62 protein-coding genes (2 of these 62 cut by a window edge) are annotated in these 56,399 nt (G+C 52.4%); 6 read left to right on the forward strand and 56 right to left on the reverse strand.

Annotated elements, in window-relative coordinates; translation table 11 throughout:
• The 14 genes from SGLY_RS14750 to SGLY_RS14815 all read right to left on the reverse strand — a co-directional run.
• Positions 1–62: the beginning of a hypothetical protein gene (locus SGLY_RS14750; protein WP_013623799.1), read on the reverse strand. The gene continues 127 nt to the left of window position 1, outside the view; 62 of the gene's 189 nt are visible here — the first part of the coding sequence; the start codon lies at positions 60–62; its stop codon lies beyond the left edge, outside the window.
• Positions 62–1,930, reverse strand: a complete 1,869-nt coding sequence (locus SGLY_RS14755; RefSeq protein ID WP_242822952.1) for a hypothetical protein — start codon at positions 1,928–1,930, stop codon at positions 62–64. The genes SGLY_RS14750 and SGLY_RS14755 overlap by 1 nt, the downstream gene beginning before the upstream one ends.
• Entirely contained in the window at positions 1,857–3,023 is a 1,167-nt protein-coding gene (locus SGLY_RS14760; RefSeq protein WP_013623797.1) for a reverse transcriptase/maturase family protein, read from the reverse strand. The genes SGLY_RS14755 and SGLY_RS14760 overlap by 74 nt, the downstream gene beginning before the upstream one ends.
• Before the next feature lie 220 nt (positions 3,024–3,243).
• A complete protein-coding gene (gene avd, locus SGLY_RS14765) occupies positions 3,244–3,579 on the reverse strand; it encodes a diversity-generating retroelement protein Avd (RefSeq protein WP_013623796.1) in 336 nt (111 codons plus the stop codon).
• A complete protein-coding gene (locus SGLY_RS14770) occupies positions 3,560–3,790 on the reverse strand; it encodes a PDZ domain-containing protein (protein ID WP_013623795.1) in 231 nt (76 codons plus the stop codon). The genes avd and SGLY_RS14770 overlap by 20 nt, the downstream gene beginning before the upstream one ends.
• A 31-nt stretch (positions 3,791–3,821) precedes the next feature.
• Entirely contained in the window at positions 3,822–4,136 is a 315-nt protein-coding gene (locus tag SGLY_RS14775) for a hypothetical protein (RefSeq protein ID WP_013623794.1), read from the reverse strand.
• Positions 4,120–4,443, reverse strand: coding sequence for a hypothetical protein (locus SGLY_RS14780; RefSeq protein ID WP_013623793.1), 324 nt, complete (start codon positions 4,441–4,443; stop codon positions 4,120–4,122). Before SGLY_RS14780 ends, SGLY_RS14775 begins: the two co-directional genes overlap by 17 nt.
• Before the next feature lie 2 nt (positions 4,444–4,445).
• Positions 4,446–5,285: a hypothetical protein gene (locus SGLY_RS18275; RefSeq protein WP_013623792.1), complete on the reverse strand. Its 840-nt coding sequence runs from the start codon at positions 5,283–5,285 to the stop codon at positions 4,446–4,448.
• 4 nt (positions 5,286–5,289) lie between these two features.
• Positions 5,290–6,420, reverse strand: a complete 1,131-nt coding sequence (locus SGLY_RS14790; protein WP_013623791.1) for a baseplate J/gp47 family protein — start codon at positions 6,418–6,420, stop codon at positions 5,290–5,292.
• The gene (locus SGLY_RS14795; RefSeq protein ID WP_013623790.1) at positions 6,413–6,826 is read right to left on the reverse strand and encodes a hypothetical protein; all 414 of its coding nucleotides are present in this window, start codon (positions 6,824–6,826) and stop codon (positions 6,413–6,415) included. Before SGLY_RS14795 ends, SGLY_RS14790 begins: the two co-directional genes overlap by 8 nt.
• Complete coding sequence (locus SGLY_RS14800; RefSeq protein ID WP_013623789.1) at positions 6,826–7,110, reverse strand: hypothetical protein; 285 nt, start codon at positions 7,108–7,110, stop codon at positions 6,826–6,828. Before SGLY_RS14800 ends, SGLY_RS14795 begins: the two co-directional genes overlap by 1 nt.
• Positions 7,111–7,127: 17 nt before the next feature.
• Positions 7,128–7,883: a serine/arginine repetitive matrix protein 2 gene (locus SGLY_RS14805; protein ID WP_013623788.1), complete on the reverse strand. Its 756-nt coding sequence runs from the start codon at positions 7,881–7,883 to the stop codon at positions 7,128–7,130.
• Positions 7,884–7,899: 16 nt separating this feature from the next.
• The gene (locus SGLY_RS14810; protein ID WP_013623787.1) at positions 7,900–8,493 is read right to left on the reverse strand and encodes a splicing factor 3b subunit 2; all 594 of its coding nucleotides are present in this window, start codon (positions 8,491–8,493) and stop codon (positions 7,900–7,902) included.
• 2 nt (positions 8,494–8,495) lie between these two features.
• Positions 8,496–10,898: a phage tail tape measure protein gene (locus SGLY_RS14815; protein WP_242822953.1), complete on the reverse strand. Its 2,403-nt coding sequence runs from the start codon at positions 10,896–10,898 to the stop codon at positions 8,496–8,498.
• 87 nt (positions 10,899–10,985) lie between these two features.
• On the opposite strand from SGLY_RS14815, the gene SGLY_RS14820 reads away from it, so the two are divergent.
• The gene (locus SGLY_RS14820) at positions 10,986–11,225 is read left to right on the forward strand and encodes a hypothetical protein (RefSeq protein ID WP_013623785.1); all 240 of its coding nucleotides are present in this window, start codon (positions 10,986–10,988) and stop codon (positions 11,223–11,225) included.
• A gap of 16 nt (positions 11,226–11,241) precedes the next feature.
• Here the strand turns inward: SGLY_RS14820 and SGLY_RS14825 are convergent, their stop codons facing one another.
• The 28 genes from SGLY_RS14825 to SGLY_RS14960 all read right to left on the reverse strand — a co-directional run bounded on the left by SGLY_RS14825 (position 11,242) and on the right by SGLY_RS14960 (position 31,132).
• A complete protein-coding gene (locus SGLY_RS14825) occupies positions 11,242–11,430 on the reverse strand; it encodes a hypothetical protein (protein WP_013623784.1) in 189 nt (62 codons plus the stop codon).
• A 17-nt stretch (positions 11,431–11,447) separates the two neighbouring features.
• On the reverse strand, positions 11,448–11,828 hold the full coding sequence (locus SGLY_RS14830) for a DUF6848 family protein (protein WP_013623783.1): 381 nt from the start codon (positions 11,826–11,828) through the stop codon (positions 11,448–11,450).
• Positions 11,829–11,862: 34 nt separating this feature from the next.
• Positions 11,863–12,300 (reverse strand): hypothetical protein, encoded by a 438-nt coding sequence (locus SGLY_RS14835; RefSeq protein ID WP_013623782.1) that lies wholly within the window; start codon positions 12,298–12,300, stop codon positions 11,863–11,865.
• Positions 12,301–12,319: 19 nt separating this feature from the next.
• A complete protein-coding gene (locus tag SGLY_RS14840; RefSeq protein WP_013623781.1) occupies positions 12,320–13,750 on the reverse strand; it encodes a DUF2586 domain-containing protein in 1,431 nt (476 codons plus the stop codon).
• On the reverse strand, positions 13,751–13,969 hold the full coding sequence (locus SGLY_RS14845) for a hypothetical protein (RefSeq protein ID WP_013623780.1): 219 nt from the start codon (positions 13,967–13,969) through the stop codon (positions 13,751–13,753).
• A complete protein-coding gene (locus tag SGLY_RS14850) occupies positions 13,959–14,471 on the reverse strand; it encodes a hypothetical protein (RefSeq protein ID WP_013623779.1) in 513 nt (170 codons plus the stop codon). The genes SGLY_RS14845 and SGLY_RS14850 overlap by 11 nt, the downstream gene beginning before the upstream one ends.
• A 2-nt stretch (positions 14,472–14,473) precedes the next feature.
• Complete coding sequence (locus SGLY_RS14855; protein ID WP_013623778.1) at positions 14,474–14,974, reverse strand: phage virion morphogenesis protein; 501 nt, start codon at positions 14,972–14,974, stop codon at positions 14,474–14,476.
• The gene (locus tag SGLY_RS14860; protein ID WP_013623777.1) at positions 14,975–15,424 is read right to left on the reverse strand and encodes a gp436 family protein; all 450 of its coding nucleotides are present in this window, start codon (positions 15,422–15,424) and stop codon (positions 14,975–14,977) included.
• A gap of 14 nt (positions 15,425–15,438) precedes the next feature.
• Positions 15,439–16,326 carry a Mu-like prophage major head subunit gpT family protein gene (locus SGLY_RS14865; protein WP_013623776.1) on the reverse strand — a complete coding sequence of 296 codons (888 nt, stop codon included), beginning with the start codon at positions 16,324–16,326 and terminating at the stop codon, positions 15,439–15,441.
• A gap of 27 nt (positions 16,327–16,353) precedes the next feature.
• Positions 16,354–16,764, reverse strand: a complete 411-nt coding sequence (locus SGLY_RS14870) for a hypothetical protein (RefSeq protein ID WP_013623775.1) — start codon at positions 16,762–16,764, stop codon at positions 16,354–16,356.
• A 1-nt stretch (position 16,765) separates the two neighbouring features.
• Positions 16,766–17,821 (reverse strand): phage protease, encoded by a 1,056-nt coding sequence (locus SGLY_RS14875; RefSeq protein ID WP_013623774.1) that lies wholly within the window; start codon positions 17,819–17,821, stop codon positions 16,766–16,768.
• Between the two features lie 137 nt (positions 17,822–17,958).
• The gene (locus tag SGLY_RS14880; protein ID WP_013623773.1) at positions 17,959–18,702 is read right to left on the reverse strand and encodes a phage head morphogenesis protein; all 744 of its coding nucleotides are present in this window, start codon (positions 18,700–18,702) and stop codon (positions 17,959–17,961) included.
• Positions 18,695–20,308, reverse strand: coding sequence for a DUF935 domain-containing protein (locus SGLY_RS14885; RefSeq protein ID WP_013623772.1), 1,614 nt, complete (start codon positions 20,306–20,308; stop codon positions 18,695–18,697). The genes SGLY_RS14880 and SGLY_RS14885 overlap by 8 nt, the downstream gene beginning before the upstream one ends.
• 14 nt (positions 20,309–20,322) lie before the next feature.
• Positions 20,323–22,083 carry a phage terminase large subunit gene (terL, locus tag SGLY_RS14890; protein ID WP_013623771.1) on the reverse strand — a complete coding sequence of 587 codons (1,761 nt, stop codon included), beginning with the start codon at positions 22,081–22,083 and terminating at the stop codon, positions 20,323–20,325.
• Positions 22,076–22,636 (reverse strand): DUF3486 family protein, encoded by a 561-nt coding sequence (locus SGLY_RS14895; protein ID WP_013623770.1) that lies wholly within the window; start codon positions 22,634–22,636, stop codon positions 22,076–22,078. The genes terL and SGLY_RS14895 overlap by 8 nt, the downstream gene beginning before the upstream one ends.
• Positions 22,636–22,950 (reverse strand): hypothetical protein, encoded by a 315-nt coding sequence (locus SGLY_RS14900; protein WP_013623769.1) that lies wholly within the window; start codon positions 22,948–22,950, stop codon positions 22,636–22,638. The genes SGLY_RS14895 and SGLY_RS14900 overlap by 1 nt, the downstream gene beginning before the upstream one ends.
• Before the next feature lie 4 nt (positions 22,951–22,954).
• Positions 22,955–23,251, reverse strand: a complete 297-nt coding sequence (locus tag SGLY_RS14905; RefSeq protein WP_013623768.1) for a hypothetical protein — start codon at positions 23,249–23,251, stop codon at positions 22,955–22,957.
• 12 nt (positions 23,252–23,263) lie between these two features.
• Positions 23,264–23,698, reverse strand: a complete 435-nt coding sequence (locus SGLY_RS14910) for a hypothetical protein (protein WP_013623767.1) — start codon at positions 23,696–23,698, stop codon at positions 23,264–23,266.
• Between the two features lie 120 nt (positions 23,699–23,818).
• Entirely contained in the window at positions 23,819–24,148 is a 330-nt protein-coding gene (locus SGLY_RS14915; protein WP_013623766.1) for a Mor transcription activator family protein, read from the reverse strand.
• An 18-nt stretch (positions 24,149–24,166) separates the two neighbouring features.
• Positions 24,167–25,657, reverse strand: a complete 1,491-nt coding sequence (locus SGLY_RS17260; protein ID WP_013623765.1) for an N-acetylmuramoyl-L-alanine amidase — start codon at positions 25,655–25,657, stop codon at positions 24,167–24,169.
• Positions 25,658–25,669: 12 nt separating this feature from the next.
• On the reverse strand, positions 25,670–26,056 hold the full coding sequence (locus SGLY_RS14925; RefSeq protein ID WP_013623764.1) for a hypothetical protein: 387 nt from the start codon (positions 26,054–26,056) through the stop codon (positions 25,670–25,672).
• Positions 26,031–26,501, reverse strand: a complete 471-nt coding sequence (locus tag SGLY_RS14930) for a regulatory protein GemA (RefSeq protein ID WP_013623763.1) — start codon at positions 26,499–26,501, stop codon at positions 26,031–26,033. Before SGLY_RS14930 ends, SGLY_RS14925 begins: the two co-directional genes overlap by 26 nt.
• An 11-nt stretch (positions 26,502–26,512) precedes the next feature.
• Positions 26,513–27,025, reverse strand: a complete 513-nt coding sequence (locus SGLY_RS14935; protein WP_013623762.1) for a host-nuclease inhibitor Gam family protein — start codon at positions 27,023–27,025, stop codon at positions 26,513–26,515.
• Positions 27,025–27,333 carry a hypothetical protein gene (locus tag SGLY_RS14940; protein ID WP_013623761.1) on the reverse strand — a complete coding sequence of 103 codons (309 nt, stop codon included), beginning with the start codon at positions 27,331–27,333 and terminating at the stop codon, positions 27,025–27,027. The genes SGLY_RS14935 and SGLY_RS14940 overlap by 1 nt, the downstream gene beginning before the upstream one ends.
• Before the next feature lie 20 nt (positions 27,334–27,353).
• Complete coding sequence (locus SGLY_RS14945) at positions 27,354–28,328, reverse strand: AAA family ATPase (RefSeq protein WP_041444955.1); 975 nt, start codon at positions 28,326–28,328, stop codon at positions 27,354–27,356.
• A 17-nt stretch (positions 28,329–28,345) separates the two neighbouring features.
• Positions 28,346–30,430, reverse strand: coding sequence for a Mu transposase C-terminal domain-containing protein (locus SGLY_RS14950; protein ID WP_013623759.1), 2,085 nt, complete (start codon positions 30,428–30,430; stop codon positions 28,346–28,348).
• Between the two features lie 158 nt (positions 30,431–30,588).
• Complete coding sequence (locus SGLY_RS14955) at positions 30,589–30,900, reverse strand: hypothetical protein (RefSeq protein ID WP_013623758.1); 312 nt, start codon at positions 30,898–30,900, stop codon at positions 30,589–30,591.
• A 13-nt stretch (positions 30,901–30,913) separates the two neighbouring features.
• Positions 30,914–31,132, reverse strand: a complete 219-nt coding sequence (locus SGLY_RS14960) for a helix-turn-helix domain-containing protein (protein WP_013623757.1) — start codon at positions 31,130–31,132, stop codon at positions 30,914–30,916.
• Positions 31,133–31,262: 130 nt separating this feature from the next.
• Between SGLY_RS14960 and SGLY_RS17960 the strand changes: the two genes are divergently transcribed.
• Positions 31,263–31,445, forward strand: a complete 183-nt coding sequence (locus SGLY_RS17960; RefSeq protein ID WP_148228055.1) for a hypothetical protein — start codon at positions 31,263–31,265, stop codon at positions 31,443–31,445.
• 197 nt (positions 31,446–31,642) lie between these two features.
• Here SGLY_RS17960 and SGLY_RS14970 read toward each other — a convergent pair whose 3' ends face one another.
• Positions 31,643–31,885: a DUF6906 family protein gene (locus SGLY_RS14970; RefSeq protein ID WP_013623755.1), complete on the reverse strand. Its 243-nt coding sequence runs from the start codon at positions 31,883–31,885 to the stop codon at positions 31,643–31,645.
• A 154-nt stretch (positions 31,886–32,039) separates the two neighbouring features.
• On the opposite strand from SGLY_RS14970, the gene SGLY_RS17265 reads away from it, so the two are divergent.
• From SGLY_RS17265 to SGLY_RS14985, 3 genes are all read left to right on the forward strand, one after another.
• Positions 32,040–32,474, forward strand: a complete 435-nt coding sequence (locus SGLY_RS17265) for a helix-turn-helix domain-containing protein (RefSeq protein WP_013623754.1) — start codon at positions 32,040–32,042, stop codon at positions 32,472–32,474.
• Between the two features lie 876 nt (positions 32,475–33,350).
• A complete protein-coding gene (locus SGLY_RS14980) occupies positions 33,351–33,575 on the forward strand; it encodes a DUF1659 domain-containing protein (protein WP_013626029.1) in 225 nt (74 codons plus the stop codon).
• 33 nt (positions 33,576–33,608) lie between these two features.
• Positions 33,609–33,836: a DUF2922 domain-containing protein gene (locus SGLY_RS14985; protein WP_013626030.1), complete on the forward strand. Its 228-nt coding sequence runs from the start codon at positions 33,609–33,611 to the stop codon at positions 33,834–33,836.
• A gap of 106 nt (positions 33,837–33,942) precedes the next feature.
• On the opposite strand, the gene SGLY_RS14990 is transcribed toward SGLY_RS14985, so the two are convergent.
• From SGLY_RS14990 to SGLY_RS15025, 8 genes are all read right to left on the reverse strand, one after another.
• A complete protein-coding gene (locus SGLY_RS14990) occupies positions 33,943–35,127 on the reverse strand; it encodes an ABC transporter permease (protein WP_013626031.1) in 1,185 nt (394 codons plus the stop codon).
• 13 nt (positions 35,128–35,140) lie between these two features.
• Complete coding sequence (locus SGLY_RS14995) at positions 35,141–36,160, reverse strand: HlyD family secretion protein (RefSeq protein ID WP_013626032.1); 1,020 nt, start codon at positions 36,158–36,160, stop codon at positions 35,141–35,143.
• 30 nt (positions 36,161–36,190) lie between these two features.
• Positions 36,191–36,832 (reverse strand): TetR/AcrR family transcriptional regulator, encoded by a 642-nt coding sequence (locus SGLY_RS15000; RefSeq protein ID WP_013626033.1) that lies wholly within the window; start codon positions 36,830–36,832, stop codon positions 36,191–36,193.
• Between the two features lie 227 nt (positions 36,833–37,059).
• Complete coding sequence (locus tag SGLY_RS15005) at positions 37,060–39,231, reverse strand: cell wall-binding repeat-containing protein (protein WP_013626034.1); 2,172 nt, start codon at positions 39,229–39,231, stop codon at positions 37,060–37,062.
• Positions 39,232–39,471: 240 nt separating this feature from the next.
• A complete protein-coding gene (locus SGLY_RS15010; protein WP_013626035.1) occupies positions 39,472–40,614 on the reverse strand; it encodes a TolC family protein in 1,143 nt (380 codons plus the stop codon).
• A gap of 113 nt (positions 40,615–40,727) precedes the next feature.
• Positions 40,728–41,123 (reverse strand): hypothetical protein, encoded by a 396-nt coding sequence (locus tag SGLY_RS15015; RefSeq protein ID WP_013626036.1) that lies wholly within the window; start codon positions 41,121–41,123, stop codon positions 40,728–40,730.
• Positions 41,124–41,646: 523 nt separating this feature from the next.
• Positions 41,647–45,315, reverse strand: coding sequence for a cell wall-binding repeat-containing protein (locus tag SGLY_RS17270; RefSeq protein WP_013626037.1), 3,669 nt, complete (start codon positions 45,313–45,315; stop codon positions 41,647–41,649).
• A gap of 588 nt (positions 45,316–45,903) precedes the next feature.
• Positions 45,904–48,546: a S8 family serine peptidase gene (locus SGLY_RS15025; RefSeq protein ID WP_013626038.1), complete on the reverse strand. Its 2,643-nt coding sequence runs from the start codon at positions 48,544–48,546 to the stop codon at positions 45,904–45,906.
• A 184-nt stretch (positions 48,547–48,730) separates the two neighbouring features.
• Between SGLY_RS15025 and SGLY_RS15030 the strand changes: the two genes are divergently transcribed.
• Positions 48,731–50,794: a cell wall-binding repeat-containing protein gene (locus SGLY_RS15030; RefSeq protein WP_013626039.1), complete on the forward strand. Its 2,064-nt coding sequence runs from the start codon at positions 48,731–48,733 to the stop codon at positions 50,792–50,794.
• Positions 50,795–50,904: 110 nt separating this feature from the next.
• On the opposite strand, the gene SGLY_RS15035 is transcribed toward SGLY_RS15030, so the two are convergent.
• The 5 genes in view from SGLY_RS15035 to SGLY_RS15055 are tightly spaced (at most 32 nt apart) and all read right to left on the reverse strand, a layout consistent with a single transcriptional unit that may run on beyond the window.
• Complete coding sequence (locus SGLY_RS15035; protein WP_013626040.1) at positions 50,905–51,531, reverse strand: sugar transferase; 627 nt, start codon at positions 51,529–51,531, stop codon at positions 50,905–50,907.
• A 13-nt stretch (positions 51,532–51,544) separates the two neighbouring features.
• Positions 51,545–52,714 (reverse strand): DegT/DnrJ/EryC1/StrS family aminotransferase, encoded by a 1,170-nt coding sequence (locus SGLY_RS15040; RefSeq protein WP_013626041.1) that lies wholly within the window; start codon positions 52,712–52,714, stop codon positions 51,545–51,547.
• Between the two features lie 32 nt (positions 52,715–52,746).
• Positions 52,747–53,985, reverse strand: a complete 1,239-nt coding sequence (locus SGLY_RS15045; protein WP_013626042.1) for a glycosyltransferase family 4 protein — start codon at positions 53,983–53,985, stop codon at positions 52,747–52,749.
• 20 nt (positions 53,986–54,005) lie between these two features.
• Positions 54,006–55,334, reverse strand: a complete 1,329-nt coding sequence (locus SGLY_RS15050; protein WP_013626043.1) for an O-antigen ligase family protein — start codon at positions 55,332–55,334, stop codon at positions 54,006–54,008.
• Positions 55,335–55,357: 23 nt separating this feature from the next.
• Positions 55,358–56,399, reverse strand: the 3' portion of a protein-coding gene (locus tag SGLY_RS15055; RefSeq protein ID WP_013626044.1) for a flippase. 380 nt of this gene lie beyond the right edge of the window; only the last 1,042 of its 1,422 coding nucleotides appear in the window; its start codon lies beyond the right edge, outside the window; the stop codon is at positions 55,358–55,360.

Here is a 56,399-nt window from a genome sequence, read left to right on the forward strand (position 1 = left end):
GCCTTTTCTACCTTTTCCCTCTTGATTTCAGAGAGAGGCTTTGGATTTAACAATTCAGGCATTACTCAAACGCACCTCCAAATCCATTTATTGAGACTTCGCCTTCATATCCGGGGTTTTTGACAATATGGAAGCGGATGTTTACGCCCCATCTTGTCGCCGTTTTCTCCGCATTGATGAAGTTATAGACTCGGTTGATGAAGACCTGCGCTGTGATGTCTTCCCATGTCGGATTGTCGTCAAAAGCGTTATTACAAGCGTACACGTAGGCCTCCGCGCCCTCGATGTGCCATGTTGGAGTGACAAGGACTTTGGTTGCCATCGCATCGGTCTCGAACGGAGTCGGGAACTCGAACAGGATTTCCGTCTCGTTCTTGCTGAAGTTGAAGACTCTAATCGACGTCGCAAAATTGGTGTCTACAGCCTCAATCTTGAGGGAGTGTGACCCGTTTGTCAGCATGAGCCACTTTTCCTCCGTGAGGGTGATTGTGGCCTCTGTGCCGAGCTCTGCGGTGTATGCTCGGATGACAGTATCGTCAATTTTTTCGGTGATAATCACCGCATCGCCTTCGACGTCGTTCACAATGTAGGTCTTTGAGAAGGCTCCCGTCTGTTGACCGAGGTCTTCATCCACTCCCGAGATGCTCGGCGCGGCGTTTACGCGCTTGAAAGTGTATGTCCTGTACGCCGTGCCACCCTTGCCGTCGCTGACCTCAATCCGAGCCGTGTTGACCGAGTTGAGAGCTAAGCTGAAGAGCTTTTCGTTCGTGATTTCAAGCGTGAGCGTCTGTCCTTTCGGGGCGTTGTTTATCGTTCTGAGCGTTTCAGTATTGAGTTTCTCGACAACTGTCAGTGTGTCTCCGTCCGTGTCATTAACCGTGTACTCAATCTGAAAGCCGAGGTTTTTATCCCCGAGGTTTTGGTCACTTCCCGAGACGGTCGGAGCTGCGTTCACTCTTTGGAACGTCCATACTCTTGTAGCCGTGCCGCCCTTGCCGTCATTGACCGTTACGGAGACGGTATGAGTGCCGAGGCTGAGGCTTGTGACCGGGACGTTGATGCTGTATGTTTGCCCCCGGACTGCATTCGTGAAGGTGTTTGTCTGCACGCCGTCGCGGTATTCCGTTACTGTGAGCACGTCGGACGCATCGGTGTCATTGACCGTGTAGGTGATTACAAAGTCCGCGTTTTTGTCCCCGAGATTTCGGTCTATGTCAGAAATCAATGGGGCAGTATTCAGTACTTCAAGGACGGGCCGCCAGCCGACGATGTCGGTGCGATTCGACTGCCCATTGTTGTTCCAATAGCGGGCCGAAATGTAGCCGCGAAGCGCACGGGTAGCGGTGTTGCCTGTGTAGGTCTCTTGACACCATGAATACATACCCGCCCAATGCCAAAAATCGCCATGAGTGCTCGTGTAGTCAGCCGTTGCAAGGGTAGAGTCAAGGTCTGCCGAAGTGGGAGCAGGGAGCCCTGTGATGACCTCCTCGCGGGTGACGAATCTGTCCCACTCGTTTGTAGCCGGAGAACCGCCGGAGTAGGCGTCCGTTCCGCTCCTGTAGTTGCTGCCGCCCGTCAGAGCTCTCAGCTTGTACTCGGCCCCGTCAATAGTGATGGTTTTGCCAAAAATACGATTGTCGCCGTTGAGGTCGTCCCACGACACATTAGCCAGGATGACCCTGTCACAAATAAGAAGGGTCTTGTCTCCGTCCTTGATTTTGTGCCATTTGAGCTGATTCGCTTCAGTTCCCGGAGTGTTGCCGATAGTCCAGCTTGACATCGTGGTCAAGGTGTTAAAGTCGGCAATGTCTCCGACTGTACTCTGACCTGTCGGCGCGGAGCTGATGCGCCACGGTTTAGTGGGGCGAGGTTGGATTACTCCGCTCTTGTACAGGCCGCCGAGATTGATTGTTCCGAGATATTCTGCCAAAATAAATCTCTCCTTCCACTTTGATATAGGGGTATGGTGCGAAAATCTTCTTGCAGAGGTTGAAGCTGCATGACCAGCGTGCATATCCGAGCCATGAGCTCACGGCCTGAACGACTTCCTTCTTGGTCATTTCCCCGGCCTTTTGCTTTTCGTCCATACGCTTAATGCGTCGCTTCATCGCCTGTTTTGATTTATCCCTCAATAGGCGGTGAGTCGTCCAGATTTTGAAGCCATAGGCATTGACGCCCTGCTCCAACGGGAAAATCTTGGTCTTTTGGTTAGTCTCAAGCCCGAGTCGCTCCTCAAGGAACGTCTTGATTTTTTTGAGGTACTCCTGGGCCTGTTCCTTCGTTGGCGTCACGATGCAAACATCGTCCATGTACCGGGTGTAATACTTCACCTTGAGGAACCTCACGCAATACTGGTCGAGCTTGTCGAGGTAGATGTTCGCCATGTCCTGCGAGGTCACGTTCCCGAGCGGTATTCCTTTTTCTCCTTCCGGGCTTGAGTCAATGATTTTGTTAAGGAGCCGGAGAAGTTTTTCGTCCTTGATTTTCTTTTGAAGGATTCTCTTCAGGATGTCCCTGTCGATAGAGTAAAAGAACTTTTTGACATCTATTTTGAGAATCCATCCTCCGCCGTGCTTCCATTTGCACAACCTCATGTTATGCTGAAGGTGTTCGACCGCCCTGTGATTCCCTTTGTCCTCTTGGCAAGCAAACGAGCCTTTGATAAATACCGGCTTATAGACTTCCTTGAGAACGCTGTGAACCGCGAATTGCACGGTCTTGTCCCGAATATGAGGAGCGGAGATATTTCTCTCTTTCGGCTCGAAAACCTTGAATCGAATGTACTTCCCGACCTCATATTCTTCATCCTTGAGGTCTCGCCACAAGTGGACGAGATTCCTCTCCCTGCACATATCGAAGATGACGGCTTCCTTTTGGAATTTCCGCGCTCCTCGTTGTGTCTCACGGTATCCTTTCGCTATGTTGTCGTAGTCAACAACTGCGTCAAACAGCGGGCTTTTAGTAGTGTTCGTCATAATGGCATCCCTTTCATGAAGCGGCTTGGCAGTTATGACATTGTTCATGTGTTTACACCGTTTCCACAGTGAAGGATTGCCCCTCCCTTGAAGTATAACAAGGACTCGCCGATGAAGCCGTGACCGCATCGGACGAAAGACTTACAGGGCGGGCCGCCAGCCGACGTTGTCGTTGCGATTCGACTGCCCATTGTTGTTCCAATAGCGGGCCGAATTGTAGCCGCGAATCGCACGGTTAGCGGTCAAACAGGGACAACCCTGTGAGTAGTTACTTTTTCCCGTAGTGGGCCTTTATCAGACCCCCGCATATGCGCCCGAGCTCGGAGATTTTCTCTTGCAGCTCATAGGCTTTCTTTTGGGTGATGTACTTCTGATTCCTCGCCATCCCAAAATGAATGAGCAGGAGCTTCAGGTCTGCGTCCACCTCCCGGAGGTAATGGATGCGGTCATCCGTCTTGAGTGCGCTGTACATCATAGTGTTTCGGATGACCCTGTAACATGCCTGTTTTATCTCTTGGCAGAGGCAAAACTTCTCGGACTGCGGGAAGTTCCTCAAAAGGGGATAAATCCTGTCAAGGAAGATTTCAGCTTTCTTCTGAAGCATGGAAGGCTCCACGAATCAAACACCTCTTTTCCCGCAATCTCTCAAGTTCTTGGACGTCTCCGTAATACTCGCATCCGTAGTCGGTGAGCTTGATTGTCGCTTTCTTGTCTGTCCCTGTGATGATGCCGGAGATGATGAAGTCATCATCCTTGAGGCCGGAGCAATCACCGTCGCATAAAGGAACCAATTCACTGAACAAGTTCCCTATCATGCAGCTCAGCTCCCTCCTCGGGCACGCCACTTTATACATAGATTTTCCGCGCCACCGGGTCATAGATGCCGTTGCTGAGCTTGATGTTGCTGAGCGAGCTGAAGTTCTCAATAAACACGTTGTTGGTCATATTATTCAAGGTTGCATCCTTGACGACCTTGAGCTCAGCCTGAAGCTGTGCAATAGAGGCATCCTGAGTTATGGTCTGCGCGGTGACTGCCTGGATGCCGTCGTCCATATGACCGAGATTGTTCTCGCTCAGCGGCGTCCCGTTCTGGATGACTTCGCCCGTTTCCTCGTCGACGACATGGTCTTTCCATCCGACTTTGCTATAAGGATTCAACACTTTCAACCTCCATTTCTGTAAAGCGGTACTTAAAGGCTACATAGAGCCCCTTGCTTTGTGGTTTCGTAAAGACCCTGTCGGTCAGCGCGACCACATCGCCGTCATTGTCGACGAGCTGCACGTTTGAGACGCTGCCGACAACCGCATCGTCAAAGTAGACGTAAATCTTCACGACGTCTCCTTCAACGATAGACTTGAAAATCGGCCTTGTCTGCGGAGCTCCGTTGAGGCTGTACGCCGCATGATGGATAGAGCTCGCGAACCTTTGGGCCTGTTTGTTTAGGCCGATGCCCGTCAATGTCTTCATGGTCATTCATCTCCTTTCGTCATGGTTTTCTCTGATGCGAGAGGATAAGTCACTTCACCATCGCGGGCCGAAGACTTGACCTCCGAGACGGAATCAAAGCCATAATAAAGCGAACAATTCTCCTCGTGGTATATCCTCCGCGATGTCATTGTCCGGCCTGTCAGAGGATAATCCTTGATAGCTCCGCCGCTTTGGGACTGAGCCACGCCCGCCGAGGCGACCATATGGCCGACACACACCGCGATCGGGAAGACGCCGCACACGATAGTCCCGCAAAGGGGATAACGGGAAAATCCCGTCTGCTCCTTGGAACGGATTCCGATGACGTTTCCGCTGTCCACACCGTAGTTAGGCTTTGCACTCGCTTCCTTGACCTTCATCACCTCGGCGTCTATGATGCGGATGTCATTGACGCCACTCGGATTCTTGCCCCGGAGGAAGATGATAAACTCAGCCCATCTCTCCGGGTCTGTCTTATAAAACGGCTCTATGTAGGATTGTTCATATCCGAGAGCCTTGAGGGCAAGGAGGACGCCCGGCCTTGTCCCGGCCTGCTCCGCGATAATGGCCTTCATGGAAAGCCGTGTCCTGTAGGCTTCGGCATCCTCGCCCTTGAGCCGGGGCATTTCCCGGTCTTTACCGTGTTCCGGGAGCATGACCTCGCTTGCGCTGATGACCATTGACTCGGCCCGCACCCGGAAGATGTCCCTCTTGGTGTCGTCAAACAGCTTCCCGACGACCTTGAAAAAGATATAGAACTGATTCGCTGCCTTTTTCCCTTTCCTCAGCGGAGTAAAGAGGAGGCTGAACATGTACTCGCCGAACCTCTCAAATCTCGCCATCGCCTCACGTCCTTTCCACTGTCACCGATACCTCACCGAGGATGATGACCTTGTCGCTGTCAAGGAAGACGTCCTCACTTGGAACCGTAACCTTGACATTGCGGACGGATGCGACCTTGCTTTTGACAGCGTGGACGATGTCGGCGTGAGTGAGCTCGTTGAGCTCCCGGTTTTTCCGTATCTGAAGCAGCTCCGAGATAGCAGCCTTCACGCTGTCGGCGATGCCGTCATCCGAAACGGTGTCCGGGATGGTCACGGTTACGGAGACAGGCTGCTCTATGGTCGTAGAGCTCTTCACGAGCACGTCGTCATAGTTGCCGATAATCTTGTCGACCTCGGCCCGCACCTGTGCAAGGAGGCCCTCCGTCGCTTCTCCCGCCGTCCCTGTGACGATGATGTCGACCGTTCCTTGACCTCTCGGGTGCATATCGTTCACCTTGACAAAGAGCACGCCCGGAACCTGTTCACAAGCGTTTTGATACTTCTCGGCGATGGGCCTTGTGGCAAGCTCAGACCACGAGCGGAGGGTGCGCTCCCGGAGGCTCTCAACGTCCTCAATGTCGCTGCCTTCCCGGACTATCCAGTCAGAACCATTGGAGACCGTGCAGCCGCCCTCTAAATGCGTCAGGGAGCGCGTTATCTGCCCGGGTGGTACATTGTACCTTGAGCCCTCCCGTTCGGCCTCCACGAGGACGCCGACCGTCTCCGCGCCCTTCTGAAGGACGGTATCCTTCAGGACAAAGAATCGGAGCTCCTCGCCGTTGACGTCCTTGATGGTCTTGAAGACGTGCCCTTTGGCAATGCGAACGGCCTCCGCGCCTTCTCCCCTTGTCACAGTGACATAGCCTTGCGTTTTGAGGGCTTCCTTTTGTTTCTTGCCGAAGTCCGCCGCTTTGAGCTTGAGCCATATCCCCTCAGCATGAGCGACAAACATGTTATTGAGCACACGGCGGAGGAGGTTGATGAGCTCGATGCGGATGCGGAGGACTATCATCAAGAGGGTGTAAAAGATGCCGCCCGAGCTGAAGTTCGTTATTGAGAAGCCCTCGCTTTTAAGCTGCGCGACCGTCTCCTCCTTGAGCTTCTCGATGTCCGGGACGGGAAGAATCTCGTCAAGAACCTTTTCATCAATCAATTTCAATCACCTCCACATTTACCCTGTCGACCGTGACGCTCACGCTGTAGGTCTGAGAATCCCCGATAAAGCAAAAGGTAGTGAACACCTTGAGCGCGTCATCCTCAAGCTTTACCTCGGTTGAGATGGTCTCAGAGTCGACGATTTCTCTTCTTTCAAGCTTTTCTCTTATGCGCTCCCCGACCTCTATGATGGTGAGCTCGTCGTCCTCGCTCTGCACGAAGTCGAGAAGCGACCATCCCCACTCAGTATCATAGAAGAGCTCGCCCGCCTGTGTCATAGCCTCAAGCCGGATGTCCTGCATGATGCAGTCGAACCCGGACACAAGAGGCGCGTCGCCAGTGGCCGCCTGGGTGAGCTGCCACGAGGGGTCAAGCTTAATGTCTGTGTCGTTTAACCCTGCCATCAAACCACCTCCCCGATAATGCACGGATTGAGCTCACCGTACAGAAGGCCGACCGCGACGGTTTTCCCGAGCTCGACGTTTACCTTGGAAAGCACTCCGGGAATCTCCGGGAAGCGTTCGTCAATCTCGCCCGTTTTGTCAAGAATCTTGAGGCTGTATTCGTACCACTCGCCCGTGGACGCTGCTCTTGTGACCCTTGCACGCATAAGGCCGGGGAGCTGCAAGTGAGGGAAGTCGGCGGCGAGCTGCTTTGCTATTACACTTTTGACCATTTCCTCAAGCATTGCTCTCCCTCCTTCGGTTAAAAATAGATGTAGGTGCGGATGAACCCCGCCTCGTTGGTAGTAAAGACGACCTTCTTGACCTCGAACTCGCCGGACACCTGCGGGTGTGAAACGCTTATTTTGTGCGAGTGCTTGATGAACGGTGCGGAGACCGTTTCGAGTTCCCACACGCCCCCCGGCCTGTTGAGGGTGATGATGTTCGTCCCGTACTCAAACGAGAAAACCTTTGTTTGTTCGGGCTTCTCTCCCCAATAGAAGACTCCGCCCGAAAAGAAAAACTTCTCAGCGATTCCCCATGCGGCGTGTATCTCGTTAATGACCGAGACCACGTTCTTTTGAAAGATGGGGATTCGCGCCTTTGCCGGATGTGCCGCCGCCGAAAGCTTCATCTTCTGAACCCCGGCCTTTGCGAGGCAAAAGGAGATAATCTCCTGCGGCGTCGCATCTAAAAACGTGTTGTTAATGGCCGTTTCCTCAAGGAGAATCATGTCGTCCTTGAGGAGGATTTCGTTCATGTAACCGCCGCTGTCATACGGCTTGGTGATATATCCTTCGAAGACATCGTCGAAAACCCCGTTGTAACCGAGCTGGATGAGGGCCTTTTCTTTGACGTCGAGAGTGAGCTTCTCTTTGAACTGCCGGGTAAACCTCACCTTCGCCCAATCAAAGTAACTGTCTTTGCTTGAATAAACCTCGATTTCTACGCCTTCCCTGAAGGTGTATTTCCCGAGCTCTACGCTGATTTCGGGATAGAATAATTCAGCCGTTTCCACTCTTAGAATCACTTCCTTAGTACGGCATCATTGAGAGCCTGTTCGCATAGGCCGTCGTGCTTACGTCATCCACAGCGGGGGAGTTGTTGGTCTTGGGAGCCGTCCCCCGGCTGCCGCTCAAATAGCTTTGATATGCCGGGTCGAGCTTGCTTACCGCCGATGAGGTGCTCGTCTGCGAGCTGCCGCTCTTGGATTTTGTCGCCGTGATGGTCATTGGATTGTACGACCAGAACTCAAGGCTCACCGTGAGCTGCTCCTTTTTGCTTTCCTCCTTCGAGCTGAGGCTCTTGAAGATGACCTTCTTGACCCGGCGCGCTGCCGTGTGCTCGTTGATGATTTCATGAACGACAGGCTTCTCCTGTCCTGCCTTTTTGAAAAGGTTTTGTATCTTGTCGAGCTTCTCTTTCCTCGTGGCGTTGGGGCCGTCTTCTAGGATGAGCTCAATCGTCACCTTTGCGTCCTCGTACCCCTCTGCCTGTTTCGCCTTCGCGGAGCTCCCTTCGACTGTCTGCTCTTCGATGAGAGCGTCATCCCTGACCTCTATACTCTTGATGAGGCCGGGGAGGATAACCCCGCTCACTTTAATCGAACTGTCGTCGACAAATATCAAGATTATCCCTCCCCTTCAGCGACGAGCCCGTTGCTGTTGACGTAGTCCTCAATCTCCTTGAGGAGCTTGAGGAGCAGCGGGAGCTCTTTGATTTTGGAGAAGTCCACGTTTAGGAGCAGTTTCTCGATGATGATGCGCCTGTCTCTTTCCGTGGTCGTCTCCGATGTTTCTTTCTCCCGGGAGATTTCCTTGAGGTTGACCTTCTTGACAGGCTCCCGGCCTCCTGTCGTGTCAATTTTGCCGAGCCCCTTCTCCACGGCTTGAGCCGGGAGGTCTGCACCCTGTTCGATGCCCTGCGCCAGCGTGGACATTGTCCTGTGCCCCGAAAGCGTCAGCTCCGCGAGAGGCCCTTCCTTCGCATCCGAGAACGGAAGAAGCTTTCTAACCTTCTGGAAGATGCCTTTTACCGCCTCGACGGGCTTCATGGCCGCGCTCTTGATGCCTTCAACGAGGGTGTCGATGATTCTCGCGCCGCTTTCCCTGAAGAACGCCGGAACACCCATAAAGAATTCCTTGATTGCATTGATGCCGTTGACAAAGCCTTCCTTGATGCGGGTCCACATATTCGAGAAGAAGGCGACTATTGAGTCCCAATGCGTGATAATGAGCATCGGAATCCCTATGAACGGCAGGAATGCGGCGATTGCTATTTGCAGCCAGGTCGGCATCCCCGAGAAGAGATTCCGAATCCAGTCAAACCCGGCCTTTATGCCGTTGACGAAGCCGTTCCAAACGCCTTGTATCCACGAGACCACCGAGTCCCAATTCCGCCAGAGTAGAATAATCGCGGCCACTAAAGCGACGATGCCTATAATAATCCACGTGATAGGATTCGCGAGCAGGGCCGCCGTGAAGCTCCACACCGAGGCGATAAGCTCGGGCATCGCTGTCACCGCCGTCGTGATTGCTTGCTTTGCCATCCCCACAAGGCCGAGGGCCATGTTCTTTAATGCCGTGACCCCGTTAATGGCTGCCGTCCTCGCCATGCTTGCGATATTGACGGCGACGTTTCTGATGCCAGTAACCGCCGACGAGGCAAAGGTCTTAACCGCGCTGAAGCCTCTCTTTAGACCGTCCCCGGCATACAGGGCCTTTATTTGGATAGTTGTAAGCAGGTCGGGGATTCCCCGTATCGCCCGGTAAAAACCTGTCGCAAGTCCCGCCGTCTTGGTGAACACAAGCCCCACGCCGCCGACGACCGCGATTGTCGTCCCGGCCACCATCAGGAAGCCTCCCAGTGCGAGCACAATAATCATGATGACTTTGACGAGCTCCTGATTCTTCTCAATCCATGAGCCAACCTTTGTCAGGACTTCCTCGCCCCTGCCGAGCAGTTCGTTGACGGTGGGGAGGAGGCTGTTGCCGATGGACTCCTTGACGTTCTGGATGCGTTGCTGTAACCGCTGGTACTTCTCGGGCTCCGTGTCGTTGATAGCCGACGCCATTTCCCGGGCGGCCCCGACTCCTTCGCCCATCGACGAGTAAAGGCCGAGGATGTTGTTCTGCAAGTCTCCCGTCTTGGAGTACATGAGGTCAATGAGGGCGACCGCCTCCGTATCACCGAAAGCTTTTTGCAGTTGCATTTTTTCGGCTGCGTCCATCGTCTCTCCGAACTTGCCCCGGAGTTTACCGAGGATTTCCGGCATAGAGAGGAGCTGGTTGTTCGCGTCCGTGAACTTGAGGCCGAGCTCCTCGCCGCCTTTGACAGCCGAGCGGAGGAAAGCTTTGTATTTCGTTCCCGCCTCGGCTCCGCTCATTGTGGCCTGAAGCATACCCAATATAGAGAGCTGCTCCTCAAGGGGCACGTTGGCCGTCGTTGCCGAGGCCCCGAGGGTCTGAATCGCTTGTGCCATCCCTGAGCCCGTGGTCTTGAAGTTCTTGACCGAAGCCGCAATCCCCGCCGAGAACACTTCCCCGAACTCCATATCCGAAAGGTCGGAATAGAAGTTCTTGTATATGCCGTAACCCGTGGCGAAGAGGTTTGTCATCTCCGCGATGCTGGACTTTGTTCCCTTCGCGGTGATACCTGCAAGCTCCGTATACCCGGCGACGCCCGCATCCGTAAGGGAGGAGATGCCGCTCTTGATGTCATAGGCCGCCGTGATGAAGTCGGCTTTCGATGTCCCGGCCCACTGTTCGGAGAAGCTGCGCGCCGCATCCTCAAGGACGCCGAGGTCTTTGACGCCCACCGAGGCAAGCTCACCGAGAGCCCTTTTTGTCGCGAAGGTTGCCTCCACCGGGGCGAGAGCTGAGGCGGTTATCTGTGCGCCGATACCCGCCATCGCCGCCCCGGTCTTGGTCATGTCGCCGAAGGTCTGCTCCATGCTCTGAAGCTTCGAGACAGAGCCGCCGACCGAAGACTGCACACGGCCCATCGGGCCTGTCAGGTGGTCGACCATGTTCATAATGAGGGACAGCTTGAAAACGGATTCTAAGCTCACACTATTCCTCACCCCTTTCGTATGGTATAATTAGGCAAAGGAGGGATTACCATGACCTTGATAATCGTAATGCTCAAAGTTCTCATATTCGCCCTGTGCGCCGGAGCTGCCATCTCCGTCCTTGTATATGTTCCGCTTATGGTCTATACGATTCCCTATGCCTTATGGGTAGGCCATCAAAACACGATGGGAAGGCAGAAGGACAAGGACAAAGAGAGCATCTTCCAGGCCGGGAGGAACGCGACCAAACTATATAAAGCATGGATTACCAGACAAACACCGACCCTTTGATAAAGAGGTCGGTTTTTTATTCCGAGAACACCTTCGAGATAGCTCTCGCAACAATGTCCTCCTCAACCTCTTCGATGTACCTTGCCCGGGCGAGGAGCGCAAGGAATTCATCAAAATGCAGCTCCCCGATATTATCCGGCAGAAGAGCAGGGGGGACGAACCTGTAAATCTCAAGCGTCGCCGCCTCAACAAAGTCCGTCCTCACCCTCCCGAGCTGCTCTTCTACAGCTTCATTAAATTTGCGGTCTTAGACAGCCCGAGCATGGAGAGCAGCTTTTCGCCCGCGCTCAAGGTAAGGGCCGGGTATTCCTCAAGGTCGGCCTCCAATCTGTCGCGGTGCTCAGGGATGATGTTGTCAAACATGAAGGTCTTGAGCGCCTTCGTCATTCCGTTGGCCGCCGTCTTAACATAACGGTCATAGCTCGCCGTGGTCGGCTTCTTGAAGATATAGGAGACCTCAATCTCCGTGTCATCGTCCGGGGTGAGGGTTAAATCAAGCTGATAAACCTTGCCGTGTTTTGTCTTGAGCTCCTCGGTGTTAAGTGCTCCAGACCCGCCTTTTTTAACCTCGGCCTCGTTGGTTTTGATGCTCTTGTCTTCCATTGCATAATCCTCCTTTGACATTTATTTTGAGATATTACAGGGCTTTAACGCCGTCGCTCTCGATTCCGTCCACGATAAGCATGTCAAGGTCAACCTTGATGCTTTTGTCTCCCTGCGCCGCCTTGTTGCTGCGTTTGGTGAACGTGACGGTATTGAGCACATCGCTCCTTGTGCGGTCTCCCTCGTTGGCGTAGGAGACGACAATCTTCGGGATGACCAGCTTGAAGAGCGGTGTCCCTTTGCTTTTGCAGTAGTCAAGCAGCGCGTCATAATCGTCGCGGAGGAGGCTGACCTTGCCTTCGGCCTTGTAGTTGCCTTCTCCGTAGCCTCTCGGTTTCTGACCCTTGCCGTAGGCGAGCTCCTTTTCCAGCTCGTCGTCGTAGGAAATTTCCTGAAACTCAATCGTGAGACCCGGGAGCTTAATATCGACGTCGGCCCAATCGTATGTTTTGCCGTTTACTTTCAATGACATCCTAATCAAGCCTCCTTTCTTAGCTTGCGCTCGGCTTCGTTCTGCCGAGGTCGACTTCGATTTCCCTGATGTATCCTCTGGACACATAGCGGATGGTGACGGGCATTTTCTCGGTCGTGATGATGTCCTGTCCTTCCGGGACTGTGATTGTGGCCGAGGAGATTTCCTTCAGCTTGACCATCTCGTCGAGAGGAGTCTGCATGAACTTCGCCCTTGTTTCGAGCTCGTTTTGCATATCTTCAAGGTCGATGTCGTCCTGCAAGAGCTGAAGGCCCTCTTTGCGGACTTCCTTGATGATTTTGTTCTTGACCCGGACATCCTCGGCATAACGGTAATCCGAGCCGTCCGGGGACATCACGCGAGCATTGGTGACAAAGTAGTCCTCAAGCCCGTCGTATTCCCGGAAGGTGAGGTATTTTGCGGCATCAAGCAGCTCGATATATTCCTCAATCCCCGCGGGCCGGAGCTCTAGCATCTTGCTTTTAGAGATTCCCATGCCCGCCGTGTCCCGGGTCTTGCCGATACTCTGATGAACTTTGGTCTTGGAGTACAGGCCGCACACGATTCCGGCGTTGTTGATTTCCCTTGTGATGCCGTCCATGCCGACATAGAGGGAGCGCGCTGCCACGACCTGAATGTCGGTGTTCTTGATGTCCTTCTTGTCGGCCTCAAGCCTCAAGGCGTAGTCGGCGACATCCTCCTCGTTGTCCGGGACGTATGCCTCAAGCACAAAGAGGAGGGGCTTGTGATAGGTTGCCGCGAGCTCCCGCTGCTGCTCCGATACCGCCGACCATAATGCTTTCTGCGATTCCCCGACGATATGAACCAATTCATAGGGCTCGTTGAAGTTCTTGAGCTTGTCAATGGCCGCCAGCGCGTCGGCGTTGGTCATGGTGGGGGCCGTTGTCTTGAAACGGAAGACGTCGCCCACAAGGAAGGATGTCTCCTCATTCGGCTGCGCACCTTCCGTAAACGTCACAGTCAGGCCCGTCAGGGGGATTTCGAAGGCTCCCGTCAGCGGCACGGTGGACTCGTCGGAATAGCTGTACCCGCCATCAATCGAATACACGAACAGGGCGGTATTTCTGCGGCCTTGCCCGGTGATTCTGACAATTACGTCAAAGGCATTGTAAGGACTCCCGTCAGCGGTTAGGGAACCCGAGCCCGTGCCTGTCTTTTCGACCATTCCCCGGCTTCCTGCCGTGGATGCCGAGACCGGGATGCAGTAAATCCGGTTGGAACCGTTCTCCACCGAATCCATGACCTTGTCAGCAAGCGGGCTCAGGCCGAGGCGTTCCTTGATTTTCGCCGCCGTCATGTTGCCCGTAATGATGATAGGCGTGTCCGACGTAACGGGGGAGACACCGATTTTCACATGGACACCCTCGCCCTTTTCGGTTGCCAGTCCGAGCAATCCGTCAGTAATGTTTGTTGTGACATCTCTAAGCATTTACTTCACCTTCTTTCCGATGGGACTGCCGGAGAATTTTCCGACCGCTGCGTCGAAGTCTTCCTCCGTGACCATCTTGCCCGGCTTCCATCCGAGGGCGGCACACATACCGCTGAAGATGGGGGCGGGCGTTTTTTTCTTGTCTTTGAGCTCCTCAATGCTAAATAGCTTCGGAGCTGCTGTGTCAGCCGTTTCCGGCTGTTGGTTTTTACTCGCCATCTTGAGTCTCCTTTCCCTTGATAACTGATTCGACTTCGACGTCCGTGAGCTTCGCGAAGTCTGTGTCCTTATAAACGCCGCCCATGAATTTGACTTTGACATTGACGGCGACTTTTGCCTTCAGGATGCTGTCATCCTCGTCAACCCATTCCGCCTCCACGACCTCAATCGGGGTATAGTTCCCGTCGATATAGATGCCTTTGTCAAGGGCTCTGAGAAACGCTTCAAAGAACTCCTCCGTCTTCTTGGGGTCGGGGTCTCCGATTATCACGCTGAAGGTCGTCTCCCGGGAGAAAACCTTTCGCCTCTTGTGCTGCGCGCCTGTTTGGTCACTGTATAGTTTTTTTGCGCCGCTTCGGTCGAAGGTTTCCTCCTCGAAGAGCACGGCCCCGATATGGGCCTCCTGTGATGCCCGGAGCTTTTTCATGCTTGTGTAGGGCTTCGAGCGGATTCCTGCTCCCTTCAGCTTTTCGATGAGGTGTTCCCTGCATTCCGTAAACATTTCTAATCCTCCCTGAAGTAATCCTCAAGAGTGCCCTTGATTTCCTGCATGTCGTCATCGCTGAGGCCGAGGAAGGGACGGGCCGGGATGTTGATTCTGACGGTGACTTGCTTCTTCCGTATCCAGCGGCCATCCACTTGAAAGACAAGGCCCTTCGAGGTCTTGGCCCGGATGGTGATTCTCCTGTTCTTGGCCCCAAGCTGATGCGTCGATGCATATATTTTGTTCGTGCCGACCGCGAACCCGGAGGCGTCGGACGTAGTCTTGATGGAATTCTTAAGCCCTGCGCTTTTGACGAGCGTGACGCCGCCTTCCTGCGCCGCCCTGATGGATTGCTTCCATTTCTTCCCGTCCGGGCCTTTTTCCGTTCGGAACCGTTCGACGGTCGACTCGCGGATAGCCTCGGCAATGGAGGCGTTAATGCCTTTCTTGTCGATGTCCGCGAGCTGCCGGAGCCTTTTCATCAAGCTTCTTGTGTCGCCGTCAAGTCTGATGCTGTACATTTACATCCCCTTCAGCTTGTCGCGGGAGAAGAGGCGCGGACTTGATGCGACCGAGAAGCCTGTTCGCGCTGCGGTGGTGGTGTCGACGGCTCCGATTTCGACCTTACCCTCCGCCAGCAGTTCAAAGAACCGAATCGCCGCCTTGTAGCGGTTTAAGTAGTTCTTTTCTCTGTCACTCTCGTCGATACCGATGCGGGAATACAGGTTATAGACGGCGATGTCCTTTGCGAACTTATTGATAACCTGTGGGACAGGGGAGAGAGGGAGAGGGTATCTCTTAGCGAGGTATCCGTCAATCTCCGCCCCTGCGTCCGCGATTGCCCCTTCAATGATGGGGATGATTTTCGCCTCACGCTCGGCCTCGTCTTCTATGTAGTCGCTGCCGATGATGGTGTTGAGGGCATCATCCTTAATCATGGAGCGGACTTCTGCGGTCTCACAATATGCCACGCCGACTCACTCCTTTACTGTGCTGTACCGTCGCTGCCGTAGGCCATTTGCCAGAAGGCATACCCGGAATTTCCGCGAGAGTCGGCTCCGTAGAGGAATTCTTTTCTCATGAAGACGTTCTCGTCGGTCTCGTTGGTCAGGCTCACAAACTTCGGCTTCTGTCTCTCTTGGTAAATGAGAGGCTTGATGGGCTTCTTGGTGCAAAGCAGGAACCACATCGAATCATTTCCGGCCAGGTCGGGAACAACCAGCGGCTCCGCCGTTCCCTTCAGGATGTTGGTTGTGCCGTCAATCTGGTCGGCGAGAAGAATCTTCCTCGCTTCGGTCTCTAAGGCCGGGCCAACGACGAGAAGGTCGGGGACAATCTTGAGAGGCTTGCCGTGTTCGTCCGTTACCGACATGATTGCCGCCCTCGCCGCTGCATAGGATTCCGGCGAAAGTTTGGCCGTTCCCTTGTTGCTGAAGGTCTTTTTGCCGACCTTGTGGGCGTCCGAGAAAAACGGCAGCCCATCATAGCATTTGTTTGTGAATCCGCCCGGGAGCAGTACGAAGACAAGCTCGTCGGGATGCAGGGCCGCGCTCTGACCGAGGGACTGAATCGCCGGAGTGTAGAGCCCGACACGGTCGTCCTCGATGTCGTTGCGGGGAACGCCGACCGTTACCTCGAAGTCCTTGTTCTTGATGGTGTAATCGGATGCCGTCAAACTTTTAATCTGACGGTCTCCAATCCATTCCCGCATCATGGGGATAGTGCCGAGCCATTTGTAATTCTCTTCCCCTGTAACGGAAGGGACGACCGTCGCCACCCTGTCATAGAGGGGCTTTGTTTCGTCAAAGGCTTTGGCAAAGATGGTCTTGAACCCGGTAAAAATGCCCCGGAGTGCTTGCTGATTAACTATCATAGTGCTTTAATCCTCCTTTTCTCCCTGTTATAGGGTTTCGACGGCGACGCCGTCGTCTGTTACTGCGATGACTTTTCCTGCCCGGGAGCTGCCTGTCGCCAATGCGGTCACGGTGCAGTCGTCGACGATATAGCAGTCCTTGAGGACGTGTTCGGCTTTTATTTTGTTGGCTGCTACCGTGGTATTGTCCCAAACGAAGACGCCTCTTCTGACCTTGACGGTCTTGTCTCCGGCTGCGCCTCCCGTGTTGTCGACGTATTCCTCGGCGCGGCCCGCTGCCGTAAGGCCCTCGGCCTTGACAGCGGCCTTTGCGTTGCCGCTCGCATCGAGCACGACAAGCCCGCCGTCATAAATGACCGCACCTGCCGCCACCGGGAGGACGACAATTCTCCCGCCTTCTGCAAGCTCCGGCGTGTTCCTTCCTGCTGTGAGTGCCATGTTATCTCACATCCTTTCCGTACTTCTTGAGGTCGTCCTCGCTGACGCCAAGCTGCTTGCAAATGAGCAGCGTCGCCTCGTCGAAGGTTTCCTCTTTGTTCGCCTTGGTCTCGATGTCAAGCTCGCCCATCGGGACGCCCTGGGGGGCCTTCTCAACGAAGGACTTGAATCCCTCCGGGTCTTTGAGTGCGTACTGCGTCGCCCAATCCTTTTGAGCCGGAGTCAGTTTCCCGGCCTTCAGGGCCATGAGGACGGCGTCGTCTGCATCCCTGCGGGCGATTTTGTCCTTGAGCTCTTTGAACTCCTTCTCAGAAACAGAGCCCTCCGGCTTCTTGTTTGTGAGCGCCACGATTGCGGCGGCCACGTCTTCGGTCTTGGCTCCGGCCTTCAGCCCGAGCATCTCGCAAATCACCTTGTTTGAGACGACCTTGCCTTCATCCTCCGAACCGCCTTCAGGATTCTTGTTCTCTGTGCCCTCCTTGAACTTCTTGGCATCCGCGACGGCTGCCTTGAGGGCTTCCGTGACCTGCTCTTCGGTTGCGTCCTCACCGAGTCCGAGCAGAGCCGCGAGCTTTTTAATGATGTCCATGTCGTTACCTCCTTCATAATCATCAAGTTTGATGGAATTGATTATCGGAAACATCCCGTCAATGGCGGGTGTGTTCGTCAATGCTGCCGAGTGTAGGACTATTGCCTTGCCGTCCGACTTGCGGACGAGGACAACGGGCGAGAGATAGCGGTATTCCCGGTTTTCGAGATACTTCTTTCCCTGCGGAGTCCATTCCACTTTAGCCACAATCGCTCCGTCCTCAATGGATAGGTCTTTAATCCATCCGCCCGCCGGAGCCTGTACATCTTTGAGCGTCTGATGCTCATAGTCAATCACGATGTCGTTACCCCGTTCGAGAAAAGTCTGCTTCATCAAACGGAAGCTTTCCTCATCGACGTCGAAGTCGCCCTTTTGACTCTTGACGTGTCCGAGGGGGAGGAGCTTCACCTTCTCGGGTGCTCCGTTTACTTCTGACTGACCGCCTCTACAGGCGAATAATTTTGCCATTTGCTCACCTCGCTATCACCTTGCTTTTTAGAATCGCTTCTAACCCCGTTAGCACGCGTTATAACGCCCGTTAGAATTCTTTTAGGTATATTTTGCCTTACTCGATGGATAAACTACTAAATTGGGCCTTTTAACGCTTATTGTTTGTCTTTGGCTTTCACGCTCCTCTCAAATGCCTTCTTCAAGGTTTCCGGGTATCCCTTGAGGTCGGGTGTAAACTGCACCTTCGCGGGATTCGTCGAGAAGCTCGGGTCGGGCAGGATGTTCACGAAGCGTCCGTCCCGGAGCTCTGCCGCCTTCGGATTCTCTGTCTCCACCTTGAGCCCCCGCTGCTCGACCTGTCTTTTGGAGAGCGAGCGCACGGTGCAGCGGCATCGGAAGCCGTTCGGCGGATACCATGTGTCCCATACCGGGGAATCTGCCGGGAAGACCCTTCCGTCCATCGCAAGGTGTGAGGGACGGGTGCTCGTGTCGTTCACTGCGTCATATATCCAATAAGGCCGGAGCTTCAGGACATCCGGGTCGGTCATTTGCCTGTAGTGCCCGACTTGATACGCCGTTTGAATGTTCGTCCTGAAGATATTGTCCGCTTGGAAGTTCGTAATTCCTTCGTACCCTTGAGCCTCAAGGAACCCGTTCATTCTGTCCCGGAAGCTCCGCATCGTTTCTCCTTCCTCAATCGCCCGGAGGAGCTCGTCGTGAAACTTCTTGAGAACTTGAACCTTTGTATAGCCCGAGACGGTGAAGGCGAGGGACTGATACTCCGCCGCGATTTCCGAGAACTGCTTCGCTGTGACAGGGATTTTACCCCTGAAGTATTCGACCGCCTCCTCGAAGGTTATCTCCTTGTTCCGGGAGATAACGCTCTCAACTTCATTCATCCCGTATCACCCGCCCCTCAAGGTCTGCATATAGCATCGCCTTTTGAAGGAGCTCCTCAATGTCTTTGACATCCATTTCCCCGGCAAGCCGCTCGACGAGCTCCTCGTTTTCAAAGAGTTTCTTGACAGCGTCGAGGTCTTCGGTGTTGTCAAGCATCTTGAGAACGGGAGCGAAAAGCTTCTTGAACAGGCCCGAGCTCTGTTTGATTGCCGCTGCCGTGAGGCCGTCGATGCGCTGCTGCGTTCCCGGCTCTCCGGCTGCCTGTCCCTTGAGTTCGACCTTTTCGGCTCCGGCTGCCGTTGCTTCATTGGTGACGACCTCCGCCGTTTGCTCCTTCATCGGGATGGGTAGGGCGGAGCCTTTGCTCGGAGCTGCCACTTCCTCACCGTTTTCCGGCTTCGGGATGGAGAACTTCTTATATAGGTGAGAGGTCGGGACTTTGAGCCCAATACTGCAAATCAGTTTCTCATAGATGTCGACCGTTTCCTTGAGGTCTCCGGCCTCCTCGCAATCGTAACGGATGTACGGAATGCGCCTGTCCTCGCCAAAATTGAAGAGGACGAGGGGTCGGATAAGGTCACGGCGGAGCGTCGCGGCAAGAGCCTTGCAGTCTGCGACCGTGAGGTCGTGACGGACTTCGTTGTGCGTCTTGCTTTGTGCGTAGCTGCCGCCCCCGGAGTCGCTGGTGAGCGTCTGTCCAAGGATAGCTTTTGACATCTGCTCGTCACAGTACCGGGCGAGCCGTTCGTATATGTCGAGGCTTGATGTCTTGCTGGACTCCTTGAACTCGATTTCCGTCCCGTCCGGGATGATGCCCGCCGCATCGGAGCCGATCTGAACGAGGGCTCGCATGAGAGCGGCCTTGTCTTCCTCGCTTGCGCCCTGGGCGTACTTGCCGAGGCGAAGGGGCATCCCGAAGACCTCGCAAAAGCTGACCCAATCCTTCAGGTCGTAGTTTTTGAAGAGGTACATCCACGCGACGACCCTCAGAACGCCCGCCCTTGACGGGTGTCCGCTGCGGGCCTTGTAGCGGTGGATTATAAACTTGTTCTCAGGGACAATGATGCCGCTCGGGTATTCCTTGGTGACGACTTTGAAGTTGTCCTCCGCATCCCAAAAGAAACGCTTCTGATGTCTGTTCTTGATTTCCTTGACAACGACTCGGCCATCGTCATAGTCCCATATGATTTCAGAGACCGCGATGCCTTTGCCGATTGCGTCAAGCAAGTCCATCGCCATGTCCTCGAAGTTTTCGAGGCTCTCGATTTCCTGCGCCACGAACTCGGCGATTTCCTTGTCCCGCTCGTCATCCGCATCAAAGGGGATAACTTCAAAGTCGAGGCCCGTGACGGCGTTCTTGCGGGTCTGAAGCTGCGAGAAGAGATGCGGGTCTTTTTCCTCCATCTCCTCGAAGAGCTCCATCTGCCGGAGGACATCCCCGGCGTCCGCTTCCTTGAAGATGGTTGCCAGCTTGACGGGCGTGAGGCCGTTGCTCGGGTAGTCCGAATATTTGTCCTGTACCTGTGCGACCGCGATTTCCGTGAGGTCGGGCCTTCTCAGGGCCGGAGCTTTCGTCTGCTGCTGCCTTTGTTTCTTTTTGCTCAATCCGTCTCACCTCCTTAATACGAGCCGTTTCTGAATTTGAGAGCCCGGCTGATGACGGACTTGTAATCGACCTTTGTCCCGACCTTCAGCTCAAGGGCGGCCCTCACGGCCATCTCAAGAGCGTCCGGCCCGTCGTCGTTCTTGCCCATCGGGTATTCCTTCATCTGCTGAAGGAGGGTCTTGTGCTTCTCGTTGAATTTGATGTACCCGTTCTTGACGAACGGCTGCAAGGACTGAATTCTCAAGTCCTTGTTTTGGATGCTGTTGACCTCCTCAATCGGGAGGTACTCTCCGGCCTCCGCGCTGCGCTGCGCCATGACGTCCTTGAAAAAGTGCTGAAACTGCACCGTCTCGACCCGGAACTTGGCAAAGGGCTTTTTGTAGTCACGCCGGAGCCGCTTTGAGGTCTCGATTGCGTCTTCGATGATGACATCCGGCTTGCGCTTCTCAATAGAGGCGACGACCACATACATATAGCCCGTGCGGGTGTCCTTCGCGAGGCCGATGATTGCCGACGTGTCGCTCTTCTTGTTCTTGCCGAGGGATGGGTCATTCGCCCCCACAAAGAGGAAGCGGCCATCCGAGAAGTCGACCTCGTCGTCTTTGTAATAACTGAACCATTCCTCGTTGAATGCACAGCTTTCGGGGTCGATAGGGTCGTTCTGGATTTCACTGTTGAAGCTGCTCTCGCCTTCAGATACCCGGATAACCATGAGGTCGTAATAAGAGAGCTTGGCTTCCCACAAAACCTCCGTCCCTTCGAGCATCTCCTCGCGATTCGCCTCAAAGAACGCCTTCGCGTCTTCCTGCCTGTCGTCATTGTTTAGGTCGGTATAAATTGCCTCCCATGCCGACCAGAGCTTTTCATTCTTTGCAAAACTGATGACGCCCCTATACTTGACCGTCTTGTACTGCGGATTCTTCGCAACATTGGCGAGCAGCGCGTCGAAGTGGAGGAGCGTCCCGATATATACAATGTCGGTGTAGGTGTCGCCCGCCTTCGACACGGCCTTATAAAACCAATTGCGGAGCTTTTTCCGTTGCTCCGGGGTGTTGACGTTCTCGTCGTTTTCGAGGTCGTCGCAAAGGATAAGGTCAGGACGCCATTGCTTGTGACGCCGTCCACGGATTTTCTTGCCGCTGCCGATAGCCTCAATCTTCACGCCGTTTGAAAGCAGGATGACTCCGGCCTTCCAAACCTTGCCCTGCATATCCCCGAAGTCTTCCCGGAGAGCTGCGTTTTCCTCATACTCCGTCTTGATGTCGGTGAGGAACCCCTCGGCCTGTTCGGAGCTGTCCGAGAGGATGATGATGTAATGCTTGTAACCGTAGGCCGAAGCGTGGACGGTGTCCTTGAAGGTGAACGTCGTCGACTTGGCGTGACCACGGGGAGCCTCAATCGCTCTCCGGCATCCTTCCGCCCGGGAGATTTCTTTCGCGTCCCGGATTGCGTTCTTGCCCTTCATCACGCCATCCTCCCAAATGTCGTCAAGCTCCCCGTGAAACTTCGGGGACTCCCTGACAAAATAGTGGGGGAGGTATGCCCGGCCAAAATATTCAAGGTCGAAGGCCCCGAGGCGTTTCCTCAGTCCCTTCTCACCTGTGAGCTCGGCTCCGTCTTGGTACTCCTTGAAGAGCTGCGCCCGTTCCTTTTGGTGTTTGCCTTCCCGTGTCGCGTATGTCTCGAAAAGCTCCCGCTGATATTGCCTATTGGCGACCTCCTCGCGGTCTTCCGGCTCTTCAAGTTTTTCGATGTATTCCTTGAGGTTAATCATCTGTCAGTATCTTCTCACGGGCCTTTTGGAGGACTGCGTGCAGCTCTCGGGTGAGCTGCGGGTCTGACTTGATTGCCTTTGTCAGGTCGTCCTCAAGGGCCTCGAAAGCAAGCTCCATCTTAGTTTTATAATCCCGTTTGACCTTCTGCTCATAAACTCCCACACGGGAAAGGGAGGCGATGAGCCGCCCGGCCTTGTCAAGCGGCATCTCCGCGAAGTCATCCTCCGCCGTTGACACCCTCTGCATCAAGCCGTCCATCAAGACCATCCTCGACGCCTTTGTGAAGTCGAGGTCGGGATTTTTCTCGACGGCTGCGGCGATTGCTTTTGTCCGTTCAAGGGTCTCGGCGACACGCTGCGCCGCCTGATTCGCACGGATAGCATACCGCCCGACCGCGCTTTTGCTGACGTTGTAACCCTCCGACTTGAGCCATGCTGCAATCTCTTCGTAGGTGTTGGACGTGTCGAGGAGCTGCGCGTCGAGCTGCTCCTTGATGTCGTCCGGGAGCTGTGTGATTTTTGAGCTGACCCTTGTCCGTCTTCTCTCGGCCATTACACATCAACTCCCGGGTCGTCGATTGTCCCTTCGACGAGGTCAACTCCTTTTTTCGTGAGTTTGATGACCGCATCCTTGCGGTATGCGTTGTACGCATTAACCGACCTGTCGACAAAAGCGATGTATTCGCCCTCCTTCAGATAATCGAGATGCTTGCTGATGTCCGGGGAGACAATCATTCCGTCCGCGACGAGTGCGTTCGTTATCTGCCGGAGGAGCAGCGTGTTTTGATGACCCTTGACGAGGCTCCTGATGATATAGCCGCGAATCGCCTTATTGCGGCTAACCTCAAGCTCATTCATCTCATCCATGTTGTCACCCCTCCTTTGTTACTTTGTAGTGCAGTATCTTATCAAGCTTTGCGTTCATGTCGCCCATCTGCTTGTCGACGTTGTTGAGCGTTCGGATGAAGTCCTCCCTTAAGACATAGACAAGAGGGAGGTCACTCTTCAGCTCGGAAAGCTCGGTCTTGACCTTCTCAATGTCATCCGAGTTTTTCTTGATTGCGTCCTTCATGTCACCGATTGCGGTCTTGACCGCCCAACCAATGAGCGCGATGACAAGCGTCGTGATGGTCTGAAGCGCGAACATGAAAATTTGACTTGCTTCCATGCCCTCACTCCTTTATTGCGTCATCGCCTTCAGTTCGAGCACCTTCTCCTCAATGAGCTTGGAGAGATAGTCCTTGAAGCTGCCGAGGTTTTCCTCGATGATTTTTTGAGCCTCCGGCTTTAATGCCGCCGAGATTTCTTCCGCCGCCTGTTTTGACAGGGCGACAAGCTCGGAACGGTCGACCTTGCCGTCTTTGACGGCTTCCCTGAGACTCTTTGCCGTGGTCTGCTCAATGGCGGCCACGGTGACGGTCGTCAGCTCTTCGACATCCTGAAGGGCGTTGTTGAGCAGGCGGCGCGCTTCCTCGTCTTTGAGCTGCGCGGTTTGCGCCTTCACCTTTTCGGTCAGCTTTCGGATGCCGTATGTAGCATACGCCGCAAGAAGACCGATGAGGGCGAGGACGAGGGTGACGACGACATCGCTTGCCATTGTCTGAATGGTTTCCATCTTGACTCCTCCTTTGCAATTTTGGGAATAAAATAACCATAGGAGCGAAGCTCCTATGGTTAATGTTACCTTATGCCTTGTGAAGTTTATATGTGTAGCACTTCTGAGAATTGATTCTTATTACACGGCCTTTTCATCCCCCGGGCCGGGCAAATCAAAGAGGGAAAGCTGACCTTCGGCGTGGCCGTCGCCGCATAACTGTCGTACCCATCGCTCGGTTACATCGTACTTCTTGGCGAGCTCCATGTGATTGTACCCGTTGAACTCCTCTCTAATCCTCGCGTCTCTGACCGGGCGGACGACACTTTCAGTCTTCGGCAGGTATATCGTTGAACCGCCGACGAGCTGTGTGAGCTTGACGAGATTCTCGACGCCGATTGCTTCCGCTATTTCCCTGTAAAGGCCCTCGGGAATCTGTTCGAGCGTGAGCTCTTTTGCTAATGCGTCCATACCGCGACCTCCTGAATCTTATTTACACATTTTGCCGAGTATCCCGAAGACCTCCCCGATTGTGATTGTGTCCCCGAGCTTGGCCGACCAGTATTCCGGGCTACTGATGACGCCCGCCGCGACCAGCTTGTCAAAGCCGTCGCGCTGCCACCGGGGAACGCTTGACTCCTCCTGCGGCGTTTCTTGGGGAGGAGGGAGGACAACGGGCTCCTTCAATATGGCATTGAGTATCTTGATGATGTCGGCTCCGTAGCCGTTGCCCGGATACGCCCATCCGGCCCCGTTGGGATTGTCTCCGGCTCCCAGCCACTCAATATATATTGCGGAGCCTCTCTTGACTAAACCGAAGCGAGGGTCGACGCACGCCTGTTTTAACGCTTCTGTGCTGGCATACGCCTTCAGGTGTTGTATTTGTGCCCTGGCTCCGAGTCTCGGGCTCTCAAAGCTTGCGGCCTGTCCTTGGCTGTTTCCGTTTAAGGCTCCGATACCTGCGTAATTGTTTTGCTCAGGAAGGACGATGCCGCCATATTTGAAGCACCCTGTCTCCTTGAGGGACTGAGCCCAAGCAACATCCGCCCTCACACCTTCAACTTCTGCCTCCTCGACGAATATCTTCGCCAGCTCCTCAATAGTGCAGGAGGGAAGGAGAGGTTTTGGATTTACCTTCAGCGCGTAGGCTGCCATCTGCGCCGCCGTCGCCTCCGTCTTGCCCATGATGAGCGTCCCCTGTTCCTTTGGCTCTTCCTTCGGCGGCTGCGGTACAGAGGAGGAAAGAGGATAAACCTTTTGGCCCTTCTCATCAAACACGCTGTACCCCGGATTCTTGTCGCATTCCACCTTTGCATTCTCAAGGATTCTGTACGCTCCAACCTGAGACTTTGCATCCTCCCAAGTTTTCCGCACCCTGTAGAGCTGCTCTGCGGGAACTGCGCCCTTTTCAATGTACGTCACGCCGAGGAGCTCGCAAATGACCTTTACTTGAGCCTCAGCCATGCTTTCAAGGTTAGCGTCCACCTTCAGGAACGCCTCGTCCACTGCGTTGTCGTGGAACCCGTTTTCAATCAGGAATACGTGCGGCACGCCAGCAGCCACGGCGGAACGGATAACTCCGTAATAATCATATCCTTTGGTTGTCTCCGATTCTCTTGTCTTGGCTCCCCGGTCATTATTCCCCATGACCTTTGAGACCGCTGCCGAAAGTTTTCCGGCCCAAGCCTTGTCTTGGGCGATGCGGACTGAATAGAAGCACTCTACTCCACGGGCTTGACCATTGGCGGCGTTGGAGTGTTCGCTGATGAAGACGTCGCTCCCTTTGGCACGCTTGCCGCGCTCATCAAGACTCGGGTCTTCGTTTTCCGACCTTGTCAGACTGGCATCAATCCCGCACCTGATGAGGGCGTTTCTGAGGAAGTTTGAGAGCTTCCACATCCCGGCATATTCATAATACCCGGTAGGGCCTTTATTCACATTCCCCGGAGCGTGGCCGGGGTCGATGGTTACTTTTTTCATACCGATTCCTCCTTATAATCTCATAATTGGAGCAAATACCTTATCGACATACTCTCCGATGGTGTATTGTGCGCGACCCTCCGCTTTGAGGGCCTCCGTGAACTTCCTTGTCTCAAGCGCAATCTTGAGGGCCTTGAGGACTCCGACCTGCTCCGGCGTGACCTCTCGCATGTCCTTGCCGACCATGTTGAAGACGGCCTGGTAAAGGTAGAATGCGAGGTCTGCTTTTTCTTCGGCGGCCTCCCACTCTGTGAGGATTTCCTTTGCAAACTTCTTGCGGTTGAGCTTTGGCTTGTCGGGAGGGATGACGCCCTTTTCCTGAAGTCTCTTTTTAGCCTCAGCCCGGGCCGCCTTCTCGCGTGCGGTCATTTTCTTAGGTTTCTTTGTTTTCCCCGGCATCGCCTTCCTCCTTCCTGTCGACCATCTTCTTGAGGGCCTCAATGAGCTTGTGGCTCTGCGGAACTGTCAGCCATTCGATGCGGTCGACCTTGAACATCTTTTTGACAAAGCCGTTGATTCGGTCATTGTTGTTGTTCCATCCGAGCTCCCCGGTGAGGGCGTAAATCTTGCGGCGGAGCTTCTCGGTCTGAGGATTGCCGCCCTCGTCCGTCCGCTTGCCGCGCTCAGCCCGGTTGACATCGTCCTTCATGTTGGAGAGTACCCGGCACACCTTGTCGACTTCGCCCTGCGTCAGCTTCCTCATGCTGTCCTTGCCCGTCTCCCGCCCGATGATGCCGTACAGGTCTTCATCGTCAAGGGAGAGCTCCGGGGACTTCGCGAGCCCCCAAATGGTGCGGATAGAATAGCGGGGGCGATTGCGCCCCCCATATGCTTTCCCTGCCATAACACCGCCTCCTAACGCTGTAAAGCTTGCAGCTTCTCCCGGTCGGTCTCATACCAAAAGGTGTCTTCTTTTTTCAGCGACGCTCCGACCCGGAGGATTTCGTCCTCGGTGTACTTCTTGAGTATGTCCTTGTTGATGGTCTCGGTAACAACGATGCAGTCGTTCATCTTGCGGGACTTGAGGCTCTTGATGATTGCCGCGAGCTTTTCCTTCGCCTTCGGGAGTATAACCTTCGTGCTCATGCGGAAGCCCGTCTTTCCGAAGTTCAGCGTCTTTGTCTTGCCGTCGAGCTCTCCCCGGTGCTCCTCAACAAACGCCTTGATGTCCTTGCCGATAGCGGCGATGCGGTCTTGAATAGGTTTCGCCTCCTGCGCCGCCGTGAGCTTAATGCCTTGAATCTGCTTGTTCATTTCGCCCTCTATGTCCACGAGGTCAAGCTCAGCCTCGGCGATTTCCTTGAGGGCGGCGTCGACCTCTTCCCATGTCTTATAGACCGGGGCCTCCTTGATTCTTGTCCTTGCCATTACTTTTCACCTCTTTCGATGTCTGATAGTGTGACGGTTGCGAGTTTGCCTTCCGGGGTAGTGAAGCTCACCCCGACGACCTTCCCGGCCCGAACCTCGAACCCGAGGCCGAGCTGCCTGTGAAACAGTTCAAAGACTTCGACCGGGAGCTCCTCAACGGACTGAGCCTCCCTGATGGGGAGGCAGTTCATCGAGACCGCTGTGAGAATGTTCTGCTTGACCGTCGCCTTGCTGTCGAGCCCTTGTTCGAGGCAGGTGAGGCCGACCGTTACGGCCTCGTCGATTTTTAATGCCGCTGTGCTTCTCATTGTTTATCCTCCTTCCGTCCTTAAAGCATCATCATGTTAGATGCTTGATTGATGATGGTCAGCGTGATTCTGGACTCCCCGCGCTCCTTCATGATGCGGAAAACGTTGTTGAGCGTGCGGTCGAGGAGTCGGAAGCAGCCTGTTTGATGGTTGCACGCCCGGGACTTCAGCTCCGCAAGGGCGTCCTCCTCGACTTCGTAACCTTCGAGGAAGTTATCGACCTCCTTGCCGGAGAGCCCCTTGAGGCTTGCGTAAAAGTCGACGCGATTCGCGAAGCGGGTGAGGTAGGACTTTATCTGCGCTTCGAGCTTCGGCTCGCCCGCGATGACCATGCCGACATCGGACTGGTCGAATATGGCCCGGAGAATTTCCATCTTCTTTTGTGTGTACTTGGAGATGAGCTTGTCCGCCTCGTCGATAATAAGCAGATAACCGCGATTGACGTTGAAGAACTCCCTGATTCCGTTAACGCGCTTCCATATCGTCCCGTAGGTGGTAGGGATGCCGAGAGCCCTTTCGATGGACTCCACGAGGTCTCTTGAGCTCATGGTGTCGTCGCATTCGATATAGGCGACCCGGGGCATCTTGGAGTAATACTTGAGGGCGTGGGTCTTGCCGAAGCCAGACTTTCCGACCACGATGCCGAGCCCGATGTACTCCTGACAGGAATTGCATACGCCGATGATGTTCTGCGCGTCCCGGCTCTCAAAGAAGCTCTTCCGCTTTGTGAAATTGACGACCTTCGCTCTTTCGGCAGTTGCGGCAACGAGCTCCTCACCCGTTACCTCCGCGAGGAAGGCGGTGAGCTTCGCTTCAAGCTCCGTCGCGTCGCTGTCGTATTTCCCGGAAAGATACCGGGAGACCGTCGTCCGTGAATAGTTGATGGTGCTCGCGAGGTCTGTGATGGTCTTGCCTTCGCGTTTAATGTACTCGTTGACCTTGTCTGCAAGAGTTTTAATTTCGCCTGTGTAGGCTTTTGCTGCCGTTGCTTCCATTTTGTTATCCCCTTTCATTATCCGAGTGCTCTCAGTCTCTCAAGGACTGATTGAGCCTTTTGATTGAAGAACTCGTCATCGGAGTCCTTGTGCTGCTTTTGCTTCTTAGAAACACTTCCGGCCTTGAGCTCCTCACGGAACTCCTTATCGTCCGGGAGCTGGATAAGGTTGTCGTTCCTCTTAGCCCTGACCGCGAGGTCTAAACCGCCGACCACGGCGGGAGTGCCTTGTCCGTCCTGCACCCGGAGCTCGTATGGTGTTTGATACCACTCAAGGTCTTCTTTCGTCTCGCGAATCTGCCGCTTTTGCTTCTTGAGGTGCTCTTCGAGCGTGGCCTGTGACATGCGGGGCGCGAACTGTAGTAGTTCAGCCGAGACAGCCTCGCAAATCTTCTTGCCGTTCTTGTCAAAGACATAGAGCTTGGTGACGTCATCGATGTCCCATTTGATGTTGACGGTCTGCCCGATGTAGTGGCAGAGCTCATAATCCGTGTAGAGCGTGCCGAACTTGATAATCCCTTGATTGCGGACGAGGGCGGTGTCGGCCTTCATTAGGAGCATCGCTGCATATTCCCTCAGAGGAGCTGCTTTGACGTACCGCTCGGCGTTCTCAAAGAGCTCAATCGGAGTGACCCATTTCTCGCGAGCATCTTTAAGGCCCCGGTGTTCCCGGACGTGGTACTTCTCGTTCTTCCACTTTGTCCAGAGTGCGTAAAACTCTTCCATTGTGAGGAGCTCACCGCGCTCAAGCATTCCGGGGATGTCCTTCTTCCGCTTACCCGAAGTTTTCGACCCGGTGAGTGTGCCGACATAGGAGGCCATCCATTTTGTGAACATACTGCACACCGTCCCGAAGAAACGCTCCATTTGCGCCTTGCCCCACGGCTCATAAGGGAGAGACCTTGACCAGTCTTCAATCCCTATGGAGCGGTAGAAGCCTTTTGTTTCGCTGTCGAAGTCAAGTTCCTGCATCTTGCGCTCCTTGCGGTTTTGCCCTGTGTTGGTCTCCGCTGTGTAGTCCTTGCCGTTGTCAATGTGCAGGTGTTTCGGCACGCCGCCCGGATTGGAGTAGAGCATCTTGACGAGGCTTTCCTTGAGTATCTGCGAGTTGGCGTCGACACACATCACATCGCCCATGATGCAGCGGCTCCGTGTGTCAACCCATGCAACAAGCTTCGGTCGGATTGCCTTGATTTTCCCGTTCGGGCTTGTGTACTGCACCCAGCAGTCGAAGGTGTGGCCGTCGCCCTGTACGAACTCCATGACCGCGAGGGCCGAAGCGTCACGCTTACCCTTGAGCATCCGGGCATTTTTGAACTCTCTCATTCCGTTGGCGGCGAGATAGTGGGCGTTGCGTCCCCGGAGCTCGTCCATGATGTACTTGATATACCGGGCCACTGTCTTGATGGAGGGATAGCCTTCCCATCCGCTCTCCTTGGCGACCTCCTCGAATTTCGTGTAAAGCATCTCAATCGTGCCCTGATTCTGTGCGAAGTCCTTATTAAACCAAATGTTCTCAATAATAGCCTTCTGCTTGTCCGTCAAGCTTGGAAAGGTGTACGACTGCTTCGGTTTCCGGCATAGGGTGAGCACCTTGAAGAAGTCGAAATTCCGGCCCTCTTCCTTTTCAAGCTTCAGAGCCCACGCGCTCGCTTCGAGGTATCCCTCGGCGTAGCGGTAGAGCGTCCGCTGACTGACTCCAAGCCTTGCGGCGAACTCCTCGGCGAAAGCCGTGCGCTCACCTTCTCCATAAGCGACGAACTCCTGAATCTGCTTTGAGAGCTCGACCGCCTCATAATATTCCCGCTTGTGACTCTCTATGTACCAATTGAGGTCGATATCGAGATACCACGGGGCCTCTTGTGCCTTCTGTTCGATAACAACATCCCTCCCGTCTACTTTTTTTGCTGCCTTGTGGGCCTTCCTTGCTTTGGTGGAGAGGGAGGACAGGGCGACCGTTACCCGGTCTTTGCCGCCGTTCTCTCCCGGCTCCGTTAATGTCTTGAACGCTTTTGGATTGCGCTTGATTCTTTGGACTAATGTGTTGTACTTGATTCCTTCAAGCTCTGCCGCTGTTTCCAGTGTGACGAATGTTTCCGGCAAACCCCTCTCCCTCCTTTCACATTGAACCGTGTCCGCTGCCGTGGTATAATGGCAGGAGAAGATTTTTCGTGAGTCTTCTGGTAAGAGAGCCTGTTCGAGTGGTGTCGGTATGGCTCTCTTTCCTTTTGACCTGATTCCTCATGATGCCATCCCCCCGGTCACGCACTTTTTGTCACCTTTGCCGACTTGATTTTGCCGATGTGCTCCTCAACCTTCCTGAGCTCCTCATGAAGATAGGTGTTTATGTCGCTCAAGGTTTCGATGTTTGCCTGTTTTAAGCTGATGCAATCGAACAAGTCCTCAATATCCTTCTGGATTTCCTTTTGAACCTGCTCGGCTTGCCGCTTGAGCTCGTTCTGCTTCCTTTCCAGAATGATGAGCTTGGTCTCATCGGTGAGCGTCTTACCGCTCATCCCCATCCCGGCCTTGAGACTTTCCAGCTCAAAAAGAAATTCATTGACATTCTTCAAAGTTATTCCTCCTTCATGCTATTTTTTTAAACGATTCCGGGTCTAAATCAAGCACCCTCGCGATACCTTGGAGGTACTTATCCCCCGACCTGTCTCCGTATAGGATGAGATTGAGGTACTTGTTGCTTGTTCCGACCTCTTGTGCGAGCTGCACCTGTGTCATGCCTTTTTCTATGAGCGTTTTCTTAACCAACACGCCGAAGGCGGTCAGTTGTCTCTTGTTGCGCTGCATCAAGCATCCTCCTTCCTGCGCTCTTAGAATTACTTCCGTTTCAAAGTTTGTGAAGTGTTTCGAGTAGTTACTTCCACCTTTTGGCTCTATAATGAGATTGCGGCCATATCATAGAGAGGGGGTGGTAATAATGGATGCTAAAGCTTTTGCTCGTGAATTGGTTGCCGACTTCAAAAAGATGTACCCTGAATACTTCAAGGAAGAAAATGAGTTAATTCCTCAAATGGTCGGCGCAATTTCGCTTATCGCATCTCTGGCGATTGAGAAACATGAGCGGGAGAGTCACCCAAAACATAATTCTCAATCTCTTTGAGAAACTTCAACAACTTCGCGCCGTCTTTTTCGAAAGGGCAATCGCAAGGAGACGTCTGTTCCGAAGGCGTCTCTTTTACTTGCACCAATGCGATGAGCTCCTCGACAATCTCGCAGTCTCTGACCGCCTCGGCGAACTCCTTCTCATAGCCTTCCTTCGGGGTATCCATGCCATAGGTCTTGGAATAACAAAGGCGGTTATGCCATGCCATATCTTTCTGTTCTTTGAGGTACTGAAGGATTGTTTTCATTCCGTTTCCTCCTTTCGCCGCCGCTCTGTTTTCCGAGCGTTGCGGGGATTGTTCTTGTCTTACCCGAGTATTTGTGTACCACTTCGAGCCCTTCGGTCGTCGCCTTCACGACGAGCCAGTTCTCATAATTCAGTCCGGCCTCTTTAAGGCGTATCTTCTGAGCCCGTGTCGGACGCTTTCCGTGTTTCAAAATTTTACCTCCTTCCTGTTCAATTTTCTTTAATCTTCCTCTCAGGTGTGGTATGATTTCCTTGATATATTTCTCTATCAGTCTTATTTTATACAACAACTGAGAGGAAGTCAAGCATAAATCTCTCACTTGTTGTAAGAAGGGAGGATAAACGATGATAGAAATTGAAAAGGTAGGGGAAAGGATAGCGGCCCGTCTCGCAGAGCTCAATCAAATACAGGCCGACCTTTGCCGAGCAACTGGAATGTCTAACAACGCTATCAGTCAGTACGTCACAGGAAAGCGCACGCCTGACACGCTCTCGCTTTATAAAATTGCTTCTTCTTTGGGTGTTTCGATGGAATGGATTCTAACAGGTGAGAACAAACAAGGGAGGGTTAATACAACAAATGAGAGGGCGGGCTTAATGGAACTAACCAAAAAGGAGGCCGACCTTATTGCTATGTTTCGCGCGCTGGACGACCGCGACAAGGAGTATGTTAATAGCACTATTGAGATGCTTTACAGTAAAGCAGTTAAAAAGGGAACGTTATCCGGCTCGATGAGTGGAGGAACAGGGGAAGAGGCAGCCGCAAGTGAAGCTGTTTAATTTTTGTGCTTCTTTGATAGATTTATCTATCTGTTTTTGTCACATTGAAAATCGCCTTTGACGCGCCGATGTAAGTGCCGAAAACCCTTGATATTACGGCAATGTGACAGCTTTTTTGCGATTACATAGCTTTGTCACTTTGAATGAGCCGCCTTTTTGCCTCTTTTTGAGGGTTATCCGCACGGGCGCGCACGGGGAAAGTAACGCGCTGACACCTGAGAAATGCCGTATTTTCGCACTTCTTCGCACGCCCCGCCGCTGCATTTAACACTCACTAACGCTCCGTTAGCACGCCGACCGTCTCGACTTCATTGTCCTTTGATGTTATAATGCAAATATGAGCCGCGATGATGTCCTTTATCCCCCTTGCTGCTGGGGCTTCCGGGACTATCTGAGTGGCTCACACTTTGTAAAAATGCTTATTTTATGCGGTTTTCCGGCCTCGTTGATTAGTTGATAATTGACGCGATGCCCGACAACTCCACGACCACCACGCCCCCTCAAGGCATAAAAAAGACGACATCAATTCACTCGATGCCGTTCTCAATATTTCTGTCACGGATTTCCTTCCATATCCCTCACAAACCCGCATAAATACTGTCTTTTCTCGGTGTCTCCCGACACATCCCGTCTTATCCCGTTTTGTCAATTATCTTGTCTGAGTACATTTATCTTCAGACCGACCGGTCAGTCAGCTTGAACTTCCTCTATTTTACTTCTTTCTCTCTGGGGGAGTCAATCCCTTCATCGACCGGATTTGGATTTTTTTCTCTCTTTTTTCTCTCTTTTGGAACCCTTTTCTCCTGTCCGCATATAGTGTTAAGGACAAGCCGCTGAAGGCGAGTCAAAAATTTCAGAAAGATGAGGAGAAAGATTATGGCAGTATTATCCGCCCCGCTTGATTCGGTTTTAACTGTTCGCTACCAGACCGGGACATCGGCCGGTGGCTCCCCAGTGATCAGACAAAAAAACATCGGCGGCATTAAATCCGGCGCCGCCGATCAAGATCTCTATGAGATCGCCCAGGCTTTATTCAGCCTGGTGGACTACCCCCCTGTAGAAATCCGCCGCAACCACCAATCCAATTTAATCGATCAATAATTCCCGCACCATCGAATGGAAAGGAGCATCCAAATGTCTATAAGCTCAACCAGAATTCTCCGCCTGGCTTTTACCAACGCTGGGGGAACAACCTTCAGCCTCACCCTTCCCCAGCCCAGAGCAGACCTGACGGCTGAAGAAATCGAAGTAGTCATGAACCAGATCATTGCCAAAAATATGTTCAGCACCAAAGGGGGCGACCTGGTGGAGATCAATGATATCAAGATCATTGATACGACCACCGACGACCTGTTCGATTGACCGGAGTCCGGTCAAGGGTCTGTCCGCTGAACCCAGCGCTGAAACCAGCAGGGATAACCGCCATGGGCGGTTATCCCTGCCATTATCCCCCAAACAGCATGTTTGACTACAGGCTGTTTTCCATTTTAAGCGTATTCTGACTGCTGTACCTGGACCCCTGCAGCTTGACCAGCAGACCCGATACCGGGATGAGCACCGCCGCGATAGCCGCGAGCACCAAAATACTGGGGCAGACCTCTTCCAGACCGATCCCCATCAGGGCGATATCCCGGACATCGTTGACCAGGTAAGTCAGCGGAAGAATCCGGTTCAGCACCCAGGCCAGCCCGTGCATCGAGCTGAGCGGCCAGGTAAAACCGGAAAACAAAAAGGACGGTACGGCGACCAGCATCGCGTATTGGGTGGCTTCAAGCTCGCCTTTGCAGATCAGGGAAAGGAGAATCCCCAGTCCTGAAACGGCCAGAATGAACGCCCCGAATAACAGCTCCAGAGCCAGCAGGCTTCCCCGGAAGGGAATCTTGTAAAATAAAATACACATGCTGAGAACCAGGTTCATGCTGAACATATTGATCAGGAGATAGGATATGACCTTGGCGGCGATGATTTGCACGACACTGTATTGTTCCAGAAGCGCGGGGAAAAGCTTCTGTTCCTTTTCCCGGCAGAAAGAGATCGCCACGTACATGAAGACCATCTGTTGAATTGCCGTCCCCATTAAGCCCAGGAGAAGAAAATTCGCATAATTGTAGGTGGGATTGTACAAAATTTTTGTTCTGAAGCTTAGCGGGATTGCCTCGCCCCGGACCGCGTCCTGGGCTGCGCCCTGCACCGCCCCCAAGGTCTTCATGCTTATCCCCGCTGAGATGGTCGCCACTATCTCATTGGCTGAGGAAACCACGGAATTGCTGTACATCATGTTTGTTCCGTTGACCATGATCAGGACCTCAGAGCCCTGTCTCTTCTTGAGGCTCTGGTCCAGATCCTCCGGGATCACCACTCCCGCCACGGCCTGCCGGGAATCGATCATCTCTTGCACTTCCTGTTCAGTGCCGACCTCGGCGATAATTTTGAACCGGTCCGTATCCTGGAAGCCCTGAACGATCGTCCTGCTGGTCTCGGTCTGGGCAAAGTCCAGGATTACCGTGGGAATCTGATTGACGACATGAGGAGAATACATATAGCCGAAAAGGAAAAGATAGAGCAGCGGCATAAAACACATGACCAAAAAAATTTTTTTATTTCTCCTGATATACCCGAACTCTCTGAGCGCTAAGGAGGCGATCGTTTTCATCCTGCTTCTCCTCCTAGAATTTTACGGAGACATTCATCCCCGGCTTCAGCTCCGCGGAATCAGTCCGTATTTTCACATTGTAAGAGATAATGTCCTTTTCTCCCCGGTCATTGGTGGCTCGCGCCGTGGCAAACTCCGGCTTGCTGCTGATGTCCTCTATCGTTCCCTTGATGGTCTTCCCTTCTTCACCGGGCAGGTAAACCTCCAGCGGGTTTCCCACCGCCAGCTGCCCGAGCAGATTCTGCGGAACCTTGAGATTGACCCAGTTCTCCTGATAATCCGTGACCGACATCAGGGCAAAGCCGCTGGAGACCAGCTCCTTCTCTTCGATATTGACCGCTGTGATGACACCGTCACAGGGGGCCTTGATCACCGTCTCCTTCAGATTGTTCCTGACGATCTGCAGATCGGCTTGGCTCTTGTCCAGTGCCGCCTGCGCGCTCCGGGCGTCGGCCCGGTAAAGGTCAACCTGAGTCTGAGCGGCTCCTGCTGTAGCTAAGTCCCCTTCAGCGGCCGCGACCCCGGCCTGAGCGGCGTCATAATCATGCTTGGCCTTATCCAGGTCCATTTGGGAAATCGCCCCGCTTTTCCACAGCTCCTCCAGGCGCTGATAAGTTTTTTCCGCCAGGACCTCATCGGCCTGAGCCTTAGCCAGACCGGCCCGGGCCTTCTCCAGCGCCGCCCCGGACGAAGCTTCGGCGTAATCCACGGCGGCCCCGGCTTTGGCGATACTTCCCTCGGCGGCCGCAATCCCGGCCAGCACCTGCTGTTCATTTCCCTTCAGGTCGCTGTCGTCAATCTGAGCCAGGACATCCCCCGCTTTGACGGTCTGGCCTTCCTTCACCTTGATTTGGATCACCCGGCCCGGGATCTTGGTGCTGACCTCAACTGTTTTTGCTTCCGCCTTACCTGTAAGCTCCCGGCTGCCGTCACTGCTGTGCACAACCCCGCTGAGCAGGAATACCATGGCAACGGCCGCCCCTACTACTCCCAGCCCGATGAAAACCTTGTAGCTCCTCTTGATTGCCGACATCTGCTTTCCCTCCACTCTGTACTGCTCTGTCTACATTATTCCGTTAAACACAAAATCAATAATATGTTCCAGCCGTTTGTCCATCATTTCTTCCTGACTGATCCCGCAGTCCGCTATCCGTCTGAAGGTTTCATTATGGGTAAAATAAATCAGGCATAAGGCATCAATACTCAATAAGGTCTGGGCGATATCCAGATCGGGCTTAATGAGGCCTTCCTCAATCCCGGCCCGCAGAATATCATTGATCTGCTCCTCATACCTGTTGCGCACCTCATAAAGCAGGGTATCCTTGTATCTGCCCCGGTTTAAGGCTTCCCAGCCGATCAGCCTGACAAATTGTTCATTGCCGGCCAAAAAATGAAAGTAATTGCTGACCGCCTTTCTGATATTTTCCCGGGGACCTGCCGCGGCGTCAAAGTCCAGGGAGCTGACATAACCGACCTTACTGAGATTTGACCTGAGAACCTCCACATAGAGGTCCTCCTTATTGCCGAAATAATGATAGATCATCCGTTTGTTGATTTCTGCCGTTTCCGCTATCTCATCAATTCTGGCCCCGTCCAGTCCTTTCTCCGAGAAAATATCGGTGGCAGCCTTGAGGATACGGACTTTGCTTTCTTCGGCCCGGCATTGATCGGTTGGCACACTGTTTTTCTTTTTGATTATTCTCAACCCTTCACCTCTGACCTGATTCCCTAATAAAGGTAAGTAACTATGTAGTTACTTACCTTTATTATTTTAATCCAACTTTTTTCAATGTCAACCGATCCTAGAAATATTTTCTATGTATCCCGCTGTAATCAACTAGATGAAGCGGACTGCGGCACAATGAACTTTTTAGTCCATTGTGCCGCAGTCCCGTTGAGGCGATATCCTGAAACTATTTCTGTCTTACCGTTTTAATACTCGTCCGTGGCGGCAGAAGCCCTGTTGGAATAATCACTTGTACCGCGACTGTTGTACGCTTTTACCTTATAATAATAGGTCTCATCAGCATCCAGATCGTCATCCACATAATAAGTTTCGTCAATGATCCCGATATTGGTATAGGTACCGGCCGCCGATGTCGACCTGTAGATATAATATAAATCGGCATTCTTAACTTTATCCCAGCTCAGCTCGATCTCGCTGGAGCTTACGGCTTCAGCTTCCAGATCGTCCGGGACTGACGGGATCCCCTCCGAACCAGTGTCTATATCTTCGTCCTCATCCTGATCCTGATCTTGATCCTGAAAACTTCCCAATACCGCGTCGGATACTGCGCCGGTCCCGCCGAAGGCGATAATCTGCTGCGGTTCTTTGCTCTTAATATAGTCCAATGTCGCGGTATTGACAGTAGAACCGACCAGGAAAATCGGCTCGCTTTTTAGCGAGGCCAAGGCCACACCAGCCAATACGTCGGGGTAATCCTGACCGGTCGCCAGATAGCAGGCGTCAAACTTCAGATCGGTCTGAAAGGCTTTAATCACCGCAAGATTTGTTGTATAGGGGTCGGTACCGGTCAGGCGGTCAGGCGACGGGAGCTGGTCAAAAACAGCGGCGCTTACAGAATCGGTAGTCCCCACCAGCGTGGTACTGGAGAAATTTTCATTGAGGTATATTTTTATCTCTTCCCTGAGACTGTCTTTTGGGGTCAACAGAATGGGATAGCCCTTAATCGCCGCAATAGAAGCAATGGATAAAGCATCGGGAAAATCCAGACCAGTGGCAACGACCGCATGCCTGTTTGGATTTGTTTCGGCTCTGTATTGGCTGATCACTTTTGCTACTTTTAAAGAGGTATCATAGCGATCCGCTCCGGCGATCCGTGTTGCCGCGATTCCCATATCCCTGATGGTTTGCTCGACATCATAAGAAATGACCCCGGTCCCCCCGATAATATAGACACTTTTGACCTTTAACTTCAGCAACTGGGCCCGGGTCTGGCTTTCCAGGCTGTTTTTAGACGTCAAAAGAATCGGTGCATTATATTGATAAGCCAGAGGAGCGCTGCATAAAGCATCGGGATATTGCTCCCCGCTAACGATAACAGCGTAGTAGGAGGTTGTCCAGCCTGTCTCCGCCACTTTGGCCGCCGTATCATACCTGTTTCCACCGGCAATACGCCTCGCATCTCCGACCGTACCCGATGCCGAGTCACTGTCAGACGCCGTCGTGGCATGGGCAGCATTGGAATAAGTGCTGGTCTCAGAAGAACCGTTTTTTACCTGAACCTTATAATAGTAAGTCGTGCCGGCAGAAAGAGAACTGTCGGTATAGGAAGTACTGCTCACTGTGGTAATTTTGCTGTAGGTGCCGGAGGAGGAAAGAGCCCTGTACACATAATAAACGTCCGCGTCATCGACCTCATCCCAGGTCAGCTTGATCTGAGAGGCACTTTTGCTCTCCGCCTTGAGATTCTCCGGAGCGTCGGCGCCTCCGTTCTTATCCGTAGTCGCGTAAACCTTGTCGGAATAAGCACTGGTACCGGCACTGCTATGGGCCCGTACTTTATAGTAATACTTTTTACCGGGGTCCAGATCCTCATCATCGGTATAAGATGTTCCCTTGATTGAACCGATCTTGGAGTAAGTGCCGTTGGATGATATGGAACGATAAACATAATAAGAGGTCGCATCATCGACCTTTTCCCAGGTCAGTTTGATTTGAGCGGAACCTTTGGCTGTCGCTTTGAGATCGTCCGGCGCGTCCAAGTCGCTCTCTTCCTCTGTCTTGACATAAGCGATAGAAGAATAACCGCTGGTGCCAGCGCTGTTATGAGCCCGTACCTTGTAATAATATTTTTTACCAGCATCCAAATCCTCATCATCAAGATAGGATGTTTCATCCGTGGAGCCGATTTTGGAATAAGTACCGTTGGATGATACGGAACGGTAGATATAATAAGAGGTTGCATCATCAGCTTCTTCCCAGGTCAGATAAATCTCACTTGCACTATAGACGTCAGCTTTAAGTCCATCCGGAGTATCCGGGGTACTAAGTGCAAAACTGCTTTGCGGAAAGATCCCAGCAATTAAGAAAAAAGTAACAAAGACTGAAATTTCAAGCATTTTTTTCTTGACTAAGCTCAAAATTACCCCTCCCAATTAAAATAACAGTAGTCAAATACTTTAAGTGGCTTTAACGTATAGCTGTTTATTCTTATGAATTTTTGAAATCACCGTTATTATTTTACCATATAATAGGTATTTATCCAACAAGTTAACACGACTTTATCTTTGAAACGGAAAAACAAGCTGTTGGCCCAAAAGCAACCAGCTTGTTTATCACGGCTCCCAGCACCTTATTGCGTTTCCATTATCCTTATCAGACTATTCACCGGTAGCGGAGGAAGAAGGAGAACTTACGATTAAGCCTCTTTTGGCCCATTCATAATTACGATAGGCTTGATAAACTGTGTCTTCGGCCAATTTTACCACAATCTTCTGATTATAGTAGCCATTTTCTTCTGTTTTAAATTGAAGATCAGATATCATTCCCAAAATGTGTTTCTGTTTTGCAATCTCATAATCTGTTTCTACAGTTTTCAATTTAGTATTTTCTAATTCTAACGTATCCTGTTTATCCAGCATGGTCTGGTAGGCGCTGTAAAAACCGTGCCGAAAGTTACGAATCGCATCGGCTTCTGTTTCCGAATCTTCATCCTCATTCAACACAACATTGTAGCTGTCTTCCCAAGCGTGTTTATAATCGTACTCCACGTCGGTTGTAACAATAAGCGAGCGCATCACCCCGGGTACTTCTCCAATCTCCAAAGGTCTATCAAACTCATAGGAAAGTGTCAAGTTAAACTGTTCTTTCAAGGTTTGGCGGCTCCGTTCCAATTGCTTGATGGAGTTCTCCAAAGCCCGGATTTCATTTTTGGTCTTGTTCACTACCACTTCTGCCACCATCCCTAGATCCTGCTGCTTCACCAATGCACTTAACTGAGCATCAGCCAAATCTTTCTGTACGTTCAGAAGTTCAAGTTGGCGGCCCAGAGAATTATAAGAAATATAAACAGTTTCCAGGCTTGATGTCACGATATCAATAGCCATGTCCCGTTGAATTTCCAGCTTATCTACATCTATTACCGACAAAGATCTTCTTTGCTGATTAAGAGACTGCTTTTGTCCGGTTAACAGCGCATAGAGAATATCATCATGCGTCGGAGTCGCATTCGGGTAAAGCGTAAAATCTGTAAGTATTAATGTCGAACTAAGCAAATCTAATTGCAGGATCGCATTATCAATAGCATTAAGTCCATCCTGCTTAGCTTCTTCACTGTCCTCTATACTATCGGCAGCCTCATTCGCCGTAAGATTATGAATTTCCACCAAGGGTCCGATCTCCGAAAATTCTACTTTTAGAATATCTTCTTCATTTTTAGCGTCCGCCCAGAGACAAGAAGGAAATACCAATAATCCAGCAAGAGCCAGGCAAAATATCGTCCTTGTCCTATGTAATTTTTTCACCAGTTATACCCTCTTTCCACTACTCTCCTCTTCCGGCTGAACAGCCGGCTCTGCTATATCTTACTTCTATATCTATATTTCGTCAAGGCATTTCTCCGCGGTAACATCCGCTTCTATCGCCCTCCGGTATCACTCTTTACAAGAGATTTCCCATCCGCTACAACTTGAATATTGATCCTCTGTTCCGGGTATTTTTCTTGCAGCACCTTTAGGTATTTGTCCACCAAAGACTTCCCTTCTGCCTCACTTGTCCCGGCCTCCATAGTTACGGCTACCACGATTACTCCGCCTGTCTCAGATACCTTGGCACCAAGGACATGGGCCTCCTTCTGGATTAAGCTGCTGACAGCGGTATCGACCTTATCCGCGGTTTCGTCTGTCTTATTTCCGGTCTGGGTCTGGTTTTGACCAGCAGGCGGCTCCTTATCTTCCACCGCCTGTCGAGAACACCCGACTGCAATTGCAAAAAGCAGGGAAACTACTAAGAAAAGGGATATTGATTTTTTCATAATAACCTCCATTTCGCCACTACTGCTGGCGACACAAATAGTAATAAAAGATCAGAGTGGTCTTAGATACACCACCAGAAATACTGGGAACAAAACAAATTATTAAACTACAAAATTTATAATTTTGTATAGATCAATAAAAAGCTTATCGCGTTCACGTTCCTTTTCAACTCACTCTAATTATTTTTACGCTGTTACTTTCACCTTTAAATATATTCGGCATAGGAGGAAATTATCCTTTTGGTAAATTTTACGTTTTGTCGGTATTACGATAGTCACGTATGAAATTAGCATACTCCTGTACTAAAATTTCTGCTCACTTCTGAAATTCAACGCAGCTTTGACGCTGCTGTTACGAGGTTACTTCCCGAATTTTATAGATCTCCCCAAGTAAGATCCTTATTTTTCTATCCGCGTTTATCCACTCTTCTACCACCATAGCCCTTAGCAGGGAGCGCAAAAGGAGACAACCGCCGAAGCGGTTGTCTCCTTTGTTAGCCCGTTCAGTACTATCTGTTAAGCTTTAATCAAGGTTACTGGTTCCATCACTCGCCTTGAGTGTCAACGTTGTCGTAGAGCTGTCTCCTACAGCATTGGTCAACGTGACTGTCACGACAACACTAGAACTTCCGTTATTATCACCAATATTAACGCTAGCAACACCACCGGTTACAGTTGCTGTAGCTGGCGTAGTAGCCGCACCTGTTACCGTAATAGTGGTTACATTATCAGCCAAATTGGTAAATACAAGGGTATCATTTGAAGTGGTAGCATTGTCTGTAAAGAGCACTTTACCTTTCGTCAAGGATAGTAATGTGCCGGAAAGTACATCACTATTGCTGCCCAGAGCATCAGGAACCGTAGGTGCAACAATGTTAGTTACCGGGTATTCGACCTTCAACTTCAGGGTGGAAGTAACATTTCCTTCGGCGTCGTAGATAAATCCGATATCAATCGTATCATTTTTATCTACTTTGGAAGTAGCAGTCTTCGCACCTTCGAAAACTGTTAATGTTACTGTGTTACCCGAAGTAGAAACATTATTTACAACAAATTTGTCGCTGTTTCTCTTAACTACAAAGTTACCCACAGTTCCAGCATCAACTGGTTCGTCAAACAGAATGTGAATCAAGCTTCCGCCGTTACCGCTATCAAGCGTAGAGTCATATTCAGCCCATACACTTGCGATATCGTCGCTCTTATTGTTGGTTCCATTCTTTTCTGAACCGGTATACTCAGCATTTCTGTCGATGTTATCCAATTTCTTTACACTAGGATTGATTTCATCCGTCACGGAAATAGCATCATAGGCACTGGTATCATACGGAGAAGTACTCGAATCAATACCTAGATTTGGTTGTAATTTAACACCATAGGAATTTTCTGATTTTGTTGAGCCTACCGTCCCAACCTTGATTTCTCCGCCGGATACTTCAGGATTAGCAGGTAATTTTGTATCATCATCCAGCGTAATCAAAATCTTATCGGCGCTTTTCTTTTCAATGTCCTCTACGGTGTAAACCGTAGTTTCACCAGATTGTTTTCTGTCGTTACCATCTGTATCTTTCCAAACAATGAAATCACTCTTGTTATACTTGTCAAGGTTTCCGTCGAATTCCACTTCGATCGTCGTCTTGCTCTTGGCAACCGCACTCAAGATGCTTACAGTTCTGCTGGCTTTATCCTCTATGGAATAGCCGCCACTAGCAGGCATCTGCGCAGTTGTAGTGTAATTGCCATCGACATCAGCGATGCGCCCAACGATTTGGATTTTGTTCACTGCGGTAAGCGCGCCGGCATTCGTAACGAAAGGATAATCCGTGGTAATTCTTACCGTCTGGCCATTGTCGATGAGGTCAATCTTAGCATAGATATTGTCATCTTCTTCTTCATCACCCAGATTTACAAAGTGTGAACCACTATCGGTAGAAACCTCATACTTGTAAAGATCAGTCACAGAGTAATTACCGCTTGTGGCCAATTTGTCGTCGAACTCCAAATAAATGCGATATCTGGATCCGGAAATGTCATAGTAAGCTTTTCCACCTTTAAGAACAGGAGCATCTGTATCGTCAACTACAACATCCTTGGTCACTTTTTCAATTTCATTACCAGCCTGATCTTCGACATCCTCAATCGTCAGCTTATAAGTGCCGTCATCGGGAGTCGAACGAAGTGTAAGATCAACCTTTTTGGATGTAGTACTCAGGTCAGCACTGGTAATACCTACATTATCGCCGTCTTCATCAACCAGCGTGTAGTTGTCAGTATCTTCCGCGGTACTTTCATCCACTTTTTCGGAGAAGGTCACTGTAATCTTTGAGTCTTTATATTCGACCTTCTTCACTACAGGTTTAACATCGTCTACGTCAATCTGAACCTGCACTTTAATTGAGTTGTTTTCGTTATCCCACAGGTCAGAGACCGCACCGGATTTGATATAGACATAAGCTGTACCATCCGGCAATTCATTTTCAGAAAAATCCAAGGTCAGTTCGTTGCCGTCAATATCATCATCACTGATGCTGGAAACTTCATTACTGGAATTTGTATGATAGAAATCTTCTTCTTCATCGCTTTCCAATTGAATGTCCTCATTGAAAATCAACGTTACTTCCTTAGCTTTGGCACTCTTGTAGCCAACCACTTCCGGAGCTTGTGTGTCTTCAACAACATCCACATCGAAAGTTTGGGGAATGATATTGAATCCAGCATAGTCCTCCAGACCATTGCCTACTTCTACCTTAAGACTACCTTCTTTAAAGCTAGTATATACTTTAACATTTGCTTCAAAGCCGTTTTTAACCGGAACTACTTCCTTAACACCGTAAGTTTTGCCATCCAAATCGAAATCAAACTCATCGGATGTATCTTTTAAGCTTGAAATCGGTTCACTGAAAACAAACTTAACGGTGTCTTTGCCAATTACTTTAACATCTTTTATTGTTGGAATATCATGGTCAGAGAATTTGATGTTATCAAACGCCACTTCTTCTCCAGTGATGATATCATCAACCGTCAATGTTCCTACTGACTCATTTTTAACAGGTTCAATTAAGGTTAAGGTCAGGGTTTTTCCTTCTACCTCAGCTTTCGCAACTTCAATATTGGAAGCATCTTTATCGTCTTTAGCGACAGCTTCCACATCATAATTGTCGACATCTGTTAAATCGTCTTCGTCGTAATCAGTATTACTAAGTGTCACTTGGAGCTGAATGAGGTTCGGAGCGGTAACGGATTTAATGGTGAATTCGCCACTGTCTTCTGTATCAAATATAGAATTTTTGACAGTGTCCGAAACCACGGAAGGTCCGCCGAGCGCGATCGCTTTCGTAGCGGAAGTGATCTTACCGGCAAGGCCGTCAGCCGCTTCCACACCGTTATTGTCGGCAAGAGCAACAAATGAATTGGTTTGAGCGGCGAACGGAGCGACCGACAGAGCGTCGACCAGTGATACACCGTTAGCGACAAAAACTTTTCCATAATCATAGGTTAAGGTTTTGGCTACTTCATTGTTGGTTTCATAACGGTTTTGACCGTAAATACGGGTAGCGCCTGAAATGTCACCGACAAGGGTAGGTCCGCCAAGAATATAGGAAGTTCCGGCTACGCTTTGGCCTTCCGGAACAGCACCGTTTACTCCGGCAAGAATAATCTGGTACTTGTTCTTCGCAGCATAGGAAGCTGCGGAAAGCGCGTCAGGGATCGCATTGTAACCAACAACGAAGGTCCCGTTCGGGCTGGAAAGTTTCGCGTTGACCAGGCTGGTGGTTTCCCAGCGGTCGGCGCCTTTGAGCACTTCTACAGTTACGTCGCTGATTCCAGCTACTTCATTTTTCACTGCATCGGTAAGCGCACCGACCAGGATGACCTTTTTCGCTTTTAAATCAACAATCTTAGCTTTTACACTGGCATCAAGAGCATCAACCGGTGTTAAAAGGATAGGTGCGTTTTCCTGACCTGCCAATGGGGCGACCGCCAAAGCATCAACGAGATTGTTATTGGCAGAAGGAGCAAGAATCACAGTATCGGCAGTAGTCCAGCCTGCTTCGCTAATTTTAATCGCTGTTTCCACACGATCTTTGCCGTAGATTCTGTCTGTGTCGTCATCAGCGGCAAACACCTGAACAGGCAACATCATGAGAACCATAGCGATGATAGCAAGAACGGCTATCTTCTTAGTTCTAATCATTTAGTTAAATCTCCTCTCTTTCTCCTGGTAAAGCTTTACTTCTATTAAGCAAAGCTCCTTGTGTCACTGAAAACAGATTTGAAAAGCTTGTGAATTTTTTAATCTGCTTTCATTACTTCAACGCCGTTTAGGTCTCACCCCCTTAACATGATCACAAATTATCCTTAGACATTGCGCAATATCTAAAGGCACCACCCTAGCGGAGGCGTCCCCCCTCTGGCCTCGTTCCCAGGGGCGGCTATCCCTTTAGACTGCCTATATGGTAAAAGAGCATAACATGCCCCTGTACCTCCATATAAATATTCGGGAAAAAGCTGATTATTCCTGCATCTCATACAAAATTTTTAGTGCCAATATCCAGAAAACCTGTAATTTTTCAACAAAAAGCCTTTTTCAGAATAACCTATACAGCCGTTATAAAATAAATATGTATTATTCTACAATAAGATACAGAAATATTCCAGTGTTTTCTATCAAATTATCATTTTTTTTCCTGTTCCCCTCCCGGGATTTTACGCCCTTATTTTATATTATAGCAGAGATCATCGCATTATTGCCTGTCCCTGTTTTTTTCCTGTTGCGGCACATCTATTTTAAGAGGGTTCCGATTTCTTGCAAAATGTTCTCAGAGATGACTCCCGCTCCGCCCAGGGCCACACATTTTTTTTGGCTTAAGGCGCTGAGGACTGTGATCTGGCTTGGGGAAAGCTCACCGGGCGGCAGGAGCAGGATATTGGACATCCCTGCCGCGGCCAGGACCCCTCCGGTCAGGGCATCGGGGAAATCGGCTCCGGTGGCGGCGTACAGGACCCGCCCCTGCGGCGGGTAGGCCTGCAAGAGGCGGGCCGAGGTCTCATACCTGTCGGCCCCGCCGATCCGCCGCGGAGCGGGCAGATCGCGCTCTACCCGGGAGGAAACCGCCCCCTCCCCTCCGATCACTTCTGTTTCGGTCACGGATAATTTCCTCAGGGTTTGCCTGGTCGTACTGTTCAGAGAAAAGCTGCCGGTCAGCAGGATGGGCCGGCCGGAGATTGCGGCATGTGCCGCCGCGGCGACGGCATCGGGATAATTGGAACCGCTGACAATCACGGCCTGTCCGGTATTGCCCAACTTTTCGGCGATGGCCGCCGCTGTCCCGAAGCGGTCGCTTCCCGCTATCCTCTCGGTAGCGGCCAGCCTCTGCAGGCTGTTTTCCACAGAGCCGGACACCGCCCCCGTCCCGCCCAGAACGATTATCTTACCGGGAGCGAGCCGTTTCACCGCCTCCTCCACTTCCCGGGGCAGGGTATCGGGATCGGTGAGCAGGATCGGAGCGTGGTATTGGTAGGCCAGAGGAGCCCCGGCCAGAGCGTCCGGGTAATCATCGGCCCGGGCGACGATCACGGTGTCACAGCCCGTCGGATAAGCCTCTTCGGCGATTTCTACCGCTGTCTGAACGCGGTCGCTCCCGGAAATACGGGGTTCGGACGGTTCGTCCGTATAGCCGATCATATAAATGCCGGGCTCATTGACCGGCACTTCCAGACTCTGGCCCTCCGCAAACGGGATTCCCCCGCCGATGCGCAGCCATCTGGCGGAAGACCATAGATATAGGCAGGCCAGCTTGCCGGTCCGCTCTGCCGGCTCCTGAGCCCCCTCATTTTCAGGCTGCCCGGTTTCCCCCACGGGCCGGGTCATGCTTAGGGAGAGGTTCAGGGGCTTATGGGTCTCCTGCCCTTCCCAGCTGATCTGATAGGCTTTTCCGCCGGGGAGGATTCCCTGCGGCAGGCTGCCGGGGAGAGCAGCCTCGCCGACAGAGACCTGCAAAGAGGCGTCATTATTGCGCTCGTCAAGCCCCGCCTTAAATGCTCCGGCCGGTACGGTCAGGACGGCTTCCCCGGCAGACGAGCCGATTTTCCCGCCTTCCCAGGAAACCGCGGCCGGAGAGGAAAGCTGTTTCAGCCCCTGCGCTAATTTCAAGGCCCGGTAGCAATCTACTTTACCGTAGCCGTAATCATCATCCCGGCCTGTCGTCCCCAGGTCGGCGGCGGAATTCAGCAGGAGCTGCCGCACCTCCTGAGCCGCAAGGGCCGGATAGCGGCTCCAGATCAGGGCCGCCGCTCCGGAAACTATGGGGGCCGCGATAGAGGTCCCAGTGGCATAGGCTTCGCCTGACGTATCCTGAGACCAGTAATCGGTGAGAATCCTTTTCCCGGGGGCCGCCAGCTCGATTTCCGGACCGACCCGGGAAAAATCCGTGATCAGATTGCTGCTGTCTATGGCCGAAACGGCCAGAATACCGGGATAAGCACCGGGATAGGCCACTCCGCTGAGATGGGTTACAGCGTCGGTGTTTCCGGAGGCCGCCACTACCAGGCAGCCTTTATCCAGGGCATAGTCCAGGGCTTCGTCAAACACTGCCGTCTGCCTCTCGGCGCCCATACTCAGGTTGATGATCTTTGCCCCGTGATCGACGGCCCAGACAATCCCGTCGGCAATCACATCGTTCTCCCCGCTTCCTTTGCTGTCCATTGCCTTCACCGGCATAATCCGGGCTCCGTAAGCAACCCCCAGGATACCGATTCCATTTTTGCCCGCCGCGATAGCCCCGGCCACAGAGGTGCCGTGTCCGTTATCATCCCGGGCCGCCCCCGCAGCCGTACTGCCGGTTATGGCATTGTAGCCCGGGACAAGCTGTCCTTTCAGGTCGGGATGATCCAGATCCACCCCTGTATCAATCACTGCCACCACGATCCCCTGGCCTGTGGCCCCTTCATCCCAGACCTTGTCGGCCCGGATATTTTGGATCGCCCATTGCAGGGGATAGCGGGGCTCGGTCAGCTCTCCGTCCGGGTCCGTTTCGGAGCCGGACAGCTTCGTTCCGAGGCTGTCTATGGTCCCGGGGCTGTCTATGGTACAGGCATTGCTCCATTCCGCATGAAGGACCCCGCCGGCCTGCAGGACTTTTTCCCTGATTTGTTCCGGGGAAAGAGAAGCGCCGTCATATTCCAGGGTCGCGTAATCAAGGGCGCTTTTGCGGACCAGCCTCCCTCCCGTTTCCCGGGCAATGGTCTCAATCCTGGTCTCCGGAGTGATTTTCACAACCAGGCGGGGGTTTTGCCGGCCGGACGCCTCGGCCCGGATGGGAATGATCCCCCCCGCCAAGATCAGGGCCGCCAGAAAAAAAGCAAAGACTTGTTTTCCTTTGACCTTTGGATGAGGCTTTATGTTAGAGTTAACTTGTTTTTGCATCGGCATATCCTCTTCATTTCGCATTGGATTTTCGCACGGTTTACTATTTCGCCATATTTTTTGCCTTTTCCTGTTAATTTTTCATTTTGACAGGATTTTATTTATGAAGATCGAATTAATTCAATTAACCCTGAATTCCCGTGTTTCCTGATCACAGAGAATAAAATTGAGGAGAGATCTGAGTATGTTTAATCTTTTTCGGTCCCGCCACGTCAGGGACAGACTGTCTAAAACCCTCACGGCCGCTGTCCTTACCGGGGTTTTCACTCTTGGTTCTTTTTTGGCCCCCGCACCGCTGATCCAGGCCGCCCGGGCCGAGGATACGACAAATGTCCAGAGGTTCGGCGGCAGCACCCGCTATGAAACAGCCGTAGAAATCTCCAACAAAAACTGGTCGGAGGCTTACAATGTTGTTCTGGCCCGCGGCGATGATTTCCCGGATGCCCTGGCCGGGGCGGTACTGGCCAACAGCCCGGAGGTCAGCGGACCGCTTCTTTTAAATGACCCCAAAAGCCTGCGTTCCGAGGTCCTGGCGGAGCTGAAAAACCTCCGGACCAACCGGGTTTATGTTCTGGGGGGCCAGGGCGCCGTCTCGGAAACGGTCGTTCAGGAGCTGAAAGCCAACAGTATTGATGTCACCAGGATCGACGGCTCCAACCGCTATGATACCGCCGCTAAAATAGCCAAAACAGCCCTGAGCAGCAGCCAAAAGGCCTACGTGGTTTCCGGCTCCAATTATGCCGATGCTTTGAGCATCTCCTCTTATGCCGCGGCCCAGCAGATCCCGCTTCTTCTCACCGCGAAGGATTCTGTCCCCGCTGAAACCCTGGAAGCCCTGCAGGCCTTAGGCGTCAGCCAGGTCACTCTGGTCGGGGGAGAAGGAGTCATTTCCCCGGCGTCGGCCGGCCAGCTGGAAAGCGCCGGTTTCACCGTCAGCCGTCTGGCCGGAGAGGACCGCTATCTGACCAATGCCCAAGTCCTGAAAAGCCTGGACTTCGACCTGGACAATCTCGTGGTGGCGACCGGGGCCTCTTTTCCGGACGCCCTGGCAGGCTCTGTGCTGGCCGCTAAGCATGACGGCCCTATCCTGCTTGTCCCCCAGAATGATAAGCAAATCCCCTCACAAATCACCGATTACCTGAATACCAATAGATCAGGCCTGAAAAATATTTTTATCCTGGGAGGGTGGGGCGTGATCAATTACAAGGTAGCCGGTGTGGTCGTTTCCGGTTCGGCCACTTCCAGAATCTCTCTTCATTTCTGGGATGGTTACGGCTCAGTACAAAATTACCGGGAGGAACTGAATCTCGTGCCCGGCAATGTCGTTGACTATATTAATGTTCTCTCCCCCAACTACGCGGGCAGCTTAAAGGACGACGGCAGCTTCGGCTACCGGGACCCGCTCACGGTTTATGATGCCCAGAATATCACGGCCCTGGGCCAAAGCAAGGGAGCCCGGGTCACTCCCCTTGTGCTGGGTTCCGGAACCCAGGTGGACAAGATTCTGGCCAGCGCCGCCTACCGCCAGAACTTTATTGACTCAGCCGTCAAGATGCTGAGCCAGACTAAAGCGGATGGGATCGTCGTCAATCTGGAGATTTTGGCCCCCGCCTCCAAGGACGGCCTGACCACCCTCATGAAGGACCTTTACGCCAAGCTTCACCCCCTGAACAAGCTGGTGCTGATCTCCGTGATGCCCCGAACCTCGGAAACCGCCGAGCCCTGGCTCAAGGCTTTTGATTATGCCGCCATTTCCCCTTACACCGATTATGTCCAGATCATGACCTATGACAAGCATTACTCGACCTCGGCGCCGGGGCCGATCGCTCCTTTAGACTGGATGCGCAGTGTCCTGAGCTATGCCGTTCAACAGATTCCCCGCGAAAAAATTCTGATGGGTGTTCCCTATTACGGGCGGGCCTGGACCGGCAATGAACAGGACGGCTATACCTCCCTGTCCCTGAGCTGGAATAAGGCCGTAAATGAAATTGCCGCGGCCAAGGGCATTACCATCTCCAGGGAAACCACCGCGACCGATCCTGTGGGCGTCCCGACCTTCAGCTACACGGACGACGAAGGCAAGGTACGCAAGGTCTACTTTGACGATGCTCAAAGCTGGAATGAAAAGCTCAAGCTGCTGGACCAGTTCCAAATCGGCGGGGTCGCCCCCTGGTCCATGCTCTGGGCCAATGAGGGCAGCGCCCAGGTCATTTATCCGCTGATCAAGCAAAGCCTGAAAGCGGAATAAGACCGTTCATCAAATGATCCCTAAATAAAGCCATGAAAAAAGAGGCTGCCGCAAAACAAAGCATTATTTTGCGGACAGTCTCTTTTTTGGCTCAAAAAATCGCTTCCTTATTAATAGGCATCCTTCCCGGCACACACCACAAACACGGTTTTCCAGAGAATCCTCAGGTCCAGCCCCAGGCTCCAGGTCCTGACATACTCCAGATCATAAACCAGGGTTTCGCTCAGGGTCAGGCCGCTGCGCCCGCTGACCTGGGCCAGGCCTGTTACTCCGGGCGGCATAGCCAGCCTTTCCCTCTGTTCAGGGGTATATTCTTCAGCGATTTCCGGCACCTCCGGCCTTGGGCCGACCAGGCTCATGGTTCCGTTGAGAATATTCAGGAGCTGGGGCAGCTCATCAAGGCTGGTTTTGCGCAGGAATTTGCCGCAGCCGGTAATTCTGGGGTCATCCTTCTCCTGAAAAACAAAATCTTCCGGATCAAATTTCCCTTCCCTTTTCAGCAGCGCTATTTTTTGTTTCATCACCTCATCGGCATTGTTCACCATCGTTCTGAACTTATAGATGGTGAAGGGCCGTCCTTTGATCCCTACCCTGGTTTGTCTGAACAGAGCCGTTCCGGGAGAACCGGCCCTGATCCAGACCACGATCAGCAGCCAAAGCGGTGAGACAATGATCAGCAAGGGCAGGGAAACCGCAAGATCCAACAGCCTTTTGGCCAGCAAATTCATCAACTCCATCTGTACTCCAGGATTACTTCCGCACCTGGTCTATTACGCGTTTCACGGCCCGGATGACATCACCGGCATCCTGGTCGCTCATTTTGGGATAAAGGGGCAGGGAAATGATCCGTTCATAGGTTTTCATCGCTTCCGGATAATCCTCCGGTTTGCAGCCGAAGGTTTCCGCATAGTAGGGATGGATATGCACAGGGATGAAATGAACACTGGTGCCGATGTTTTCCTCTGTCAGCATTTCCAGAAACCTCGCTCTGTCTATGGATATTCTCTCCAGATTGAGCTTGATGATATACAAATGCCAGCTGTGAAGCATATCCGCACTTTCCGCGGGAAGCTCCAGCTCCGGGATTGCCTTGAATTCTTCATTGTAACGGGCAATGATCTCTTCCCTTCTCCTTTGCAGGCGCTCCAGCTTGGAGAGCTGGGTCATCCCCAGGGCAGCCTGGATATCCGTCATATTATATTTGTAGCCGGGATAAAGGACTTCATAAAACCAGGCATTTTTGGTGGCGTAACGGTTCCAGGCATTGCGGCTCATGCCATGCAGGCTGTATATCCTTATTTTATCGGCCAGCCGGTCGTCGTCGGTGGTGATCATGCCCCCTTCTCCGGTCACCAGGTTCTTGGTGGCATAAAAGGAGAAGGCCGCGGCCTGTCCGATCGAGCCGGCCATCCGGTTTTTATAGCGGGAATAGACGGCGTGAGCGCAGTCCTCCAGCACAAACAGGCTGTATTTTTCGGCGATCGCCATGATCTGATCCATCTCACAGCACAGACCGGCCACATGGACAGGCACAATCGCTTTTGTCCGGGGGGTGATTTTTTCCTCGATCCTCTCCGGATCGATATTCATGGTCCGGGGGTCAATATCGGCAAAGACCGGTTTTGCTCCGGTATGAATAATCACATTGGCTGTGGCGGCAAAGGTTATCGGCGTGGTGATGACCTCGTCCCCGGGACCGATCCCGGCGGCAAGCAAAGCGAGGTGCAAGCCCGCCGTGCAGGAATTGACCGCTATGGCATGCCTGGTTCCCGCGTAAGCGGCAAAACGTTGTTCAAATTCCACGGTCTTGGGCCCTTTGGTTACCCAATTCGATCTCAGGCTGCTCACCACAGCCTCAATATCATCCTCCTCAATCAGGGGAATGGCATAAGGTAAAAAGTCCCGGCGTTTTTCACTCAACTTGATCGCTTCCTTTTCTCTTCATTGCGTGCTTATTTCTTTTTCCTCGCTCCCCGGATCACCTCATCAAACTGCTCCTGCCATTTTTCAATGATGGTTTTCCAGGAGTAGTTTTCCACCGCGTAGGCCCGCCCTTTTTCCGCCATTTGCCGGCACAGCTCAGGCTTGGACTTCAGATCCAGGATGGTGTTGGCCAGCAGCAGGCCCGCCTCCGGCTCCAGTATGACTCCGCCGCCGCTTTCCCGGACGATCCCCGCCCCTTCGCCCTCCCCGACATAGATCAGCGGCTTTCCGCTGGCCAAAGCCGGAAAGAGCTTGGATGGCCTGACCCCCTCAGAGAGCTTATAGCGCCTGAGGGTGGAAAGATTGATATCGCTTAAGGAGTAATAGCGCGGGATCTCCTCCAGGGATTGGAAATCAATAAAGCGCACATTCTGCAAATGACGTTCGGCGGCGTACTGCTCCAGAAACGGACGTTCAGAGCCGTCCCCCACCAGCAAAAACTGGATATCCTGTTCGGTTCTCAAGAAATTGGCCGCGTCCAGAGCGGTCTCCAGCCCATGCGCATAGCCCATTGTCCCGGCGTAGAGAATGACAAACTTCCCTTCCAGCCCCAGCTCCTGTTCCAGCTCCCGGTCCCTTTCCCGGGGCTTGAACCTCTCGGTATCCACTCCATTGGGGAGAAAGAGGATCTCCTCCCCGGGAATCCCTTTTTTGACCAGGCTCCGGATAATGCCCTGGGTCTGGGCGGATAATCTTCCGGCCATGTGGTAAAAAAACATCTCCAGCATCTCGGCAAAGGAAATCAGATGCTTATTCCTGACCAGCCCCAGCTCAACCGCGGATTCCGGCCATAAATCGGAGATATTAAAGATATAGGAAGCTTTTTTCACCATGGAGGCAAAAACAGCGGCAAATCCGATGAATAAAGGGGGCGACTCCACAATAATCAAGTCCTGTTTTCCGGAACGCATGATCCCCATCAGGGAAGAAAACACAAAGGAAAAATAATTTAAGAGGCGCAGCCAGAATCTGCCCCTTTTGACAGGATAAATCCAGGTCCGCAGGATTTTCAGGCCGTTCATCTCTTCTTTGGCGAACAGCTTCTTATGATATTCAGGAGGAATCACGCCTGTCGGATGGTTGGGAAATGCCGTAACCACAGTCACTTCATGCCCATTGGTCCGGAGGCCCTGGGCCAGTTCGTACAGCCTGACCTGAGCGGCCCCTTTTTCCGGCGGAAAATATTGAGTTAACAGAAGTATGCGCATAACTATCCCCTAACCATGATCTAAATAAAACTCCGGCGGTTGCCGATCACCACGATGATAGCCGCCGCCAGCCATAAGACAGGGTCCTCAAAGAACCTGCCCTCCGCCTGGGAACTGAGGAACACCGTCAGGATCCAGAGAAAGCAGCCTGCCGCAACCAGATATTGGTTGGGCACCGCTTGAAAGACATCAATATAGCCTCCATGCTGGGCATAGCTTTTATATACCGTAAAAATCAAGGCGGCAAAAACCCCCGCCAGGACAAGCAGGCCGGCAATCCCAAGCTCTGAAGCAATGGTCAGAATCGTGGTATGGGAGACGGTGGCTCCCGCTACGGTCTGATAATGGGCATACTCCTGCAAAAAAACGGACTGAAAGGTGCCCAGGCCCGTCCCGATCAGCGGATGATCCTGAAATATCGCGATCCCGACCTTCCAGAGATATAATCTCTGAGGGCTGGTATCGTTGAGATTTTGGGTCAGAGCCAATATTCTTGATAGTACCTCCGGTTTGACCGCCCAAAAAAGGATACTGCCAAAGACCCCCAACGCACCCAGTCCTAAAATCGCTTTCCTGTTGGGCAGCAGGACCAGGGCCACCGCCAAAATGACGATCAGGGTCAGCATGCCCCCGCGCGATGAGGTCAAAGCCAGCTCCCCCAGAAGAACAGGCAAGGAAAGGGAATAGAGAAGCTTTTTCTCCCTTTCTTTTTCAAAGGTCTGCAGCACCAGATTGGCCACGATAGCCAGAATCAGAAACCTGGCGAAAATATTGGGATCGACAAAGGTGGCGTTGACCCTGAGAACAGGCTCGACCAGAAGATGCTCCCCCTGCCAGACCAGCCTGCCTGTCAGCCCCTCATAGAAAGCCAGCGGGGCCAGTACAAGCGCGGTAATATACACCGCTCTCAGAGGCAGCAGGATATTCCGGTCATCCATGATGACCGCGGTCCCCACAAAAAGAAAATAAAGAAGCAGCAGCCTGACCACTTCGCCCAGGGTCTCCATCCGGTCATGGGAATAGATCAGGCTGAGTATGCCCAGGCCCAGATAAACCAAAAAAGCGATACTGACCGGACTGCGGACGATCTTCAACGCCCTGCTCCAAGTCCCTTCCCGACCAATAATCCGGGCCAGGGCCGTGAGAATAATGGCGATACTGGTAAACCTGGTCAGGGAAACCCCCGATATCCCCCCCAGCCAAGTCCCCAGAATCCCCAGATCAGGGTAAAAGACGCTGCTGATCTCCAAAGCAATGGAAACCCCGAGCAGGGCCACGAGCCAAACAGGCCTCTTCCAGCCCAGCCAGCCCAGCATCATCAAGGTGAAAATCAGTAAAACCCACTGCACCTGTATATTCCCTCCAATCTGAGCTATCTCTTGACGAATCTCAGGCCGCGCCGGCCCAAATCAGTTCCAACACTGCGAAAATCCCGGTCAAAAACACCCATCAAGATCACATAAGTTATTCCGGCCAGGCTGCAAACCAGCAGCGGATGACAGCCGCGAAGCAGGTAGGCCAAAAACCCCATCGCTGTTGAAGAAGCGATAATCAGGGGCAGCTGTCTGAAAATATGTATGTTGTACACACCGAACCGTACAAGGATATAATACCCTATAAAAATATACACTTCAATGACCATGATCGCGTAAGCGGCCCCATAAATCCCCCAATAGGAGTAAAACAGCCTGGTCAGCAGGTAGAGGCCGATCAGAGCCGTTCCCTGAACAAGGGCCCTCTGCCACTGGCGGTTCGTGGTGGTCAGGACATCCCCCAGGGTAAAGCTCATACATTCAAAAGCCAAAAACCAGCTCAAAATCATCAAGATGGGAATGGCCTGATCAAAAGCGCCCTTGTAAAGCCAGCCCGTCAAGGGAGCGGCCAGGACACAGATCAGGGTGCTGCAGGGGATACCTACGGCGGCCAGCAGCTTAAACACTTTTTCCTCAGCCTGGCGGTGTCTGTCCTGATCGGAAACCCCGAGCTGGAAAAGCACCGGGTAAATGGCACTGGTCAGAAGGCCGGGCAGGAAAACCAGCATCAGAACAAGCTTATAGGCGGCGGAAAAAACCCCTACCTCCACATTGGTGCAAATCAGGGAAAGCACCAAAATGCTTAACTGAAAATAGAAAAGATAAAACAAGCGGTGAATGCCAAAGGGAAGACCGCTGACGACCATCCTTTTCATCTCGTCCATTACGACCCTCGGCTTTATTTTACCCCTGAGCGCCAGCCAGAGCAAAACGCTGATCACAATATAGCTCAGAAGGTGGGTAACCGTGATTGCCACTACACCCCTGTTCAGGAAGATGACCCCCATGGTCAAAACCCCGATCAGCAGGGTATTGAAAAACTGATAAAAGGCCGCCAGGTACATTTCCTGAGTAGCCTGATAATAGTTATAAACGGTCTGA

Source organism: Syntrophobotulus glycolicus DSM 8271 (assembly GCF_000190635.1).
Lineage (GTDB): Bacteria > Bacillota > Desulfitobacteriia > Desulfitobacteriales > Syntrophobotulaceae > Syntrophobotulus > Syntrophobotulus glycolicus.

Coding starts and splice junctions, on each gene's coding strand:
- SGLY_RS14770 (WP_013623795.1), bottom strand. CDS start 3,790: ATGATAGGGAACTTGTTCAGTGAATTGGTTCCTTTATGCGACGGTGAT.
- SGLY_RS14835 (WP_013623782.1), bottom strand. CDS start 12,300: ATGTCATTGAAAGTAAACGGCAAAACATACGATTGGGCCGACGTCGAT.
- SGLY_RS14990 (WP_013626031.1), bottom strand. CDS start 35,127: ATGAAAACGATCGCCTCCTTAGCGCTCAGAGAGTTCGGGTATATCAGG.
- SGLY_RS14830 (WP_013623783.1), bottom strand. CDS start 11,828: ATGGAAGACAAGAGCATCAAAACCAACGAGGCCGAGGTTAAAAAAGGC.
- SGLY_RS14840 (WP_013623781.1), bottom strand. CDS start 13,750: ATGCTTAGAGATGTCACAACAAACATTACTGACGGATTGCTCGGACTG.
- SGLY_RS17260 (WP_013623765.1), bottom strand. CDS start 25,657: ATGAAAAAAGTAACCATCGACCCCGGCCACGCTCCGGGGAATGTGAAT.
- SGLY_RS14925 (WP_013623764.1), bottom strand. CDS start 26,056: ATGCCGGGGAAAACAAAGAAACCTAAGAAAATGACCGCACGCGAGAAG.
- SGLY_RS14895 (WP_013623770.1), bottom strand. CDS start 22,636: ATGGCCGAGAGAAGACGGACAAGGGTCAGCTCAAAAATCACACAGCTC.
- SGLY_RS17960 (WP_148228055.1), top strand. CDS start 31,263: ATGGATGCTAAAGCTTTTGCTCGTGAATTGGTTGCCGACTTCAAAAAG.
- SGLY_RS14800 (WP_013623789.1), bottom strand. CDS start 7,110: ATGCTTGAGGAAATGGTCAAAAGTGTAATAGCAAAGCAGCTCGCCGCC.
- SGLY_RS15045 (WP_013626042.1), bottom strand. CDS start 53,985: ATGCGCATACTTCTGTTAACTCAATATTTTCCGCCGGAAAAAGGGGCC.
- SGLY_RS14900 (WP_013623769.1), bottom strand. CDS start 22,950: ATGGATGAGATGAATGAGCTTGAGGTTAGCCGCAATAAGGCGATTCGC.
- SGLY_RS14875 (WP_013623774.1), bottom strand. CDS start 17,821: ATGGCAAAATTATTCGCCTGTAGAGGCGGTCAGTCAGAAGTAAACGGA.
- SGLY_RS14935 (WP_013623762.1), bottom strand. CDS start 27,025: ATGGCAAGGACAAGAATCAAGGAGGCCCCGGTCTATAAGACATGGGAA.
- SGLY_RS14795 (WP_013623790.1), bottom strand. CDS start 6,826: ATGGCAGGGTTAAACGACACAGACATTAAGCTTGACCCCTCGTGGCAG.
- SGLY_RS15025 (WP_013626038.1), bottom strand. CDS start 48,546: ATGCAAAAACAAGTTAACTCTAACATAAAGCCTCATCCAAAGGTCAAA.
- SGLY_RS14960 (WP_013623757.1), bottom strand. CDS start 31,132: ATGCAGCGCAACAAGAGACAACTGACCGCCTTCGGCGTGTTGGTTAAG.
- SGLY_RS18275 (WP_013623792.1), bottom strand. CDS start 5,285: ATGGCGAGATTTGAGAGGTTCGGCGAGTACATGTTCAGCCTCCTCTTT.
- SGLY_RS15035 (WP_013626040.1), bottom strand. CDS start 51,531: ATGGAGTTGATGAATTTGCTGGCCAAAAGGCTGTTGGATCTTGCGGTT.
- SGLY_RS14945 (WP_041444955.1), bottom strand. CDS start 28,328: ATGGAAGCAACGGCAGCAAAAGCCTACACAGGCGAAATTAAAACTCTT.
- SGLY_RS14855 (WP_013623778.1), bottom strand. CDS start 14,974: ATGTACAGCATCAGACTTGACGGCGACACAAGAAGCTTGATGAAAAGG.
- SGLY_RS14905 (WP_013623768.1), bottom strand. CDS start 23,251: ATGGAAGCAAGTCAAATTTTCATGTTCGCGCTTCAGACCATCACGACG.
- SGLY_RS14940 (WP_013623761.1), bottom strand. CDS start 27,333: ATGAGAAGCACAGCGGCATTAAAAATCGACGAGGCCGTAACGGTCGGC.
- terL (WP_013623771.1), bottom strand. CDS start 22,083: ATGATTAACCTCAAGGAATACATCGAAAAACTTGAAGAGCCGGAAGAC.
- SGLY_RS14780 (WP_013623793.1), bottom strand. CDS start 4,443: ATGAAGACATTGACGGGCATCGGCCTAAACAAACAGGCCCAAAGGTTC.
- SGLY_RS14845 (WP_013623780.1), bottom strand. CDS start 13,969: ATGGCGAGTAAAAACCAACAGCCGGAAACGGCTGACACAGCAGCTCCG.
- SGLY_RS14870 (WP_013623775.1), bottom strand. CDS start 16,764: ATGGCACTCACAGCAGGAAGGAACACGCCGGAGCTTGCAGAAGGCGGG.
- SGLY_RS14815 (WP_242822953.1), bottom strand. CDS start 10,898: ATGAACATGGTCGACCACCTGACAGGCCCGATGGGCCGTGTGCAGTCT.
- SGLY_RS14910 (WP_013623767.1), bottom strand. CDS start 23,698: ATGGAAACCATTCAGACAATGGCAAGCGATGTCGTCGTCACCCTCGTC.
- avd (WP_013623796.1), bottom strand. CDS start 3,579: ATGCTTCAGAAGAAAGCTGAAATCTTCCTTGACAGGATTTATCCCCTT.
- SGLY_RS14820 (WP_013623785.1), top strand. CDS start 10,986: ATGACCTTGATAATCGTAATGCTCAAAGTTCTCATATTCGCCCTGTGC.
- SGLY_RS14930 (WP_013623763.1), bottom strand. CDS start 26,501: ATGGCAGGGAAAGCATATGGGGGGCGCAATCGCCCCCGCTATTCTATC.
- SGLY_RS14995 (WP_013626032.1), bottom strand. CDS start 36,160: ATGTCGGCAATCAAGAGGAGCTACAAGGTTTTCATCGGGCTGGGAGTA.
- SGLY_RS14865 (WP_013623776.1), bottom strand. CDS start 16,326: ATGATAGTTAATCAGCAAGCACTCCGGGGCATTTTTACCGGGTTCAAG.
- SGLY_RS14760 (WP_013623797.1), bottom strand. CDS start 3,023: ATGAACAATGTCATAACTGCCAAGCCGCTTCATGAAAGGGATGCCATT.
- SGLY_RS14880 (WP_013623773.1), bottom strand. CDS start 18,702: ATGAATGAAGTTGAGAGCGTTATCTCCCGGAACAAGGAGATAACCTTC.
- SGLY_RS14980 (WP_013626029.1), top strand. CDS start 33,351: ATGGCAGTATTATCCGCCCCGCTTGATTCGGTTTTAACTGTTCGCTAC.
- SGLY_RS15015 (WP_013626036.1), bottom strand. CDS start 41,123: ATGAAAAAATCAATATCCCTTTTCTTAGTAGTTTCCCTGCTTTTTGCA.
- SGLY_RS14850 (WP_013623779.1), bottom strand. CDS start 14,471: ATGTTTACGGAATGCAGGGAACACCTCATCGAAAAGCTGAAGGGAGCA.
- SGLY_RS17270 (WP_013626037.1), bottom strand. CDS start 45,315: ATGATTAGAACTAAGAAGATAGCCGTTCTTGCTATCATCGCTATGGTT.
- SGLY_RS17265 (WP_013623754.1), top strand. CDS start 32,040: ATGATAGAAATTGAAAAGGTAGGGGAAAGGATAGCGGCCCGTCTCGCA.
- SGLY_RS15030 (WP_013626039.1), top strand. CDS start 48,731: ATGTTTAATCTTTTTCGGTCCCGCCACGTCAGGGACAGACTGTCTAAA.
- SGLY_RS14985 (WP_013626030.1), top strand. CDS start 33,609: ATGTCTATAAGCTCAACCAGAATTCTCCGCCTGGCTTTTACCAACGCT.
- SGLY_RS14915 (WP_013623766.1), bottom strand. CDS start 24,148: ATGGACGCATTAGCAAAAGAGCTCACGCTCGAACAGATTCCCGAGGGC.